34 protein-coding genes and 1 pseudogene are annotated in these 42,848 nt (G+C 40.2%); 25 read left to right on the plus strand and 10 right to left on the minus strand.

Going from position 1 to position 42,848, the window contains the following annotated elements:
• Positions 1 to 32: 32 nt before the first annotated feature.
• Positions 33 to 152 (minus strand): annotated as a pseudogene (locus tag PSF11_RS19740) (transposase); the annotation flags it as partial.
• Positions 153 to 1,079: 927 nt separating this feature from the next.
• Between PSF11_RS19740 and cytR the strand changes: the two are divergent.
• From cytR to rraA, 6 genes are all read left to right on the plus strand, one after another.
• On the plus strand, positions 1,080 to 2,108 hold the full coding sequence (gene cytR, locus PSF11_RS19745) for a DNA-binding transcriptional regulator CytR (protein ID WP_004924634.1): 1,029 nt from the start codon (positions 1,080 to 1,082) through the stop codon (positions 2,106 to 2,108).
• Between the two features lie 151 nt (positions 2,109 to 2,259).
• Complete coding sequence (gene ftsN, locus PSF11_RS19750) at positions 2,260 to 3,075, plus strand: cell division protein FtsN (RefSeq protein ID WP_036942552.1); 816 nt, start codon at positions 2,260 to 2,262, stop codon at positions 3,073 to 3,075.
• A 154-nt stretch (positions 3,076 to 3,229) separates the two neighbouring features.
• Positions 3,230 to 3,760, plus strand: a complete 531-nt coding sequence (hslV, locus tag PSF11_RS19755) for an ATP-dependent protease subunit HslV (RefSeq protein WP_004924640.1) — start codon at positions 3,230 to 3,232, stop codon at positions 3,758 to 3,760.
• Between the two features lie 10 nt (positions 3,761 to 3,770).
• On the plus strand, positions 3,771 to 5,105 hold the full coding sequence (gene hslU / locus PSF11_RS19760) for an HslU--HslV peptidase ATPase subunit (protein ID WP_014657242.1): 1,335 nt from the start codon (positions 3,771 to 3,773) through the stop codon (positions 5,103 to 5,105).
• A 225-nt stretch (positions 5,106 to 5,330) separates the two neighbouring features.
• Positions 5,331 to 6,251, plus strand: a complete 921-nt coding sequence (locus tag PSF11_RS19765) for a 1,4-dihydroxy-2-naphthoate polyprenyltransferase (RefSeq protein WP_004924644.1) — start codon at positions 5,331 to 5,333, stop codon at positions 6,249 to 6,251.
• A gap of 110 nt (positions 6,252 to 6,361) precedes the next feature.
• On the plus strand, positions 6,362 to 6,883 hold the full coding sequence (gene rraA / locus PSF11_RS19770) for a ribonuclease E activity regulator RraA (protein WP_014657241.1): 522 nt from the start codon (positions 6,362 to 6,364) through the stop codon (positions 6,881 to 6,883).
• Positions 6,884 to 7,230: 347 nt separating this feature from the next.
• Here the strand turns inward: rraA and zapB are convergent, their stop codons facing one another.
• Positions 7,231 to 7,470 (minus strand): cell division protein ZapB, encoded by a 240-nt coding sequence (gene zapB, locus PSF11_RS19775; protein ID WP_004924650.1) that lies wholly within the window; start codon positions 7,468 to 7,470, stop codon positions 7,231 to 7,233.
• 303 nt (positions 7,471 to 7,773) lie between these two features.
• On the opposite strand from zapB, the gene PSF11_RS19780 reads away from it, so the two are divergent.
• The 3 genes from PSF11_RS19780 (at position 7,774) to PSF11_RS19790 (ending at position 14,812) form a co-directional block, all read left to right on the plus strand.
• Complete coding sequence (locus PSF11_RS19780) at positions 7,774 to 8,616, plus strand: MIP/aquaporin family protein (RefSeq protein WP_004924651.1); 843 nt, start codon at positions 7,774 to 7,776, stop codon at positions 8,614 to 8,616.
• Positions 8,617 to 8,640: 24 nt separating this feature from the next.
• Positions 8,641 to 10,167: a glycerol kinase GlpK gene (gene glpK / locus PSF11_RS19785; RefSeq protein WP_004924654.1), complete on the plus strand. Its 1,527-nt coding sequence runs from the start codon at positions 8,641 to 8,643 to the stop codon at positions 10,165 to 10,167.
• A 205-nt stretch (positions 10,168 to 10,372) separates the two neighbouring features.
• A complete protein-coding gene (locus PSF11_RS19790) occupies positions 10,373 to 14,812 on the plus strand; it encodes a hypothetical protein (protein WP_072502673.1) in 4,440 nt (1,479 codons plus the stop codon).
• A 38-nt stretch (positions 14,813 to 14,850) separates the two neighbouring features.
• On the opposite strand, the gene emrD is transcribed toward PSF11_RS19790, so the two are convergent.
• Positions 14,851 to 16,035, minus strand: a complete 1,185-nt coding sequence (emrD, locus tag PSF11_RS19795) for a multidrug efflux MFS transporter EmrD (RefSeq protein WP_014657239.1) — start codon at positions 16,033 to 16,035, stop codon at positions 14,851 to 14,853.
• A gap of 402 nt (positions 16,036 to 16,437) precedes the next feature.
• On the opposite strand from emrD, the gene fpr reads away from it, so the two are divergent.
• Positions 16,438 to 17,184 carry a ferredoxin--NADP(+) reductase gene (gene fpr, locus PSF11_RS19800; RefSeq protein WP_072502672.1) on the plus strand — a complete coding sequence of 249 codons (747 nt, stop codon included), beginning with the start codon at positions 16,438 to 16,440 and terminating at the stop codon, positions 17,182 to 17,184.
• A 37-nt stretch (positions 17,185 to 17,221) separates the two neighbouring features.
• Here the strand turns inward: fpr and PSF11_RS19805 are convergent, their stop codons facing one another.
• Positions 17,222 to 17,644 (minus strand): DUF805 domain-containing protein, encoded by a 423-nt coding sequence (locus tag PSF11_RS19805; RefSeq protein ID WP_014657237.1) that lies wholly within the window; start codon positions 17,642 to 17,644, stop codon positions 17,222 to 17,224.
• Positions 17,645 to 17,697: 53 nt separating this feature from the next.
• On the opposite strand from PSF11_RS19805, the gene PSF11_RS19810 reads away from it, so the two are divergent.
• From PSF11_RS19810 to PSF11_RS19830, 5 genes are all read left to right on the plus strand, one after another.
• Positions 17,698 to 18,312 (plus strand): DUF1454 family protein, encoded by a 615-nt coding sequence (locus PSF11_RS19810; protein WP_004924673.1) that lies wholly within the window; start codon positions 17,698 to 17,700, stop codon positions 18,310 to 18,312.
• Between the two features lie 186 nt (positions 18,313 to 18,498).
• Positions 18,499 to 19,269: a triose-phosphate isomerase gene (gene tpiA, locus PSF11_RS19815; RefSeq protein ID WP_040132578.1), complete on the plus strand. Its 771-nt coding sequence runs from the start codon at positions 18,499 to 18,501 to the stop codon at positions 19,267 to 19,269.
• A gap of 475 nt (positions 19,270 to 19,744) precedes the next feature.
• Positions 19,745 to 20,692: an OmpG family monomeric porin gene (locus PSF11_RS19820; RefSeq protein ID WP_036942548.1), complete on the plus strand. Its 948-nt coding sequence runs from the start codon at positions 19,745 to 19,747 to the stop codon at positions 20,690 to 20,692.
• Between the two features lie 423 nt (positions 20,693 to 21,115).
• Positions 21,116 to 22,996, plus strand: a complete 1,881-nt coding sequence (locus PSF11_RS19825) for a glycoside hydrolase family 3 N-terminal domain-containing protein (RefSeq protein WP_036942545.1) — start codon at positions 21,116 to 21,118, stop codon at positions 22,994 to 22,996.
• A gap of 125 nt (positions 22,997 to 23,121) precedes the next feature.
• Positions 23,122 to 24,078 (plus strand): OmpG family monomeric porin, encoded by a 957-nt coding sequence (locus PSF11_RS19830; RefSeq protein ID WP_004924417.1) that lies wholly within the window; start codon positions 23,122 to 23,124, stop codon positions 24,076 to 24,078.
• Between the two features lie 968 nt (positions 24,079 to 25,046).
• On the opposite strand, the gene PSF11_RS19835 is transcribed toward PSF11_RS19830, so the two are convergent.
• The 6 genes from PSF11_RS19835 to PSF11_RS19860 form a co-directional block, all read right to left on the minus strand.
• Positions 25,047 to 26,048, minus strand: a complete 1,002-nt coding sequence (locus PSF11_RS19835) for a sulfate ABC transporter substrate-binding protein (protein WP_042117111.1) — start codon at positions 26,046 to 26,048, stop codon at positions 25,047 to 25,049.
• Between the two features lie 186 nt (positions 26,049 to 26,234).
• A complete protein-coding gene (pfkA, locus tag PSF11_RS19840) occupies positions 26,235 to 27,212 on the minus strand; it encodes a 6-phosphofructokinase (RefSeq protein ID WP_004924408.1) in 978 nt (325 codons plus the stop codon).
• Between the two features lie 538 nt (positions 27,213 to 27,750).
• Complete coding sequence (locus tag PSF11_RS19845; RefSeq protein WP_004924405.1) at positions 27,751 to 28,698, minus strand: phosphatidate cytidylyltransferase; 948 nt, start codon at positions 28,696 to 28,698, stop codon at positions 27,751 to 27,753.
• Positions 28,695 to 29,336 carry a lysophospholipid acyltransferase family protein gene (locus PSF11_RS19850; protein ID WP_004924402.1) on the minus strand — a complete coding sequence of 214 codons (642 nt, stop codon included), beginning with the start codon at positions 29,334 to 29,336 and terminating at the stop codon, positions 28,695 to 28,697. Before PSF11_RS19850 ends, PSF11_RS19845 begins: the two co-directional genes overlap by 4 nt.
• Positions 29,337 to 29,644: 308 nt before the next feature.
• Positions 29,645 to 30,397, minus strand: a complete 753-nt coding sequence (locus PSF11_RS19855) for a M48 family metallopeptidase (protein ID WP_004924398.1) — start codon at positions 30,395 to 30,397, stop codon at positions 29,645 to 29,647.
• Between the two features lie 577 nt (positions 30,398 to 30,974).
• Positions 30,975 to 31,511 (minus strand): Spy/CpxP family protein refolding chaperone, encoded by a 537-nt coding sequence (locus PSF11_RS19860; RefSeq protein WP_014657231.1) that lies wholly within the window; start codon positions 31,509 to 31,511, stop codon positions 30,975 to 30,977.
• Positions 31,512 to 31,664: 153 nt separating this feature from the next.
• Between PSF11_RS19860 and cpxR the strand changes: the two genes are divergently transcribed.
• From cpxR to PSF11_RS19905, 10 genes are all read left to right on the plus strand, one after another.
• On the plus strand, positions 31,665 to 32,363 hold the full coding sequence (gene cpxR / locus PSF11_RS19865; RefSeq protein ID WP_004924392.1) for an envelope stress response regulator transcription factor CpxR: 699 nt from the start codon (positions 31,665 to 31,667) through the stop codon (positions 32,361 to 32,363).
• A complete protein-coding gene (gene cpxA / locus PSF11_RS19870; protein WP_272682878.1) occupies positions 32,360 to 33,730 on the plus strand; it encodes an envelope stress sensor histidine kinase CpxA in 1,371 nt (456 codons plus the stop codon). The genes cpxR and cpxA overlap by 4 nt, the downstream gene beginning before the upstream one ends.
• A 481-nt stretch (positions 33,731 to 34,211) precedes the next feature.
• Positions 34,212 to 35,600: a capsule assembly Wzi family protein gene (locus PSF11_RS19875; RefSeq protein ID WP_404932090.1), complete on the plus strand. Its 1,389-nt coding sequence runs from the start codon at positions 34,212 to 34,214 to the stop codon at positions 35,598 to 35,600.
• 730 nt (positions 35,601 to 36,330) lie between these two features.
• On the plus strand, positions 36,331 to 37,407 hold the full coding sequence (locus tag PSF11_RS19880) for an NAD/NADP octopine/nopaline dehydrogenase family protein (protein ID WP_072502671.1): 1,077 nt from the start codon (positions 36,331 to 36,333) through the stop codon (positions 37,405 to 37,407).
• A gap of 3 nt (positions 37,408 to 37,410) precedes the next feature.
• The gene (locus PSF11_RS19885; protein ID WP_072502670.1) at positions 37,411 to 38,400 is read left to right on the plus strand and encodes an ATP-grasp domain-containing protein; all 990 of its coding nucleotides are present in this window, start codon (positions 37,411 to 37,413) and stop codon (positions 38,398 to 38,400) included.
• A gap of 7 nt (positions 38,401 to 38,407) precedes the next feature.
• Positions 38,408 to 39,622, plus strand: a complete 1,215-nt coding sequence (locus PSF11_RS19890) for an oligosaccharide flippase family protein (protein ID WP_036942530.1) — start codon at positions 38,408 to 38,410, stop codon at positions 39,620 to 39,622.
• A complete protein-coding gene (locus PSF11_RS19895; RefSeq protein WP_036942527.1) occupies positions 39,619 to 40,701 on the plus strand; it encodes a glycosyltransferase in 1,083 nt (360 codons plus the stop codon). The genes PSF11_RS19890 and PSF11_RS19895 overlap by 4 nt, the downstream gene beginning before the upstream one ends.
• Positions 40,701 to 41,540, plus strand: coding sequence for a hypothetical protein (locus PSF11_RS19900; protein WP_036942526.1), 840 nt, complete (start codon positions 40,701 to 40,703; stop codon positions 41,538 to 41,540). The genes PSF11_RS19895 and PSF11_RS19900 overlap by 1 nt, the downstream gene beginning before the upstream one ends.
• An 11-nt stretch (positions 41,541 to 41,551) precedes the next feature.
• Positions 41,552 to 42,613, plus strand: a complete 1,062-nt coding sequence (locus tag PSF11_RS21405) for an EpsG family protein (RefSeq protein ID WP_036942525.1) — start codon at positions 41,552 to 41,554, stop codon at positions 42,611 to 42,613.
• 15 nt (positions 42,614 to 42,628) lie between these two features.
• Positions 42,629 to 42,848, plus strand: a 220-nt coding sequence (locus PSF11_RS19905; protein ID WP_272682879.1) for an SDR family NAD(P)-dependent oxidoreductase, incomplete at its 3' end; no start/stop codon positions are given.

Below are 42,848 nucleotides of genomic sequence, written 5' to 3' on the forward strand. Positions count from 1 at the left end.
CTGGCTTCCATGCCACCATACTTTGATTTCTAATTATAATAAGTAGCATTACTGACCCCATTTTGACGGCAAGTATCGTCCACTTCCATGCCTGAATCAGCGAGTTTTAAAACATTAACGATTTGAGTTTCAGTAAAACGGGCTTTTTTCATCATGACCTCTGCAATTTTTAGGGCAGAAACTCTAATTATAGCTGTCTTATTTTAGGGGGAGTGGACAATAATCAGCTTTAGCTTCTCTGTAAATACCCCATTTTTGATTGACTTTCGACCAATCAAAACTGACCCACTGTATTATTCGTGAAACCGACTTTACCGGAAGAATACTGGTTATTAGCTGAAAATAACGAAATCTCAAAAAGTATGTGGAACTGAAACGGGTGTGCTTACACAAGCGACAGGGATAAGTTACCTCCCGTCTCTGTTGCATTAAATAACGTATTAATTTAATAGTTTTACTTTAACTTCGATAAACAATGCTCTGTTTCATATTCACTTGATCGAGTGCCGTGTGAACCACGGTCAAAGTGACGATCTCTATCTATCGATGGACCTTTCTCATCATATTAAAGATCAAATATCAAACTTGGAAGTTATGCTATCGGATGTAAAGGGTATTCTTGGGAAAGAAAAACTATCTAATAGTTTGGAACCAAATGATTTTTTACCTAAAAACAAAATAAATTTGTCACAAAAGACACTGCTTGCTTGATTACTGTTGAATCAACATAAATATTACACTCGACATCCTCGGCAGCGCCGTTCTCTCTTTTACTATGCAAACAGACATACTCTCTTTTCCTCAATTATCACCAATAAGGCAAAAACATCTCCACTAACAATCATACATAGCAAACTACTCCACTTGATATTGCCCCTATGTTTCATATGGAAACTTTATGGTAACTATTTTCAATATTTGCGAAGTAGCTCTAAAAAATGACGCAAGTCACAGTTTTTATGTAAACTAGGTAACAGATATTATTGTTAAACCATTTAGAATAACTCGTTACTTGATGTGATGACGTCTTTACGCCATTCAAAAAAAGCAATCGATTAACTAAACGTAAGGAAGACGTTGTGGAACAGAAACAACACAGTGGTACTGCAACCATGAAAGATGTTGCTAATGCAGCGGGCGTATCAACGGCAACGGTCTCTAGAACATTAATGACACCTGAAAAAGTCTCTTTACAGACACGTCAGAAAGTAGAGCAAGCTGTGATGGATGTGGGCTACTATCCACATAACTTAGCAAGGAGCTACAAACGTAACGAATCAAAAACGATCTTGGCGATCGTTCCCGATATTAGTGATCCCTTTTTCAGTGATGTGATTTGTGGACTGGAAAAAGTTGCCGCGCAAGAAGGTTATTTTGTCTTGATTGGCGACTGCAAACATCAACAAAAACAAGAAAACGCCTTCATTAATCTGATTATTACGAAACAAATCGACGGGATGGTACTGTTAGGCTCGAATTTACCTTTCGATGTCTCTGCTGAAGAACAAAAAAATCTCCCCCCTATCGTGATGGCTAACGAGTTCTCTCCTGAACTTAAACTACCAACCGTACATATCGATAACCTAACATCTGCGTTTAATGCTACGCACTATTTACAGAAATTAGGTCATAAACGTATCGCTTGTATCGCGGGGCCTGAACATATGCCACACAGCCAGTATCGTTTAGAAGGGTATAAAAAAGCCATGCTGCGTACGGGTGAAAAATTACGCGAGCAATATATCGTTCGTGGTGATTTTACGCATGAAAGCGGTGCTGAGGCTGTCAAAACTTTACTCGCCCTACCTGAACCACCCACAGCGGTTTTTTGTCATAGTGATATCATGGCAATCGGTGCAATGTGGCAAGCAAAAAAATCAGGACTCATCCTTCCCGATGACCTATCTATTGTTGGGTTCGATAATCTAGAGCAGGCTCAGTATACATTGCCAGCCTTAACAACGATAAATCACCCTCGCGATGAAATTGGTCGCCATGCCATGTTATTACTGCTGGAACAACTACAAGGTAATAGTGTCACCCCTGGCTCTCGTCTCCTAGATTCTGATTTAATCATTAGAGAGAGTACAAAAGCGCCTAAAAGCTAGGCAAAGTCGTTCAGGTTAAGTAACATGTACCACCTAAATCATTCAAGCTGCAGTTTGTTGCTAAAACATCACCAACAATACTGCAACTTGAAATACGACGAGTATAAAACTGAATAATCACAGACACTCAATAACCTAGTGAATTAACAGCGTGGCACAAAAAGATTATGTAGCTCGCGGGCGGTCATCTGCCCGCCGTAAAACCAGTAAAGGCAAAGCCAAGAAAGCGCAAGGCCTACCGATGACAACATTAGTTGTTGCTGTCGGAATTGTTGTCTTGTTTGTGGGCGGCCTTTTCTATATCACTCAAAATAAGAAGGAATCCCCCCAAAGTACGGGAAGCCATTCATCATCAGCACCTGTCGATACTTTACCGCCTAAACCTGAAGAACGCTGGCGCTATATTAAAGAGCTAGAGCGTCGGGGTGTTGATACGCCAAACATTGAGCAGACGCAAAAGAGTACGGGTAGCAACATTATGCGCCCATCGGAGCTAACCCCTGAGCAGCGTCAACTACTAGAACAGATTGATTCGGATAGACGTGGCCCTGTGACGAATTTACCGGAAGTGCCTTATAATGGGCAGCCGGTTCCTCGTTCACAAGTGATCATTAAAGAACCAACTCAACCCGTCAATCCGCCAGTACAACGTAAACCTGTCACCTCGACCGAGGCAAAAACAGAAAATCGCCCTGTACAATCAACGCAGCCTGCACCCGTTGAAAGCAAACCCGCGAATAATTTACAAAATATGCTGGTTCAATGTGGTTCTTTCCGTACCGCGGAACAAGCAGAGTCCGTTCGTGCTACACTCGCTTTTGCTGGCATAGAAAGCCGAGTCACTGTTGGTGGCGGCTGGCATCGTATCGTACTTGGCCCTTATTCCAAGTCAACGGCAGAAAAAATGCGCGATCGTGCAAGCGGTGTTGGTGTCTCAGGTTGTATTCTTCGTGCCTCTGGGGGTTGAAAAATACAATCCCCTCCCCCATGTACTGTTTTAACGTACTATCAAGAGCGGCTATTACAGCATTTTGCTTGCTTCAAGTTACCCGTTTAAGAAGGCTGGTAACTTGAAAAATTGATACCCGCATTTTTTTCGTCATAAAACCAGGGGCTAACTCATGACAACAATCGTAAGTGTTCGCCGTAATGGCCAGGTCGTAATTGGTGGAGATGGGCAGGCGACGATGGGTAACACCGTCATGAAAGGCAATGTCCGCAAAGTTCGTCGCTTATATAACGACAAAGTTATTGCCGGATTTGCCGGTGGCACTGCCGACGCATTTACTCTTTTTGAACTGTTTGAGCGCAAGCTTGAACTACACCAAGGCCATTTAACGAAGGCCGCTGTTGAGCTAGCAAAAGATTGGCGTACTGACCGTATGTTACGCAAACTTGAAGCTCTGCTAGCCGTAGCCGACGAACACACCTCTCTTATCATCACAGGTAACGGTGATGTCGTTCAGCCAGAAAATGATTTAATTGCTATAGGTTCAGGTGGCCCATATGCGCAAGCTGCGGCACGCGCACTACTTGAAAACACAGAATTAAGTGCTCGTGAAATCGCTGAAAAAGCACTTTCTATTGCCGGCGATATCTGTATCTATACCAACCACAATGTCAACTTTGAAGAAATTTCTTCAAAATCATAAGGATTACAGTATGTCCGAAATGACTCCACGCGAAATAGTTAGCGAACTCGATAATTATATTATTGGTCAAAACAAAGCTAAACGCTCTGTTGCAATTGCCCTACGTAACCGCTGGCGCCGTATGCAGCTGAATGAAACGTTACGTCACGAAGTCACACCAAAAAATATTTTAATGATTGGTCCAACGGGTGTCGGTAAGACTGAAATTGCTCGCCGCCTTGCAAAACTCGCTAACGCGCCATTCATCAAAGTTGAAGCGACAAAATTTACAGAAGTGGGTTATGTCGGTAAAGAAGTTGACTCTATCATTCGCGACTTAGCTGATTCTGCTGTCAAAATGGTCCGTCAACAATCCATTGAGAAAAACCGTTACCGTGCTGAAGAACTGGCTGAAGAACGTATTCTTGATGTTCTGATCCCACCTGCAAAAAATAATTGGGGTCAATCCGAGCCTGTTGATGAGCAATCACCTGCTCGCCAATCTTTCCGTAAGAAATTACGTGAAGGTCAATTAGACGACAAAGAAATCGAAATTGAAGTCGCTGCGGCACCAATGGGTGTTGAGATCATGGCTCCTCCTGGCATGGAAGAGATGACTAATCAGCTACAATCTATGTTCCAAAATCTTGCGGGTCAAAAACAAAAAGCACGTAAGATGAAGATCAAAGAAGCGTTTAAACTGCTAGTGGAAGAAGAAGCCGCTAAGCTGGTCAACCCTGAAGAGCTGAAAGAGCAAGCTATCGAAGCGGTTGAACAGCACGGTATCGTCTTTATCGACGAATTCGACAAAATTTGTAAGCGCGGTGGTCAAACCTCTGGCCCTGACGTTTCTCGTGAAGGCGTACAGCGTGACCTGCTGCCACTGATCGAAGGTTGTACCGTTTCGACTAAGCATGGCATGGTCAAAACCGACCATATCCTCTTTATCGCATCGGGTGCATTCCAAGTTTCTAGCCCATCAGACTTGATCCCTGAATTACAAGGCCGTTTGCCAATTCGTGTTGAGCTACAAGCGCTAACAACAGAAGACTTTGTGCGTATCCTCACTGAGCCAAGTGCCTCTTTAACTGAGCAGTACAAAGCCTTGATGGCAACAGAAGGTGTGACGATTGAGTTTACTGACGATGGCATTCGCCGTATTGCGGAAGCGGCATGGCAAGTCAATGAATCAACTGAAAACATCGGTGCACGCCGCTTACATACCGTGTTAGAACGCTTGATGGAAGATATTTCCTATGATGCTAGCGAACGTAACGGCCAAACCATTCAAATCGATGCCGAGTATGTCAGACAGCACCTTGATGAACTGGTTGCAGATGAAGATCTAAGCAGATTTATTTTATAAGCTTATTAATTATCAGGTTTTCATGTATCCTTAAGATACGTCTAATAAAGTACAACGGTGACCCATCGTTGTACTTTATAATTTTACGTTAGACGGTAAATATTTAGCCTGTCGCGCAGCCATTACATCGCTTTCCATATGCACGTTTTCATGGACAAGCCGTATACGGTTTTTCACGCGAGGGCTTTTAATGTATTGTACACAACAAACCTGTGAAATTATTGAATGAGCTCATCTACTTCTATTAGCCGTAAGCAGGCTTGGCTAGAAAGTTTACGTCCTAAGACCTTACCATTAGGAGTCATAGCCATTATTACTGGCTCCGCACTGACCTATTTAACGGGTAATTTTAAATGGCCTGTTGCCCTATTAGCCATTATTACCGCAGGCTTACTGCAAATACTCTCTAATCTTGCAAATGACTATGGTGATGCCGTAAAAGGCTCAGATACTGCTGAACGTATTGGCCCTTTGCGTGGTATGCAAAAAGGGGTGATTACCCAAGCAGACATGAAAAAAGCATTAAAAATTAATATTATTGCTGCCTGTATTTCAGGCTTGCTGCTGGTTGTTGTCGCTTGTGAAAAACCTGAAGATGCCATTGGCTTTTTAGTGTTAGGCTTAATCGCGATTGTCGCCGCTATCACCTATACCGTCGGGAAAAAACCTTACGGCTACTTAGGGTTAGGTGATATATCCGTCCTAATTTTCTTTGGCTGGCTGAGTGTGATGGGGACTTATTACCTACAAGCCAATACACTGAACATGATCACCTTTTTACCGGCTACAGCCTGTGGTTTACTCTCCGTTGCCGTACTGAATATTAATAATATGCGCGATATCGAAAATGACGTAAAAGCAGGTAAGAATACCCTTGCTGTGCGTTTAGGCCCATCAGGCGCGCGAATCTATCATGCTATTATTATTATTGTTGCTATACTCTGCTTAGCTTTCTTTAACTTACTTTATCTTCGTGGCTGGACGGGGTGGTTGTTCTTGCTTGCCGTTCCCATGTTAATGAACCATGTGCGTCGCGTACTCAGTGATCCAACCCCTGAAGGGATGCGCCCAATGTTAGAAAACATGGTAAAAGCCGCACTATTCACTAACGTTCTCTTTTCTATCGGTGTAATATTGAGTAAGTAATTGCTTATTTTTTGACTTAGCCCCCTTGTTTTTGGGAGGTGGATTTTGCCAATCACCTCTCAAAAGGGATATACTTTATCTCTCTTGCAGCAAATAAAGACCTATACACTATGAAATATGATACTTCCGAACTCTGTGATATCTACCAAGAAAGCGTCAATGTGGTAGAGCCTCTCTTTTCCAACTTTGGTGGACGTACTTCATTTGGCGGTCAAATCATTACGGTCAAGTGCTTTGAAGACAATGGCCTACTATATGATTTGCTGGAAGAAGACGGTCATGGTCGTATTCTCCTTGTCGATGGTGGCGGCTCTGTACGCAAAGCCCTCATTGATGCGGAACTTGCTCGCTTAGCCGTTGATAACCACTGGGAAGGTATTGTGGTTTATGGCGCTGTACGCCAAGTAGACGCATTGATGGAGTTAGATCTGGGTATTCAAGCAATTGCCGCCATACCGGCAGGCTGCCCAGATGAAGGTATTGGCGAAAGCGATATTCGCGTCAATTTTGGCGGCGTTACCTTCTTCTCGGGTGACTATCTCTATGCAGATAACACAGGCATCATCTTATCAGAAGAACCACTTTCAACTCAGGATGGTAGCGAGTTTGAAGTACTAGACGACGACCTCTAATCATCAATCGCATGATCATACGGTTTCAAAAAAGAAGGGCTGATAATGATATCAGCCCTTCTTTTTATGGTTCTGTGGTACAAAGTACAATTTGGCTATTCCCCTATCACAAGGGATAGCAACGTAAAAATCCTAACGACTCATGCCAAGCTATTTCAACTTTTGATATCAATAGATAACCTACAATCATCAGCAACAGCTATAACTTATTGACCCTATGTACCCCTAGATAATTCGTGTTGCTGCTCGTCAGCGGTCATAGGTTATCGCGATGAGCATACATAAGTATGCCATTCAGGTAACCAAAAGAAGCCAACAACGCTGCTGCGCGAAATATAACCGGTATTTTAGACTTCTTCCATTTTACCCAGCAAACCACGCAGACGCTCTTGCCACGATTGTTGCTCTTGTTTCAGTTGTTCGTTTTCACGTACCAGTGATTCGGTGCCCGATTTCGCATTATCCAGTTCTTGAACAAGCGCACTATTTTTATCTTTTAGCTCATCGATTTCCATTTGTAACAGTGTGATGGTATCAATCGCTTGTTGGACTTTTGCTTCTAGTTTCTCAAATACTTCAAATGACATTCTTCTGACCTCCCATGTAAGCTTTAATATCGATTGTAAGTAGCATGATCCTCTGTGTCTAGTGGCTTGACTCTGATTCCCCAAATCCCTTATTTTAAAACACTGGTCTGATCACATCGTAAAGGTCGATTGCGTCACTATTTTTGGTCGTTTTCTTTCGTTTTGGTGATGTAACACACATATTTCAATTTCGATATTTCTCGTTTGCGCTCATTAACGATAAATTTACACTATAGGTTTTCACTTTGAAGATCTTAACCTGAAAAACATTACAATAATTTTAATTTTCGTAGGATAGAAGATATGAGCCAAACGACCACGACTACACTTACCGGTCAGTGCATCTCAGAATTTTTAGGTACTGCACTCATCGTATTCTTTGGTTTAGGCTGTGTTGCAGCAGTCCGAATCGCCGGAGCACAACTTGGCCTCTGGGAAATCAGTATCATATGGGGCTTTGGTGTTGCACTCGCTGTATACTTAACCGCTGGCATCTCTGGGGCTCACCTTAACCCTGCCGTAACCATTGCACTTTGGTTATTTGCTAGCTTCGAAAGACATAAAGTCGCACCTTACATCGTTGCACAAATGTTAGGAGGTTTCTTCGCTGCCGCCTTAGTTTATGCGATGTACTCACCTGTATTCATTGATTACGACCAAGTTCACCACATTATTCGTGGCACACAAGAAAGCCTCTTTACTGCTGGTGTATTCTCTACTTACCCAGCCCCACAAATTAGCGAAATGCACGCCTTCTTTATTGAGGTGGTTATCGCTGCCATCCTCCTGTGCCTAATTTTGGCTTTAACCGATGATGGTAACGGTATTCCACGTGGGCCTCTAGCACCGCTATTAATTGGTATTCTGATTGCCGTTATTGGTGGTTCATTCGGCCCACTAACAGGATTCGCCTTAAACCCTGCTCGAGATTTCGGACCAAAAGTTGTTGCTTATCTCGCAGGCTGGGGGGATATTGCCCTGACAGGTGGACGTGAAATTCCTTATTTCTTAGTACCATTGATTGCTCCTATCGTTGGCGCACTGATTGGTGCATTCGGTTACCGCATGCTGATCACTCGTCACTTACCAGGTTTCGTGCATACGAAAAAAGACGAGCCATCAAAAACATCTAGTAAAAACGCTTAATCATCACCGGAACAGGTTTAAATTATGACAACAGAAACAAATATCGAGAAAAAATATATTGTCGCTCTTGATCAGGGAACAACCAGTTCGCGGGCCGTTGTACTCGATCACGACGCCAATATCATCAGTATTTCACAGCGTGAGTTCACTCAAATCTATCCTAAGCCAGGCTGGGTAGAACATGACCCAATGGAAATTTGGGCAACACAAAGCTCAACGCTTATCGAAGTATTGGCAAAAGCAGATATTCGTACCGATGAAGTTGCAGGTATCGGGATCACTAACCAACGTGAAACCACCATTGTTTGGGAAAAAGCAACAGGTAAGCCAATTTATAATGCGATTGTTTGGCAGTGCCGTCGTACTGCGGATTTCTGTACTCATCTCAAGCAAAATGATAAAGAGCTAGAAGAGTATATTCGCCAAAATACTGGCCTCGTTGTTGACCCCTATTTCTCTGGTACTAAAGTGAAATGGATTTTAGACCATGTTGAAGGTGCTCGCGAACGCGCTGAAAAAGGGGAATTACTATTCGGTACAGTAGATACATGGCTCGTATGGAAAATGACCCAAGGCCGTGTTCATGTAACCGACTACACGAACGCTTCTCGTACCATGATGTTTAATATCCGCAATCTGGAATGGGATGATAAGATCCTTAAAGCGTTGAATATTCCGCGTGCAATGCTGCCAGAAGTTCGCCCATCGTCTGAAGTTTATGGCCAAACTAACATTGGTGGTAAAGGCGGTACTCGTATTCCTATCTCTGGTATTGCAGGTGACCAACAAGCCGCGCTCTATGGTCAGTTATGTGTGAAAGAAGGCATGGCAAAAAATACCTATGGTACAGGTTGCTTCTTGCTAATGAACACAGGTGAAACAGCGGTTCGTTCAAACCATGGCCTGCTGACAACTATTGCGTGTGGCCCAAGAGGCGAAGTGAACTATGCCCTTGAAGGTGCGGTATTCGTTGGCGGCGCATCTATTCAATGGCTACGTGATGAGCTGAAACTGATTGATGAGTCCACTGACTCTGAATATTTCGCAACAAAAGTGAAAGACAGCAATGGCGTCTATGTGGTGCCAGCCTTCACCGGTTTAGGCGCACCATACTGGGATCCATATGCGCGTGGTGCTATTTTCGGCCTAACACGTGGTGCTAACCGTAACCATATTATCCGTGCAACACTGGAATCTATTGCTTATCAAACTCGCGATGTGCTAGATGCGATGCAAGCCGATGCGGAAACGCGCCTTGCAGCACTCCGTGTAGATGGTGGTGCGGTTGCGAACAACTTCTTAATGCAGTTCCAAGCAGATATTTTAGGAACGTCTGTGGAACGCCCAGAAGTTCGCGAAAGCACGGCTTTAGGTGCAGCTTACCTTGCAGGCCTTGCGGTTGGTTTCTGGAAAAGCCTCGACGAGCTACAAAGCAAAGCAACAATTGAGCGTGTGTTCAAGCCAGGTATTGAAACAACCGAACGTAACTATAAATACGGTGGCTGGAAAAAAGCCGTGGCTCGCGCACAAGAGTGGGAAGACCGCGCGTAATCCCTCTTCACTCCTGATATAGATCCATAAGGCAGCACCTTACCGTGTTGCCTTATTTATTTCATATCATAGCTAATTAATTATTTATTAAATAGTTAGCTCATTAGTGTACAAATAATAAATTAGACATTCTCTATGCCTCATTGAAAAATGCAGAAATCCTAAATGGGATTAATGATATTTTTTAAGATGATGGAGAACGGCGATGGATAGCCAGAACAAATATCTAACGGATCTTAGTGATTTTTTACGCCATGAAATACACCAAGAACATATTAAATTCGGGTATTACCAATCTCGGGGCAGAGTGGCGGTGATCGCCCAAAATACAGCACTACTTAACGCCCTAAAGCAGGATCCAGACCAATCACCCGACAGCCAAACTCTATTTTTAGTGATGAGTTGGTTGATGGGTAAACCACGACAACCCGCCAGCCGCACAACTCACTATCTCTTAAGCAGTATCAGCCCCGATATATTTTCAGGCAGTACCATCCACCCTAACCACAATCTGTTTGTTGATACTTTTGATTCACCTTATCAATGGCAGGAAGGTGAAACGCGGGCCGCTGAGCAACTGGCCGATGCCCTACTCCCAAGCGGGCAATGGCACCGCCACTACGATATCGTTGTACTGTCATCAAAGGCGACAGAGCAGCAAGTGTCTCTGATTCAACATTGGATGTTACTGACAGGGGGGAGCGTGTTAATCTATCAAGAGGAAGAAACTTCCTCCGCAATAAAAAAATTACTTGATACAATCATCCCTCCACATGACCGACATATCCGCCCATCGTCTACACAGATAGCATCAAACCAGCCCACACAAACAGGAATTGCCGTTTATAGCCAAAAGAAAACAGAGCCACAAGCAAATAGGCAGCCCACTCATATAATGACTCTTCCCCATTTGCAAAACTTAACATCGCCTCTTCCCCACCAGCAAATAGATACCGTCTGGATTTATGATGCTAAGATCATTATCCCAAAAGCAGGGAAATACACCTTTGCACTTGATACATCAAGGATAGAGCAGGATATACAGCTAGAAATAGGGACTCAAAAAATAACAGTGACAAAAGGGGAGCAAACCCCAACACTCACTTTCAACCATTTAAAGGAAGGTGAGCGATGCGCTATGCGGATCACCACCACAACCGATGGGCGACCTCCTGAGTTTCGTCTTGGTTGGGCACCACCAAATACCGACACATTAGCGTTGATCCCTCAAGATGCCTTTGTGCATGAGCCTATTTTGCAAAACTCAGCCCCCATAAAAAAAGCACCGCGATACCGTGACGAAATGCCACTTGCAGATGTGATGCGAATGGCACCTTCTATTCATGGCGTCCAGCAGGTTATCTCACTCCCTTCAACAGCAATAAACCAACTGGCTTTAACCGACGAGCGACTGCGTGAAATTGAATATTTTTCTGTCACCTTAAAAAAAGGGAGCCAGCAACAGATCCTAAAATTAGATGATATTGCGCTCGCCTCACATGCATCATGGCAAACACTCGCTAAAGACATTGAACACAAAATTAATCAGCGATTAGCGCCATTAGCGGCTCCTATTACTGTTGATTACCGTGATCACACCTTAACCTTAAAAGGAAACGGGTTAACTTTCACACAATTTCAACTGAAAAAAAGCCAGCAGATCCCTTATGTTGAGATCTTAAAGAACGTCACAACCGTTCAAGCGCCACAATCCGTCACTCACTCTATTCATTTTACGTTAGAGCAGCTCAATAGCCTGACACATATCACCCTATCGTTAACAGGCAAACATGGTCGTCAAATCAACTTGATACGTCGCGCCTTCAAATCTGCTAACGTGCAATTTGCCTCACCAGAAGAATTTGCAGGCTACTTACAGCGTGTCCTTCGCCACTATAGTCAAGATACTTCACTACAGGTTGTTTGGGATGATAAAGATGAGCGCTTAAAGGTGATTGACCACGTTAATCGAGCGCTTAAAGCGCTTAGCTTTGGTTACCAAGAGCAAAAACACCCCTTAATCATTGCTGAAAACACAACTGAGTTACCTAACCACCTCACCGTCGGGGCCATCACAGGAAAGTTGCCTCAACATGCTAATATTAGCCACTATCAACAACTCGAAGGGGCTAAGTCAGGCTCAATCAGGCTAAATAGCCATACTGGGGAATGGTTCTATCTGCCTAATCGCCGTTCGCCTTTTACTGGTCATGACCAATTTGATTTTGTGGCGATATTCAAGGATGGTCGGCGATCGGCTCCTCTATCCATCCAAATACAAACAAAAAAAGCACCTATCCTATCGCGCCCAGGAATAAGGACCTTCAGTGTCCTCGACCCTATTTACAATCCACCAGCCGCACGTAACTACGCTGTACCTGAAGATATGCAAGTGCATGGCATTACCCTCACACAAACCCACCAACAGCATCCAGACTCCCCCTATTTAAGCTTAATCGCTCACCGCTGGGCGCTGGTTAAAGTCGATATTACAAGCCGAACCGCAGCGAATGCCCCCGATATTGTCGCTATTGTTAGCGATCAGCAAGGAAACGAACTAGGAAGGGTAAGATTGATGGGGCCGCGGCAACTTCCACAACAATTAGCCGATATGCCTGTCGCCCCGTCAGTCAGTCACAAAATTGCCGACCAGCTAAGCTACAGTGCCCCCTTAAAAGGAGCATGGATAAAACCCGATATTCGTATTCGTCTAATTGCGGATAATCAACCTATCACACTGCCTTACACCGATAGTGATGGCTACTTTTCCCCTAAGGTCACTGAGGTGCCCCCGCTGACCGCGCGAGTAGCAAGCCATCATCTCTATCAAACAGGAGAAGGGCTTTATGCATACTCTCCACTGAGTTGGGGAAAAGAGGCGGTTGCTAAATTACCGGTCTCACAGCTTACGCTCCATAGTAGCCCGTCACATACGCTTGCTCCTGTACTTTCGGGTTATATTCACCCTAATTTTTATGCCTCTACATTGACCATGCCGCAATACGATAAAAGAAACCCGTTCTTTGATCCTGCTAACTTGCAAATTGCATGGGCCTACCAACAAAGTGATTGGATAAAAAAGGCTAACGGTACGCACCATGAGTTATATTATACGGCGATACAGCCATCGATTTACGGTTCATTGCTGGGAATGGCGTCACCACTTTTTGGTGGCGGGATCGCCCAATCAGATGTGTTATGGCATGAAATATTTGGGCATGGCTTAGGATTATCGCATACGAATCACCCATATTATCCATTTTCCAAACAGAGTAATGGCCCTGAAATTGCTTATGACCAAGCACGTAGCGCCTATATTACCTATCGTTATACTCACCCCGAAAATAGAAGCACTCAAGAGATCCGGCCTGCCATGTACCCAACGGCGGGGGAAAACAATAAGGCACCCTACGATGCATTTATTCCCCATTCATCTCACTACAACCAGAAAATTCAGCGGTTTTTATCACGACCAATACCAACATCGAACAGACAGCAAAACCACCCTGTTTATTGGGTCAGTGGTTCGATAGTTACCTTACCCGATGGTAATAACCATCCTTATAGCCACCTTAATATTCAGCGTACTCTTGGGGATCTCCCTATCGTGGCACAACGAGACAAATTGCGAGATATACCCCATGTGTACTTATTAGTTGCCACTTATGCAACCCAAAATGGACTCATGACGACAGATAGCTGCCCGATTGAAGATATTAAATCCATTAGCTTAAATATGGCTGATCATGGCGAATTAGTGAAAATTCAAATAATGAAAGCCGATAATCAACAGCCGATTTACACCTATGCAAATCCGGACGCTTTAGCCAATCGGCTCTTTCACCAATATCAGGCCAATCAGCCATTACAATATGTCACTCTCGATAATTACTGGTGCGGTAGCCCGCTGTTCTGGTCTGCTACCGATCCCCATTTAATCGACTTTTCAACGGGTCGGGTCAACAATCAAAGGATAACCCCAAATAGCGCTCTGTGTGCTACTTGGATTAGCGATGGACAACGCCACCAACAATATTTCTCTTTGAGTGACCCTTGGGGTAAGAATGGGCAAATCAATACAAAGCAACCTTTTCTCCCCATCAACCACTTAACGTTGCAGGCTGACAGGCGAACAACACCCTTGGCGCATTACAATATCGAAGCGAATGCCCCACTGCTTGCCGATGTTTACATTAATCAAACTGTTGATATCACAACGCTACAACTCCCTAAAGAGCAACAGCATTATTGGGTAACCTTATTGGTCGAAGATCCATCAGGTGATATTCGTGAACAACCCCCTTTAGCGCCGTGGCAGATCACTCGCCAAGGGGATCTATTATCGATTATTGGCACCACCGACAGCACACCAAACCTGAAAATAACGGCAATCCGAATTTATCTCGACAAACACCTGCAAGATGACACGCCCCCAAGTACGGTGACATTGACGCAAAACCACACCGCCACCATCACCGAAAATACACGCTTTTTGGATTATAACCAGCCAGTGATATTCAATCACATAGAGCAGCAACCGGAGCTAATCGCCATGATGGAGAAAACAGCAAATCAAACGATGGCAATAAATGAAGGGAGATTACCGATCACGCCAAGGGTCATTTCAGCGCCCCTTACCGTATAAAACTAAGCAGGCGATGAGTGATCGCCTGCTATCACTGATTAAATCGTATGCTCTGTTCGATTCAAACGATGAGCCAACGGTAGCCAGCACAATAGCACTAACATAGACATCAGCAGCATCAATAAGCCCAAACTAAACTGCCCATTTTGCGGCAACAGTGCGGAAACCCATGTTGCCACCCCTGAACCCACATTCTGCATACCGCCGACTAATGCCCCAGCGGCTCCGGCCAAATAAGGGAAAGGCTCCATTGCCCCTGTTGTTGCTAAAGGGAATAGCATGCCCGCGCCGAAGAAAAACACCGAGGCGGGCACCAATAGCGTCCAGATATTCATCACCCCAAACCAGCCGGGGATCCACATTAGCAGCCCTGCAATCAAGCAGCAGATCACGGACTGCCACATTAAATGGTAAAAACTTTTACCTTCTCGCCCTGCATACCAAGCGCCAAAAAATGCGGCAGGAATAGGAATAATAAATAAGATACTGACAGTAATACTATTCAAACCAAGTACACCGCCCATCAAAACACCGCTACTGGCTTCGAAAACCGCAATACCCGCCAGCGCACCGATCAACATAATTAAATAAGAAACAAAGGAGCCACTCGACAGTAACTGGTGATAAGAACTCAACATTCTGCGTTTTTCTGAAGACTCAGGGCGTGTTTCAGGTAGCCAGCGATACATGCTCACCAGCACAAAAGCGCCAAGAATAAACAAAAAGATATAACAGGCATGCCAACCCCAAAAATGAGCAAGCAATCCACCAAACATAGGCGCGAGCAGTGGGCTAACTAATACGCCCATGTTTAATAAGCTATTTGCATAGCGCAATGAGGTTCCTTTGTAGAGATCACGAGGCATCGTACGCACCATGACCCCAGCCACCCCTGTACCCAGCCCTTGCAAGCCACTGGCGAGCACTAAAATATCCAGCGTTGGGGCAAAAAGTGCCAGCGTTGTCGCGAGTAAAAAGATGCTCATCCCAACTAAAATAACCGGACGGCGGCCAACTTGATCAGATAACGGTCCATATATCAGTTGAGAGAAACCATAAGTAAACAAGTAAGCCGCCATGACTCGCTGCACTGAGCCAGACGGTTCACCAAAGTACACAGCGATGTCTGCAATAACAGGTACATAGACAGTCTGTGTCATTTGCCCTACCGCTGCTAGGGCGATCAGCAAGATCAGTAAATTAAAATGTTCCAGTTTTCTCATTTTCTTCTCAAAACCAATTTATCAACCTGAATGCACAGCCTAGCCATATTATTCAATACAAATAACATGAAGGTTTAATTTCAGAGTGAAACCACAAAGAGTTATTGATTGTTTTCTTTGATAAAACGGTTAATCGGCAGTACATCATGCCCATGTCACCGTTGCGTGACTAAGATAACAAAACTAATTTTTTTTTCGAGGTAGGACAGCATTTTAATTAATGGTGCAATGTCAGCGATATTCGCCGGATATGGCAATAAAACTGTACATTAAATTTGTTTGTGATCTCTTAAAAAGAATAATTCACTAGAACACATTATCGATAAGCGCAAATAGTAAACTGATTTAGTATGAAACTCTGATAAGCAGCAAAGTTAGAAAAAAATCCAGAGGTGAATATTTATGGCTAATTGGGTTACCGGAACCGTTATTGAAGCAAAATTTTGGACAGATTCTTTATTCAGCCTAGTGATCAACGCCCCTATCAAACCTTTTATCGCCGGCCAATTTGCAAAACTTGCTCTCGAAATTGAAGGTGAACGAGTGCAACGTGCTTACTCTTACGTTAACGCCCCGAGTGACGATCGCCTTGAATTCTACTTTGTGGTTGTACCGAATGGTAAACTTAGCCCTAAACTGGCTCAATTACGCCCTGGAGATACCTTACAAGTTACGGATGAAGCGTCAGGCTTCTTTGTATTAGACGAAATTCCCGACTGCCAAAACCTTTGGATGCTATCCACTGGCACCGCGATAGGCCCTTTTCTATCGATATTACAAGAAGGCAAAGACCTTGAACGATTTGAAAAAATCGTACTTTTGCACGCGGTTCGCTACCAAAAAGATCTCAGCTATCTCCCCTTAATGGAGCAATTAGCCAAACGCTACCCAGAAAAGCTGCATTTAGTTACCGTTGTTAGCCGTGAACATTGCGACGATGCGTTATATGGACGTGTGCCAGCATTGATTGAAAACAATGCGCTCGAAGAAGCCACTGGCGTTTCGCTTGATGCCACCAGCAGCCATGTGATGTTATGTGGTAACCCTGAAATGGTCAGAGATACTCGCGAGCTATTGGTAAAAACCCGAGGAATGAGCAAACACCTACGCCGTAAACCGGGTCATATCAGCAGTGAACAATATTGGTAACCATTTTAATCCCCCTCTTTCACCCGTAGAGAGGGGATCAAGACAGGTAATCAACAGATTGTGTTTTTTCACCATACTGATTTTCAGAATCCATCCCTACAAAAACACCACAGTCTAGTAACATAATCATAGCGATTAACAGCGGTAAAAAGCGCCCAATTCCCCACTGCCAAACAGGGGCTAATTGGCTAACATCCATTGAAAATAGGGCGAAAGCGAGGATCACCAGTGCAAACCAGCCACCGGGTTTCCCTCTGTCATGCAAACGCTTAGTAAATATTGCAGCTAGCGGATAAAGCAATAAAACCAGTAATACAATCACAACCGTTTCAGGTAATGCAAATGCATTTTGCAGTAACACAATGATTGTCATTAAAATAAAATACGATGCGATACCTGCCCAAAATGGTCGACGACCAATACGACCTTTGAAGGAGAAAGCCCATTGTTGTAATGTCATTACACCGGATCCTGATACAATATTAAAAACCATAAAATGAGTGGCAAAAACAAATGAAACAACACGCACTCCATTCAATTCACGTCATGATAACCGTTTTTGTACTTGGTTTGCCACAAATGACATTTGCGCAAAAAGTACCCACGCTACCGAATAGTGATTTTGAAGTCGCTTATTTAGCGCCGGATGCGCCTTCGTTTGACCTTACCATCCCACAGTTTCGTAACCAATTTAATCAAACAAACCCCAATTTACCACTACATGAATATAAAGTGATTGCAAGCCAAGACATTTCAGCTCCCTATATACGAGCGGCTTCTCGGATCAATGCCAATATCTATTCATCCGCCGTATTGGAGCGTGGAAGCGAGAAAATTAAAAGCTTACAGATCACGCTACTGCCAACCCGCGATAACAATGAGGCTCAAGCCAATCGACAATTGATGGAACGCTATGCGGTGGCTGTTATTCAACAATTTGATCCAACCGTTGCAATAGATAAAACCCCTGAATTGACAAAAGCACTAAAGGCATTCATCGCGAATAAAGAGCCAACCTATGCAGACGAAGTACGTTTAGGTGCGCTGCGCTACATTTTAGTAAAAAGTGAAAATAATGTGCTTACTTTTGCTGTTGAACCGATTAAGCTAAAGACAGAAGCACCTTAACCGGATAATGATCACAGCAATCGTCATCAGCGTGATAAAAAGCAAAGCTATTGTTATGTATTCTCTTTATACTTAACACCTAAATTTTTAAGGTCCATAACAGAAAAATTTTTCTCGTTGCACCCCGTGTTACACAGCAGCGAGTCACTTATTGATAAATCAAACTCTCTGGTTGGAGGAAACAACATGCGACATCCATTGGTAATGGGTAACTGGAAACTGAACGGCAGCACTCACATGGTTAATGACCTGATTGCTGGCCTACGCAACGAGCTGAGCAGTGTTGATGGCTGTGACGTAGCAATTGCGCCACCGGCTATTTATCTGACTCAAGCAAAACATGCGCTTGCAGGTAGCCGTATCGCCCTAGGTGCACAGAACGTTGACGTCAATCTTTCCGGCGCATTTACTGGTGAAACATCTGCCGAAATGCTCAAAGATATCGGCGCAAAATACATTATTATCGGTCACTCAGAGCGTCGCACCTACCACAAAGAAAGCGATGAGTTTATTGCTAAAAAATTTGCTGTACTGAAAGAGCAAGGCTTGGTTCCTGTTCTTTGTATCGGTGAAAGCGAAGCAGAAAATGAAGCAGGTAAAACAGAAGAAGTGTGCGCTCGCCAAATCGACGCTGTACTCAATACACTAGGCGCCCAAGCATTCCAAGATGCGGTCATCGCTTATGAGCCAATTTGGGCTATCGGTACAGGTAAATCAGCGACGCCAGCTCAGGCTCAAGCTGTCCATAAATTTATCCGTGACCATATTGCGAAAAAAGATGCTGCGGTTGCTGCGCAAGTCATCATCCAATACGGTGGTTCAGTCAATGCAGGCAATGCAGCAGAGCTATTCACTCAACCGGATATCGATGGTGCACTTGTTGGTGGCGCATCACTTAAAGCAGATGCGTTTGCTGTTATCGTTAAAGCAGCTGCTGAAGCTAAAAAAGCCAAATAATTTATATTTCATTGATAATAACCGCCAATATTTATTGGCGGTTTTTTTATTTAATGCCATAATTAAAAACATAATCCCCCTATTAAGGAATAATAAATAATTATATTTGAAACGATTATATTAACTTAATGCGATCACAAAAAAAGAAATTCCTTAATGCAAATTATTCTTTCAATATTTTATTTATTCCCAATAGAAAAAAACTTCAAATCATCAATATAAAAAACCACACATCTCACTAATAAACTTGATTATTCCTGTTATACCTCCGTTTGAGAATACTGGACACCTCTTATCTCCCAACATTATATTGACCTCGTTTGTGATTATTGTTTTATCTATTTATCTTTATGAGAAAGATATTTAAATAAATAGATTAATCATCTCATTAATATCAACAAACAATGGTCGCCACCTATTTAAGAAATATTGTCATCGGCGTTTATAAAATAAAACATTCGCTATAAGGATGATTATGGAATATTTAAAAGGTTTAATTCTAAGCACTGCAATAATACTACCTGCAACTGCGGTATCTCAAACAAATAATGATTATTGGCATGTTGATACTGATGTTTATATGGAACTTGAAGAGTACCGCGGTCAACGGGATAGTTTTGATAACAAAGTTTTCGATAAAACCAGTATGGTCGGTAAACTTAGCCTCACTAACCCATCTTCACTTTGGAGCTTCCATTTAGAACATCGAGAATCCTTACGCAACTATGGGCGTAATTTTTCAACGTCTCGTGATTCCTATATTCGCAATCGAACTCAAATTGGGGCCACACGCCAACTTTATCGTAGTACAGACGCCGTATTGAGCCTAAACGGCACCTACCGTAAAGAGTCCAATGATTCTGCACCCAACACCCTATCACGCTCATCCAACAGCTTATATTGGTTAATGCCAGCAGGTAGCTTTGCTTTTAATAAGAAATGGTCATTCGATTTCTGGGATGCTTTTTACTATTACAGTAACTTTTTAAAGTCAAACAACTATGAATGGGAAGCTGAACATGGTGTCACCTATAAATACTCTGACACGATTACGGCAAAACTGACGTTATACAGTGATAGAGTTTGGGATAAAGATTTCAAGAACATTTTCTCGCAAGATCAAATCAGGGTGTACCTACCCATTAAGCTGAGTGATCAATGGGAAATCTCCCCCTATTTCCGTTACTTCCTGAATGAAAGCAGTTATGATCAGCGCAAACACTTAACTCAGAAAGTAAAAAATGGTTATCGTATTGGTACGCAGGTAGCCTACAAGCTAACGCCAAAACTGACTTTATGGGGGGGTGCTGCTATTGAACCCACACAGTGGAAGTACCCAAAAGATGATGATATGACCTCTGGAACCAATAACAGGCAAACCTTTTATTTAGGACAGATTGGCTTCAAATATAGCTGGCAGTGATAAAACAGCGTACCACCTTCTTATTTTATAACTTTAAAAAAGTCGCCAGAAATTTTCTGCGACTTTTTTATTAAACCCTCTATTTTACGTTAATAAAAACAATAAAATTACACTTAACATATTAATCAGAATAAAATTAGAGCGTAAGATAACCATTTAGATGATTAATTTATTTCGTCGACTTTATCGTCAAGATCACATAAAGAAATAATTCCAAAACGGAATTATTCTACAATTTCGCTGATTATTCCAGATAATTTACCCATTTAAAATCAATAAGATAATCGCAGGCTTCTCAATTATTAAATAATCGACTATTCTTATTTAATAACGGATAAGAATAGTCTTAACTGTGATTAATCTCACTTTACAATTAATTTACGATACTTATTATTCATCGAAAAATAACCAAGGACTGATTCGATGAAAAATCTGACTCTACTTTCTCTGTGCTTACTCAGCGCAATGTCGTTAGCCGACCCCCTTTCGCAAACACAACTCAACGAATTGTGGAAAGATAAACAAAAATCGGCTGATGAAATTGTGAAAAACATGTCTGAAGCTGAAAAAATCGGCCAACTTTTTATGTTGGATTTCCGTTATTGGAATAAAGACAGCAAAGGCGAGCCTGCACCATTTCTAGCGATGAATGACGAAGTCGCTAAGGTCATTAATCAATACCATTTAGGCTCTGTTATTTTATTCCGTGAAAACCTTATTGATACCCCACAAACCGTTGAATTAATTAATCAACTACAAGCCTCACGGAGTAATTTGCCACTCTTTATTGGTACTGACCAAGAAGGCGGCTATGTGACTCGCCTCCGTGTCGGCACCGAAATGCCTGGCAATATGGCATTAGGGGCAACACGTAACCCAGCTCTAGCGGAATTGACGGGTATGATCCATGGCTATGAATTATCTAGCCTTGGCTTTAATATCAATTTTGGCCCCGTTGTTGATGTCAATAACAACCAAAACAACCCTGTCATTGGTGTCCGCTCTTACTCCGACAACAAAGAGCTTGTTGAAGCGCTATCAACCAATTACATCAAAGGGATCCACAAATATAATTTATTGACCTCACTGAAACACTTCCCCGGACACGGTAATGTTTCCTCTGACTCTCATGTCGACTTACCCGTAGTGAATTCCGATGCTAAAGCTTGGCGCTCCACAGAATTACCGCCGTTCCAATATGCGCTGAGTCATGGTGCTGATGCGGTAATGACAGCACACATTATTGTGCCTGCATTAGATAACAACAAAATCAAAACATTATCAGGAAAAGAGGTTGGCACTCCTGCCACGCTTTCCAAGCCGATCCTGCACGGTGTTTTACGTGATGAACTCAAATACAACGGTCTTATCATCACCGATGCTATGGATATGGGGGCAATCGCTGATAACTTTGATATGAACTGGGCTGTGGAAACGTCACTGTTAGCAGGCTCCGATATTATCCTTATGCCAATCAAAATGTGGGATAGCGAAGCGGTAACACGCTTAGACAATATGTATCGCCACCTTGAGAGCGAAGCCAAGAAAAATCCTGAGTTAAGGAAACGGATTGATGAGTCGGCAAAACGTGTCGTGCTGAAAAAGTTACAGCAGGAGATCACCGCACAGCCTGTTGATTTAAACAATGCTCAACTTGTTGTCGCCTCAAAGAGCCATAAAGACTTAGAAAATATGGTTTCCGAGCAAGCTATCACACTGATTAAAAACGATAATATTCTACCTTATGTTCTCAAACCACAAAATCGCATTCTGGTGATTTCTGATGAAAACCCACGTAACACATTAATTCAAAAGCACTTAAATGATATTGCTAATGAAACGGGTGTCGCGATTGAGAGCCAAACTGCAATGATCAAACTGGCTGAAAATACGCTTAGTGCAAAAGAGGTTCAATCGCTCTTAAAAGGCCAAGATCTCGTATTACTGACGACGTATAACCTAAAAGATAACCCTGCTAATGCACAGTTGGTGATTGATGAGGCTAACAAAGCGAATATTCCGGTTGTCGTTATTTCATCACGTAACCCATATGACATCGCTTACCTAAAAGGCGTCAAAGCGAATATCGCTATCTACGGTATTACAGGGTTTGATATCACCAATAACAACCGTAATTCACTGGAAACCAACATTCGTAGTGGATTACGTACGCTATTTGCAAATCCACAGGCACAACCTCTAAATCCACCAAAAGGGCTATTACCCGTTAACATCAAAAATCCACAAGGTAACAAAATTCTGTTCCCTTATGGTCACGGTGAAACCTACAACACGACTCACTAATTTATTTTCTAAACAAGGTTCTTCCCAGCCTTGATATCCAAAGCGATATCAAGGGCTGGTTGCTACACCCTAAATAAACTGACACTGCTATTTCATAAACAATAATTAAAAATTAAAGGATCATCATGAAAACATCTTTGAATGGTTTACTCTTTCTCGCCACCACAACACTAACAACGTCTGCATTAGCTGTTGAGACGGTGAATAATGACTACTGGCGCATTACCTCCAATGTCTATATGGAGCTGGAGAAATTTGAAGGCCACCATAATACCAGCGGCGGTAAGGTCTACGACAAAACCACCATGATCGGCCAACTGTTTCTGTCAAACCCTGAATCTAAATGGAGCTTTTTTCTTGAGCACAAAGAGTCATTAAGAAGCTACAACCACAACTTTTCAACCTCAAAAGACTCATTTATTCGTAACCGTACTCAAATCGGTGCGACACGAAAAATGTATTCTAGCGATGTAGGCCAATTCAACTTAAACGTAACCTACCGTAAAGAGTCTAATGATTCCGCACCAGGTACTATGGCTCGCCCATCGAATACACTCTTTTGGTTAATGCCTAGTGGTACTTATCACTTTAACGACAAATGGGCATTTAATTTCTGGGATGCCTTTTATCATTATGACAACTTCCATGCGCCCAATAGTTATGAATGGGAATCTGAACACGGTATTGTTTATAAGATCAATGATTCCGCCACCGCCAAACTGTACATGTATACCGACTGGACGTGGGATAAAGACTTCAATAAAACATGGGAACAAAATCAGATCCGCGGCTACTTCCCAGTGACCTTGAATCAGGATTGGAGCATCATGCCGTACTTCCGCTATTACCTGAACGAGCACAACTATGATAGTAACCAGCGCACAACCCAGAAAGTGAAAGATGGCTATCGTGTCGGCACCCAAGTTTTCTATAATTTGACCCCAAAACTGACGCTATGGGGCGGATTTGCCGTTGAGCCAAGTACATGGGAAAACCCAAAAGGGGCGGGGATCACCTCTGGCAGCAACAACCGCCAGACATTCTACCTAGGCCAACTGGGTGTCAAATACGTATGGCAATAAGCTAAAAAACGGTGACTGACTTCTCCCTCACAAGTCAGTCACTCTCACTATAAAAAGCTTTTTTGGGTATCCGCGACGAGTATTGCTCAACAGAGATGAGCTTTGCTTAAAATCCTCAATGCTATGAATGCTCGTCAGGATATAGCGCTAAGAGTATGCGATTTTTTTATTTTGAAGAAAACGCCCCATAAATTAGAGCGATTATTTTTCTGAGTATACTCAGCACGCAATCTGTCATGATTGCAGGTACAGTCATGACAATCGACAGGCCTTGTATGTAACAAAAAAATATAATGTGCTCAACGAATGCAAGTGATAACTCTGGGGAGTTATATGATTTAGGCGATAGAGAGTACAAACGAAAATACCAAATAACAGAAGTTATAAAACACGGTAATATAAAATACAGTAACACGCGATAAAAAAAATGAATTCGCGTTTTAAGGTAATAGTAATATACCGGCGCCAGTATAATTACATAGGCGAGCAAGGCAAAATTCACGACTTTAAAAAACGCATATGTGACTTCATAAAAGCCGTTCTGTTCAGTGTATAGCGTCCTAAAAACTTGAAGAATGACTGTCAGATAATAAAAAATCACCCCCACACAAAGAGAGATGTAAGAAATAAGCGCGGAATACTGATTATTTTTCAGAAATAATTGGCGTAGTAATGTCAGCATAGTTTTTCGACATGGGTAATATTTTGCCTAAGTAAGATCGAATATCCGGTTAGATAGACACAAATTCAGCAGTGCGGTCTTTTTGATATTGATTATCTTGTGAATGATAAAATGGACAACAGGCGGAGATCCGCCCTTGTTTATTCCCATTTAGGGAAAGTCGATGATGCCCGCCGTGATGACACGTTCTTGGTTTTCCATTAATTTGCCTTAAGTTAATTAACGCATTTTATTTCACTTAAGGCAATGGATTTATTTACAATAACTCAGCTTAAAACCTAACCAACTAATCGCGACGGCTTATTTCATCAAATACACCGCCATTAGAGAAATGCGTTGTTTGAGCTTTTTCCCAACCGCCAAACAAATCGTCCACTGTAAATAATTTCAACTTCGGAAAGCGCTGCTGATATTTCTGAGCCACTTCCTCATTACGTGGTCGATAGTAATTTTTCGCGGCAATCTCTTGCCCTTTAGGCGAATATAAATATTCTAAATAGGCTTGAGCCACTTCCCTACGCCCGCGCTTATCAACGGTTTTATCAACGACGGCCACTGTTGGCTCTGCTAAAATTGAGATACTTGGCGTCACAATTTCAAATTGGCCATTTTCACCAAGCTCATTAATCGCTAATAACGCTTCATTTTCCCATGCAATCAACACATCCCCAATTCCCCGCTCAACAAAGCTATTTGTCGCCCCGCGAGCACCTGAATCTAGTACCTCAACATTTTGATAAAGCTGTTTAACAAATTGCTTGGCTTTCTCTGGGTCATGATGATTTTTTTCTAATGCATACCCCCAAGCACCGAGGTAATTCCAGCGTGCACCACCTGACGTTTTAGGATTTGGCGTGACAATCGCAACATCTTTACGGATCAAATCATCCCAATCTTGGATATTTTTAGGGTTTCCTTTACGCACAAGAAAAACAATCGTTGAGGTATAAGGTGCGGAATTATCGGGTAAACGAGTGATCCAATTCTTATCAATACGTCCACTCTTCGCTATCGCATCCACATCGTAGGCTAAAGCCAGCGTCACAACATCCGCTTCTAAGCCATTAATAACAGAAGTGGCCTGCTTTCCTGACCCGCCATGAGACTGACGGATAGTTACCGTATCCCCGGTTTTTTCTTTCCAATACTGACTAAAGGCTTGGTTATATTGCTGATAGAATTCTCGAGTGGGATCATAAGAAACGTTTAATAATTGGATGTCTTTTGCCCATGCGCTTGCTGTGAGCGCTAATAATAATGTGGTTGTTACCTGCCATTTACTCGCCATTCTTCCATTCCTCATCAATCAATTGTTAAGGAAGGCTGACAGATCTCATCAATAACATGAAATAATTAAAAATGACAAATTATGCAACAAAAGAATATAAGGCAGAAAGATCAGGCGGAGAGATCAAACCTGCACGGCACTGAAACGGCACCGCACAGGTGAGATTTGCAATCGTAGAGGTAGAGATTAATACAGTTTTTTCGCTGTGTCGTACCACTCTTTCTTAAATACACGCTTCATATTCATTACAGCATCAATGATATCGTGGTGAACCAGTTTTTCATTTTGAATACCGACACAACGACCGCCGTAACCTTCTAATAATAGCTGAATAGAGTAGGCTCCCATGCGCGATGCGAGAATACGGTCATAAGCCACTGGCGAGCCACCACGCTGAATATGCCCCAATACCGTTGCGCGCGTTTCATGATGCGTTTCCGCTTCAATATATTTCGCTAGCTCATCAACATCGCAAACATGCTCAGTGATTGCCACAATGGCATGGCGTTTACCTTTCTCAATGCCTTGTTTTATCTCAGATAACAGCTCTTCGCGGTCAAATGACATTTCATTTTCAGGCAGAACGATAAACTCACAACCACCGGCAATCGCAGCCGAAAGCGTCAGATCGCCACAATAGCGCCCCATAACTTCAACAATCGAAATACGTTTATGAGACGTCGAGGTGTCACGCAGACGGTCAATCGCTTCCACTACCGTTTCAAGTGCGGTGAAATAACCAATGGTATAGTCCGTTCCCGCCACATCATTATCGATGGTTCCCGGCAAACCAATACAGGGGAAACCTGCCTCTGTTAGTGATTTTGCCCCTAGGTAAGAGCCATCACCACCAATCACCACCAGCGCATCAATATGATTTTTTTTCAGATTATCAATGGCAACAGCACGAACTTTTTCATCGCGGAATTGAGGGAAACGAGCCGAGCCAAGGAAGGTGCCACCGCGGTTAATCATGTCAGAAACACTATAGCGATCTAGCTGTTTCATACGGTTTTCATATAAGCCTAGATACCCATCATAAATACCCATGACTTCTAAACCTTCGCTCAATGCAGCACGTACAACACCACGGATTGCAGCGTTCATACCCGGTGCATCACCACCACTTGTTAGTACCCCAATTCTTTTAATCTGTTTGACCATGATGACCTCTGATTAATGAATATAAATTGCAAATCGATGAAAAACACAATGATATCGTACTTTTCTAACGTACATTCTGTTATAAACAACTCATGCTGAATTGATTCACCTAGCGTTATAATAAGACAAAGGAACCTATCTATACCTGCTTTCTATCAAGCTTTGCTTGTTTATTGTGATCCAGCTTACACAATTTTAGTCTATAAAACGGATTGCCGCAGAAGCAGAGGCTCACTATAGCGGGTGTTGTCTTACTTCGAAACAAAAATTAAGTGCATATCATAGCATTTATGTAACATAGAAGCTTAACCTTGCGAGTTAAAAGTAAACAGAGGCGCCTACTACCCACACGATAAAAAATAAATGTTCACTGGCTTTCTCAAAACCAAAGCGAAACTACGCAACTGAGCCGTTTTGGCTCAAGCGTTTATTGATTGAGTGAGTGAGAAACAAAAAAGCCCCGTTAGCGGTTATAATTAACCAACGGGGCTCCATTTTCAAAGGCTAATACTTGGAGTCATCAGGCACAGGCCTAAGATTAAGTATAAAAATAGCGTGTTAGATGGAAGAAGATTGGCGCGGCAAAGCATAAAGAGTCGATACGATCTAGCATCCCGCCGTGCCCTTCGATTATGGCGCCAAAATCTTTGATGCCGCTATCGCGTTTGATAGCAGACATACATAATCCTCCCACAAAGCCCATTAGGGTAATCGCCAGTGACATTAGCCCTGCTGCCCACCAACTAAATGGGGTTACCCAATACAAGCAGATACCAATTAGCACGGAAGATAAAATGCCACCAACAAAGCCTTCAATGGTTTTGTTCGGGCTTAATTTTGGCACAATAGGATGTTTGCCAAACAATTTTCCAAACACATATTGCAGCACATCAGAAAGTTGCGTAACCACAATCAAGAACAGCAGCAGTTTGACGTTTTCCCCCTCATAACCTTGAATATCCAACATCAACAAGGCTGGTACATGGCTTAAACAGAATACCGCGACTAACATCCCCCACTGAATTTTTGAGGTACGCTCGAGGAAATGATACGTATCTCCCGCTAAGGCAATGCGAGTAGGTAAGAAAAGGAACACAAACACCGGCACAAAGACTGAGAACATGCCATACCACTGAATGCCGACTAAAACATATTGCAGAGGGAGGAAAATAAAAAAGCACCAAAATAGGGCTTCATGGTCACTACGCCGAGTCGGTGTTAAGGTAATAAACTCCCGCAATGCAAAAAATGAGATCAGTGCAAATAAAATCACGACACCGATATTGCCAATCACAACGGCAAGTACACAGACAATACACATTAACCACCAAGCTCGGATCCGAGCATTCAAGTTATCAATGGTTGGATTGCTGTTATCCCCTGAATAACGGTAAGCGAGGATCCCGCCAATAATACTAGCGACCACAAGTATGCTAAAGACACCTGATAGCAATAACACGATTTCGCTATCCCAAATACTACTCATGGCATCAACTCCTCTAGTGCGAGTTTCGCACGCTCTAAGAATACGGCTTTTGGTTCATCCTCGCCTAATGGGGCTAATGGCTTGCCCACAACCGCAGAGCAGATCACCGGCACAACCAACTTCGACCCCTTTGGTAGTACGCGATTTAAATTCTCAAGGTACACAGGCACCACTTCAACATGAGGGTGTTTTTTGGCTAAGTGATAGATACCGCTTTTAAAATGACTTAATTCTTCGCCATCCCCGCGCGTACCTTCTGGGAACAAAATCAATGATTCTTGTTTTTCCAATATCGCCTCAAGTGGCTCTAAGACATTCTCTTTCGCCGTTCCATCACCTTTACGGTCGATTAAAACAGCGCGAAAAACGTTATTGACTAGATAGCGTCGAAAGGGCGTTTTATCCCAATAATCTCTTGCGGCGACAGGGTGAACAGCATGGCGCATTAAAGGAGGTAATCCAGCCCAAATAACTAAACCATCAAGATGGCTGGAATGGTTAGCATAATAGATACGTGGTGTCATTGCCGGTTGGCAACCAACCCAACGGGTACGTACGCCCGTTAATAAACGACAAGTAAATGACAGCAACATTCCCATGCCTTTTGCTAGCAAAGAAATCCTCTGAGCTTTTTCCATTTTTATTCCTTGCGAATCGTTATTTTATTTTTGCTACCCAGCCACGACAAAAAATAGGGTAGCTATTTTTAGCGAATACACCCAAAAAGAAATTCAAGCATCAAAATAGGTGGAGTTATTTTAGAGTGCAAGCAGCAAGGTCTGATTTCGTTTTTTTTGAGACAATATTCGCAGATAAACAGCAAAGAATAGATTATTAGCAAAAAGTTAATGGCATGATCACAAGATCAACACAAATGAAGATACAAAAAAAGCAGTAAAGGCGGCACCTCTACTGCTTTTCAATATTATTCTAACTGAATAAATAATTATTTTTTGTCAGCCGCGATACGGTCACGGATATGTTGTGCACGCTCTGCTGACGGTGGGTGAGAATCGAACATGCTGCTTTCTTTGCTACCCATTTGAGCTAATTTCTCAAAACCAGTGACTAAGCCGTCAGTTTTAACACCGCGTTTTTTCAGCAAGTCATAAGAGAAATCATCCGCTTGGCTCTCTTGATGTTGAGAGAACTGAGAGTTAATCAGTTTTTCACCCAGCGCAGCTAATTGTGAAGAGCTGAGTTGCTCAACAACGCCACCCGCTGAAGCTGCTGCGGTACGCGCGGCAACCGCGGCATAAGCAACTTGCATTGCTTTACGTGTATGGCCGAGTGCAACGTGGCCCATTTCATGACCTAATACACCTTCAACTTCGTTATCATTCATGATATCCATCAGGCCGCTATAGACACGAACGCAACCATTCGCCATTGCCCAAGCATTCACATCATCAGTCATATAAACTTTGTAGTTAACTGGTGTGCCATCAATTTCATTGCCTAATGATTTAGCAATTTTATCTAAGCGTTTAGAGTACTTGCTTGAAGCGGGTGCAATTTTATTTTGTGCGTCCATTTCTTTACAAGATTGGTCGCTTAATTGCTTAACGTCACCATCCGTTAAAGTAGCGGCTTGGAATAATTGCATACCAGAGTTAGTTAGCATGCCTTGGTCTAAGTTTTTACATCCCGTCAAAATGACAGCAGAGACAGCGACTGCAACAAGAGCCTTCATTTTCATAATATTATTTTCCTTTGCAATACACACAACAATTTTACGGCATAAAGACTATGAATTTTGAGCAAAATAACAATAGGAATAGAGTGAGATCATCTTCATAAAATGAATTTAACCCGTTTTTTGTCTTAATAGCAAAATCATTGGAATAATAATTCGCTTTATCCAAAATAATTAACTAAATAATCAGTTTCTGTAGAGTCGAGTCTGAACAATTCACCATAAAGAGGTGTTCGACGAAACGCACAACACTAAGATAGGATAAAATTCGCAGGGCTTTGTCTACTTGATGATTAAAAATAGAAGCACCAAAGAGCGCCTTTGCCGTTGTTTCAGAACCTATATTATTTGCTCAGCATGTTTATATTATCGATAAAAACCTTCATCAACGGGGTGATCAAAAGGGAAGCATAGAGAGGGATCCATTTTTTATTTTAAAAGCTAAGCGCAAAAAAAAAAGCCCCTAAAAGGGGCTGTAAAAGACAGGGATGGTGTCTATGGCAAGGAAAAAACTTCACTTATTGCTACTTCACTACTACGATCAAGAGAATTCGGTACCCAATAAATTTCATTCAATGAGTTATTGCAAAGCCTGATATTGAGACATTTTTTGTTGATGGATCTGCTCAAGTTGGGCTTTCTGCTCAGGTGTTAATAACTGATACAATTCATGATGAATTCGCGCCATTTCAACACGCTGAGTTAATTCTTTTTGCAAACTTTTTTCTAATTGGGCACGTACTGCCTGCTCATCAAAGTCGTCTGCGGTAATTAAACTGTGCAATGCTTCACGCTCTTGCACTGAAACTGGGTTATCAAATTGATAACGGCGTTGTGTTGCCATTAAATCACGTAATTGCTGGCGCTGTTTTTCATTTAACGTGATACCATTAAACATAAATGTACTCGTGCGTTCTTCACTACCAAACAGCTCATAATGCTGAAGTTTAGCCAACGCTGATGAGGTAGGCTCATTTTGCATTTGCAACATTAGGGGAGTCGAACCATCACCAGTTTGTGCCACATTTTCTGGTGTATCCCCAAAAGCCGTCACTGAGCCGAAAATGAATGCAGAGGCTAACGTCAACATTACTGTTGTTTGTGCTGTTCTTTGCATTTCTGACTCCTTGTTCTCGGACAGTGCTCGTGATTCAATGTGGACAACTATACGCCGGTGGCTGCAAACTAGCGTCAGAGCATGTAAAAGAACGTAAAGTCATGGAATCATGAAGATTGTTATCGTATTTTGGCAGTTGGAGGACTTAAACACATGCATAAAATCCTATTAGTTGATGACGACCGTGAACTCACGTCGCTCTTAAAAGAACTGCTCGAAATGGAAGGTTTCAACGTTGTCATCGCCTATGATGGTGAACAGGCTTTACAACAACTGGACTCGTCCATTGATCTGTTATTACTTGATGTCATGATGCCAAAGAAAAATGGTATTGAGACATTAAAAGAGTTGCGTCAAATCCACCAAACTCCTGTCATTATGTTAACCGCTCGCGGTAGTGAGCTAGACAAAGTGTTAGGCCTTGAGTTAGGTGCAGATGACTATCTTCCTAAACCTTTCAATGACCGCGAACTCGTTGCCCGTATCCGTGCACTATTGCGCCGTTCTAATTGGAGCGAACAGAATCAGGGCGACAATAGCAATACGCCTGTTCTGCAAGTTGATAAGCTACAATTAAACCCTGGTCGCCAAGAGGCCAGCTTTGATAACGAAATTCTAGACCTAACAGGTACTGAGTTCACGCTACTCTATTTATTAGCTCAGCACCTTGGTCAAGTCGTTTCAAGAGAGCATCTAAGCCAAGAAGTTCTTGGGAAACGCTTAACGCCATTTGACCGTGCTATTGATATGCACATTTCTAACTTACGCCGTAAATTGCCAGAGCGTACAGATGGTCAACCGTGGTTTAAAACTTTACGTGGTCGTGGATACTTGATGGTTTCAGCAACATGATAAATAGCTTAACCGCAAGAATATTTGCAATTTTCTGGTTTACCCTCGCACTAGTGTTAATGCTAGTGCTGATGGTACCCAAGCTAGACTCTCGGCAGCTCACTTCCCTTCTGGAAAGTGAGCAGCGCCAAGGGGAAATGCTTGAACAACACATCGAAGCCGAACTTGCACAGGCGCCGATGAATGACCTTCTTTGGTGGAGGCGGATTTCTAATTCCATCAAAAAATGGGCGCCTCCGGGGCAACGTCTGATCATTGTGACCAGTGAAGGACGTGTTATCGGGGCGATGCCCAGTGAAATGCAAGTGATCCGTAACTTTATCGGGCAATCCGACAATGCCGATCACCCGAAAAAGAAAAAATATGGTCGCGCGGAAATTCTTGGGCCTTTTTCCATTCGCGACGGTGAAGACCATTACCAACTCTATTTAGTTCGCCCAGCCAATAGCCCACAATCAGACTTTATTAACTTATTGTTTGACCGGTCATTCTTGTTATTAATTGCCACTATGCTGATTAGCGCCCCATTATTACTTTGGTTATCATGGAGCTTGGCACGCCCTGCCCGTAAATTAAAAATGGCAGCAGACGATGTCGCAAAAGGCAATTTACGACCACACCCTGAACTTGAATCGGGGCCGCAAGAGTTTCTTTCTGCCGGTAACAGTTTTAACCAGATGATTAGCGCGCTTGATGGCATGGTCACTGCCCAACAACGACTGATTTCTGATATCTCGCACGAACTACGGACGCCACTCACACGCTTACAACTGGCAACGGCACTCTTACGCCGCCGCCATGGTGAAAGTAAAGAGCTAGAACGTATCGAAACCGAAACGCATCGCCTAGATAGTATGATCAATGACTTACTCGTGCTATCACGCAGCCAGCACAAAAATGAGATCTTAAGGGAGAATATTAAAGCCGATGAATTATGGGGCGATATTCTAGAAGATGCTCGCTTTGAAGCAGAGCAGATGAATAAAACGTTAGATGTCACCGCTCCGCCAGGCCCATGGCCGATTTATTGCAATCCATCGGCGATAGGCAGTGCATTTGAAAATATCGTTCGCAATGCCCTTCGCTACTCAAATACCCACATTGCGGTCAATTTTAAAGAGGAAAACAACGGCATCTTAATCACAGTTGATGATGATGGCCCAGGAGTTAGCCCCGCTGATCGCGAACACATTTTCCGCCCTTTCTACCGTACAGATGAAGCACGCGATAGGGAGACTGGCGGAACTGGCCTAGGCCTTGCGATTGTTGAAACCGCAATCTCACAGCATAAAGGCTGGGTAAAAGCAGACGATAGCCCACTTGGTGGCCTCCGTTTGCAAATTTGGTTACCCGAGCATGGTCGGTGATCCCAATTAACTCTCGGCGCCTTAATATTCATTTAATTAAGGCGCCAATTTTATTCCCACGCCAATATAAGTAATTTCACCTAATTAAAATCCGTTTAATCAATTTGCTATTCAATCATTTTAAGACAGTCAGTATCACCAAATAAGACAAATAGTTCCTCTAGCCTACTGTTTTAATTATGTTGTGATATATCATCATAAAAAGGCAATTTACCGCATGCGCCTATAATCTGCTTTTTATTTATTCAGAGTTTGCCTATTATATAAAAAAAACACCGCACACATGCCTAACTAATACGTCAAATAGAACAGTAAGATAATTGTGGGCGATATCGTACTTTACTCGTGTTCGGAATTTACTTATTACTTTTGCGCCTATTTTCGCGCTAAAACACAAAAAATTAGACGACTCAACTCAACGGATTCATCAATGAAAAAAATCAAGCTTACCAAGTTGGCCATTTTAACGGTATTGGGCGTAATGAGTGGCAATACTCTTGCTGGGGGTCTCGTTCTACCGGATAATAACTTACGAAACGACCTTGCATGGTTATCAGAACGTAATGTTATTCAAATCAGCCTTTCTACATGGCCCCTATCTTCAGAAGAAATTACCCGCTCACTTAATAATGCAAATATCACCAATAGTGAACAAGAAGCGATTGTGCAGCGTATTAAGCAACAACTCAGTCGCACTAAAAATAACCTCCAATTACAAACCTACCTGTCAACGAGTAAGCCATCCATGCCACAGGGGTTCGCGCAAAGCGAATACAGTGATTTCCGTTATACCGTTGAAGGTAATTACAGCACCGATGATGTCGATTTAAATTTAAAAGCGAATGCTGAACGAGCGTTACGTGTTGAAAATGGCTCTGACTATAACCTTAATGGTTCTTACGGCGGCGTGAAAATTTGGAACCAATGGGTTAGCTTTGGTGAGATCCCTCAATGGTGGGGGCCAGGCCATGATGGTAGCTTGATCCGTACTGATGCAGCACGTCCTGTCACAGGTTTCCTGATACAGCGTGCAGACCAAAGTCCTTTTGAAACCCCTTGGTTATCATGGATTGGCTCATGGCAATATCAGCTTACAGCAGGCCAAATTAAGCAGTACTCCTCACAACCCCATACCAAGCTCATTGGTTTACGTATGACCATGAACCCAACGGATTTCTTTGAGTTAGGGGGTTCACGCGTAGTCATGTGGGGAGGTGAAGGTCGCCCTAACAACTGGAATTCTTTCTGGAATGCGATGGCCGGTAAAGATAATACGGGTGATCAAAATGATGACCCCGGTAACCAGCTTGCAGGGCTTGACGCTAAAATCAAACTCTACCCGCTGATTGGTTTACCTGTCAGTGTTTACGGCCAAATGATCGGTGAAGATGAAGCCGGTATGTTCCCATCGAAAAATGCTTTTATGGGGGGTATCGAAGGCTACCATACTGCATGGGGTCAGCCTTTAAGCTGGTATATTGAAGGTTCTAATACCCATACCGAATGGAACAAAAACGGCGTGATGTATACTCACTTTATCTACCAAAATGGATACTACCAACAAGGTGCACCTTTGGGTCATGCCATGGGTGGTGATGGGCGTATGTTATCAGCCAAAGTGGAATATACCCTTGACGATGATAACCGTGTTAGTACACGTTTAGTCTATGCCAAGGTCAATAAAGAAAGTTATCCACAAAACAAAATCTACCCTAAATCAGAAACAATCAAGGGTGTCGATTTAGGTTGGTGGCATAACTTTGATAACATGGTCAGCACCGATGCAAAAGTCTGGGTATCGAAAACAGATTACGACACCAGTGATGATATTGGTGCTTCCGTCATGGTAACCGTACCGTTCGAATGGTAATCAATCGCCATTAATAAAAGTGTTATATCCATGATAAAACTAGCCGCTGAATTATTCGCGGCTAGTTTTTTATTTCTAGTCGAAATTCGACTTATTTAGAAATCACACTATAATTATCAGCAAGGTTTATTTCTGATGCTTTTTTATTCATTTAATAAAATAATAAAATTAATTATTGCTCTTTATTAATTTAACGTCACTAAGGCGTATTAGCATAACCAAAAAATAAAAATGATATATTTCTAAATTATTTCACTTATCTTAACTCGATATTCGGGTATAGAAATATATCTCAATCGAATGAATAAAATACATCCATAAAAAATAAGGTTATTTCCTAAGATAGCAGATAAAATATTGCCTACGGTCAGCAAAGGAATCCCAAAGAATATAAATCTATTCTTTACAATAGGTTAGAGAGTTAGCAAAATAATAAGACTATTCTCTAAGACAATCACACCGATAGTCAGCAACTATATTTAGTGATATTATTAGGCGCTTTCGCTTGACCGAGTCAGCGAAAATGCATGCCCTTTTGAGGGCAATGAATGATAAGACGTGCTTATCAATTGAGCGACTACGTAAAAACGTAATGTTTTCAATTAATAAGCACGAATGTAGAATTCGATGGTGCTCTGGGACCCGACAACCCAGTGCGGTAGCTATGTCAAAGACTTTTCAATCGAACTAAATTCACACTAATTAAAATACAGGTTATATAGGGTAATAGATGAATATTAGCATTCTCGGAGCTGGAAATGCAGGTTGCGCACACGCTGCAATGTTTACCTTGCGTGGTCACGATGTAACACTAATAAAAACCTCAAACTCTTTACATGATGAAAATTATAATGTAATAAAAAAAAATAATGGAATTTTTCTTTCTCATAAAAACATAACTAATCAGTTTATTCCATTAAAAAGTATTACTAGAAATATAAAAAATGGTATACAAGATGCCGATTTAATAATAATTATGACTCAAACATTGTATCACCATGAAATATCTAAAAAAATAAAAGAGCATATTACAGATAGAACCAAATATATAATGTCTATACCTGGATATTTAGGTAGTTTACATTACATAGATTTAGAAAATGTAATATTAATAGAGGGTGAGTCAACTCCATATGACGCAAGAATCACATCTCCTGGTCATATTCAAATATTATTTGAAAATATACGAAATGCTATTGGAGTATATCCAGAAAAATATAAAGAAGACGCGCTAAAACTATGTAAAGAGCTAACACCGGCATATCATAAAACAAGAAGTAATATTATTGAATCTGCACTCCATAACCCTAACCTTGTTGTACATACAATCGGAGCAATTATGTCTGCTTCTAGAATTGAATACAGTAAGGGAGAATTTTGGATGTATAAGGAGGCCTTTACTCCAGCAATTTGGAATCTAATTGAGGAACTGGATAACGAAAAAAATAAAGTCATCTCACATTACCACGGTATACCATCACCATATGTAGAAGAATGTAAATATAGAAATGAAGTTGATCTAACTCAAGATGCAAAACAAGTTTTTGAAATGTATGCAGCAACCGGGGGCCCTAAGGGCCCAGAGGATGTAAACTCAAGATATATCTATGAAGATGTTCCCAAAGGTTTAGTTTTATTAGAAACTTTAGCTAAAATTGCTAATATACCTACTCCTCTAGCGACATCATTAATTGAAATTTCATCCTTTTTATTATCTAGAAACTTTAGAAAAGATAATCAAGAAGAACTTAGTAGTTTTATCAATAGTATTTCTAATAAGAATATTTTTAATAAATTAGTTGGATAAATAATGAAACTTGGCATACTTGATGGATTTAACAAAGACTGCACAAATAATTATATTAACGCTTGCACTGAACTTAATATAGATTTTGTGTTAATCGACTTATATGCAAATGACTGGCTACAGAAAATACAAAATAGTGATGCAGATGGTTTTCTCTGTAGGCCACCTTGTTCTATCCAAGAGAGAAAAACGATATATGATGAAAGGCTTTATTTTATTTCTCATTTTTTAAATAAAAAAATATATCCATCATATGATGAAAATTTTATATATGAAAACAAACGCAATATGTATTCCTGGTTATCTTTATATAATTTTCCTCATGTAAAAACAAATATTTTTGTAAGAAAAAATGATGCATTAAAATTCATTGAACAAAGTAGATTTCCTTTAATAATTAAATCAAACATTGGAGCTAGTGGTTCTGGAGTTTTTAAGCTTAAGAATAAAAGTCAGGCAAATAAATTTATTAGAAAATCTTTTGGATATTTTAACGGTGCTTTCGCTTTAGGGATTTTACCGAAGAAAAAAAAGTTTGCTATGAATATTCCTCTTTTAGGCCATGCCCAAAAACATTTTTTAATATTTCAAGACTGGATTGAATGCAAATGGGAATGGAGAATAATAAAAATAGGTAATTCTTATTTTGGATATAAGAAATTAATAGGAAAGACTGGTTTTGCAAGTGGTAGCCTTTTAGACGGTTGGGGAGAACCACCTTTAGAGCTATTAAAACTAGCAACTAAAGTATGTGAAACTGGAAACTTCAATTCAATGGCCATTGATATTCTTGAATCATTAGATGGTAAATTTTATATTAATGAACTACAATGTATCTTTGGTGCATATAATCCATCACAAATGTATATTGATGAAAAGCCATGCCGCTATATATATGATGGTAAAGATTATAAATTAGAGTTCGGATATTTTTGCCAAAATGGCTGTGCAAATCTACGTGTAGAACATTTTCTTGATTTACTATCTAAGTAAAATAAACATGAGCAGCAAAAAAATAATAATAAATAATATTTTCAGTCTTGGTTCTATAGAGATAATAGGCTTATTGATACCCATAATCTCTATGCCATTGCTAACTAGTGCTTTAGGGGCTGATATGTATGGTCAATATTTATTAATAATGACCATATTAACCTTCGGAAATACCATTGTGGATTATGGAGTTCAATATTCAGGAGTTAGAGATGTATCTAAAAATATAAACAATAAGAAAGCTAGAGATTTTTTATTCTCAAATTATCAGGCAATCAGACTTTTTCTTTCTTTTATATATATCATTATAATATCCTTTTATTTTATTTTATTTAAAAGTGAATTCATGATGTATATATGGTCATCCTTAATTCCATATATTTTTGGCTATTTTTTATCTAGCCCGTGGTTTTTTTTATCAATAAATAAAACAAAGATTCTTTTAATAAGTGCTCTTGCCACAAAAATAACCACTCTTCTTTTTATAATTTTCTTTTTAAAAGAACCTGGTGATTTTCTTTTTCTATTATATTTTACCAGTTACCCTAGTTTAATATCAGGTATAATACTAAGCTTTTACTTGATTAAGATTTATAAAGTAAAAGTAATAAAGCCTAAATATTTTAACAGCTATATAAAAAGAGGTTGGAATATCTTTATTGGTATACTAGCTCCTAATTTCTATAATTCAATTCCAGTTATTATTTTAGGAAGCTACGCAAGTACATTGCAGTTTGCTAAATTTGCAATTGCATCAAGAATATGTAGTATAATAATGACTTTTCAAGATGTATTTGCAAAAGCAATATATCCAGTAATAATTCAAAATTCTGGAAGTCAATTGAAAAATATATTATTTATTAATATTATATTTAGCACTTTATCAATGACATTCATTTTTACATTAGGCGAGTTTTTTTTAAAGTATTTAATTGGTGATGAACTTGCAATTAATAATTTATATCTTTATATCATTTCTTTTGGGATTTTTTTCAATGGTGTAACTAATGCTCTAAGTAAAGGGTATTTTTTACCTAATTCGCATGATTTAATTTATAAAAAAATCTCTATGCGAGTTTCTATATTATCAGCTATACTCTCATACCTGCTAATATATAAATTTGGTGTCTTAGGTGGTGCCATAGCAATTACTATTGCTAGGTTTCTCTTTTCTCTAGACTATTCTATCACATATATAAAAATGAAAAAAAACATTATATGAATATGAAAAAGGTATTTATAATATTACCGTCTTTAGGAGGCGGTGGTGCTGAAAAAAACATCATTGCGTTAGCAAATTTTTTATCAAGAATATACTCTGTACATATAATATGTTGCTACTCTAAAGATGAAAATAAAAACATAAGTAATTTAAATGATAATATACAATTAAGCTTTTTAGAGAAGAAAAAAGTCATTCATTCCTTACCTAGATTAATAAATATTATTAGGACTGAGAAGCCAGAAAATATTATAACTACTGTTGCTTATTTTTCACTATTATTTAGTTTGTTAATCCCTTTTCTCCCCAAAAAAATAAATATAATTTGTAGAGAAACAAATATTCCTGAAATATATGGTAAAGGTAAAGGTAAAATTTATTTTATACTCTCATCTTTAATATATAGATTTTTCTATAAAAAATATGACTATATTGTTTGTCAATCTAATGATATGTTAAAATCCATACAAAACGTAACAAGAATGACAAAAAAAAATCAAATAGTAAAAATTAATAATCCGGCTATTCCATCCACTGAACTAAAGGAGATAAGATATGAGGACTCATTACCATTTAAAAAATATATCCTATCTGCTGGAAGATTAACATATCAAAAAGGGTTCGATTTATTAATAACCGAATACAAAAGTTCAATATTTTTTCAGAAAAATATTCCTCTTTTAATTGCTGGCACAGGACCAATGGAGAGTGACTTAGCTAGAATAATTAAAGATAACAATCTAGGCAATCATATTTTTTTAATTGGTTTTAGAAATGATATTAATTTTTTGTTAAAAAATGCTCTTTGTTTTATTCTATCTTCTAGATATGAGGGTTTCCCTAATATTGTATTAGAATCTTTATACTTGGGCTGCCCAGTTATTTCTAGAAATATTTCGGGAGGAATAAACGAAATTATAAAATCTGGTTTTAATGGTTTTATCTATGAAAATGATTTAGAAAAGCCGTCAAATTTGTTTTTTAAAACTTCTTTTAATAAAAAAGAGATTTCTTATGATATAATGAGTAGATTTAGTCCAGAAAATACTCTTTCTAAATATTTGGAGATCCTAAAATAATGATAGCAATATTGATCTCAACGACCTATAAGAGACTATCTAATATTCAATCCCATCAGTTTCCTGTTAGTGATAAACTTAATTACATAATATCATGCCAAGGTGAAAAAGAACATAATGATGATTTCTATATATCACATTTAGATAAAGTCTTCAGTAGCAATTCATACGTTTTATTACATTTGAAAAAAAGTGGATTATCAAATAATAGAAATAATTGCCTAAGCTATTTTATTAAAAATGATACTAATTCTACGCATTGCTACATAGCTGATGATGATATTTCAATTATTAAGGAAAATTTATTTACTCTTAAAGATATTGCAAGTAAAAATAATATAGACCTTGCAATTGGGAAAGTAATCACTGATAATGAAAGTAAAATAGAATACAAAAATTATCCTGATAAACAATTCTTTTTTTCTTTAATTTCCGCTTCAAAAATTAGTAGTGTTGAGATGCTAATATCAAAATCAATTTTACTGAAAACTAAAGTTGAATTTGATAAAAATTTCGGCTTGGGAACGACATTCCCATCAGGTGAAGAATATATTTTTTCTACCGATATTATAAAGAAAAAAGGTAAAGTATGTTTCTTTCCTATAAATATTTGTATTCACCCAATGGAAAGTTCTGGAAAAGATTTTTTTTCATCACGAGATAAAATTCAAGCTAAAGGTGCTATGCTATGTCGTATTTTTGGTTCGAAAAAAGCTAAACTTTTGGCTTTAATTTGGGCTATAAAAAAGCACACAGTATATAAAAAATATATTAGCTTCTTCTCTTTTAAAAAAACATTATTTTCTGGAATAGAAAATTTCTCCTCACTTAATAAGTAAATAAAATAGACATGACCTTTCTATTTCTACTTCTTTTCTGTACTTTTTATTTCTATATAATAAAAAATTACACTCCTAGCTTTATATTATACCTTCCTGCTTTTATTGTTTATTTCTTGATTGCTGGGTTGCAATATAATGTTGGTTCTGATTACCCATCATATATATACATATATGAAAACCCTTGGGTTTTGGAGAGATATTTTAACTCAGGAGAGTTTTTCTTTTATTATTCAAATATTATTTTGAATAACTTGGAATTACCATCTCAGTTTATATTCATACTATTTTCCTTTGTTCAATCCCTTTTTATATTCCTTTACCTAAAAAAACTTAAGCATTATCATATTACACTTTGGATTTTTTTTGCTCTATTTATTACTGTAACAAACATATATAACAATCAATTAAATGGAATACGTCAATATGCAGCTTTAACTCTATTGCCATTGTTAACTATAACTCTTTATGAAAAAAAATATAAAACTTATATTATTGGCTGCTTGTTTTCAATGACTTTCCATTTCACAGCTATTATTTTTATAGCTTTGTTATTTGTTAGGCCTTTATTAAAATTTGTATTACGCTATCCTTTTTTGTTATTTTCATTAAGCTTACCATTCTATATATTTCTATCCCAATCTGTACCATTTATTCTTGAACTAACAAATATGAAATATAGTTCGTATATGGAAAGTAAGTACTTTCAACCTAGAGATATATCAGTTATAATAACAAAATTATATTATCTTCCTTTGATTTTATATTTCTTTTTTATATTCAATAATAAAAAAGAAACTCACTTTAACTATATGAATTTTTGTCTCGCTATATTTGTAATAACTTTCTGGTCATTTATTATGGGGCTAGACATTGGGCTACTTTCAAGATTGGCAAACTATTTTTGGTTTTTCGTCATCTTTCCTTTGCTATATTTATTAAATAATGCATTGCAACGAAAAAAAACTTTCGAGTTTTTATTTATTTTTGTTTATTGCATTTTACCGTATTTAGCCAAAGTCACTTTTTTAGCCAAAGGTGAGTTTTTATATCAAAGTTATATATTCAATTAACTTTATGGAATTAATATGAAATATTTAGTTACTGGTAGTGCAGGTTTTATCGGTTTTAGACTATGTCAGCGTTTATTAGATAGTGGTCATGAGGTTGTTGGGATCGACAACATGAATGCTTATTACGATCAGGGTCTGAAACAGTCTCGTCTACATATTCTTGAGCAATACTCTCATTTTCGTTTTATCCCACTTGATATTACTGACCGTGAAAAAGTTGTGGCGCTGTGTATCC

It is taken from the genome of Providencia sp. PROV119 (assembly GCF_028482435.1).
Taxonomy (GTDB): Bacteria; Pseudomonadota; Gammaproteobacteria; order Enterobacterales; family Enterobacteriaceae; genus Providencia; species Providencia stuartii.

Coding starts and splice junctions, on each gene's coding strand:
- hslV (WP_004924640.1), top strand. CDS start 3,230: ATGACAACAATCGTAAGTGTTCGCCGTAATGGCCAGGTCGTAATTGGT.
- hslU (WP_014657242.1), top strand. CDS start 3,771: ATGTCCGAAATGACTCCACGCGAAATAGTTAGCGAACTCGATAATTAT.
- PSF11_RS19765 (WP_004924644.1), top strand. CDS start 5,331: ATGAGCTCATCTACTTCTATTAGCCGTAAGCAGGCTTGGCTAGAAAGT.
- rraA (WP_014657241.1), top strand. CDS start 6,362: ATGAAATATGATACTTCCGAACTCTGTGATATCTACCAAGAAAGCGTC.
- zapB (WP_004924650.1), bottom strand. CDS start 7,470: ATGTCATTTGAAGTATTTGAGAAACTAGAAGCAAAAGTCCAACAAGCG.
- PSF11_RS19780 (WP_004924651.1), top strand. CDS start 7,774: ATGAGCCAAACGACCACGACTACACTTACCGGTCAGTGCATCTCAGAA.
- glpK (WP_004924654.1), top strand. CDS start 8,641: ATGACAACAGAAACAAATATCGAGAAAAAATATATTGTCGCTCTTGAT.
- PSF11_RS19790 (WP_072502673.1), top strand. CDS start 10,373: ATGGATAGCCAGAACAAATATCTAACGGATCTTAGTGATTTTTTACGC.
- emrD (WP_014657239.1), bottom strand. CDS start 16,035: ATGAGAAAACTGGAACATTTTAATTTACTGATCTTGCTGATCGCCCTA.
- fpr (WP_072502672.1), top strand. CDS start 16,438: ATGGCTAATTGGGTTACCGGAACCGTTATTGAAGCAAAATTTTGGACA.
- PSF11_RS19805 (WP_014657237.1), bottom strand. CDS start 17,644: ATGACATTACAACAATGGGCTTTCTCCTTCAAAGGTCGTATTGGTCGT.
- PSF11_RS19810 (WP_004924673.1), top strand. CDS start 17,698: ATGAAACAACACGCACTCCATTCAATTCACGTCATGATAACCGTTTTT.
- tpiA (WP_040132578.1), top strand. CDS start 18,499: ATGCGACATCCATTGGTAATGGGTAACTGGAAACTGAACGGCAGCACT.
- PSF11_RS19820 (WP_036942548.1), top strand. CDS start 19,745: ATGGAATATTTAAAAGGTTTAATTCTAAGCACTGCAATAATACTACCT.
- PSF11_RS19825 (WP_036942545.1), top strand. CDS start 21,116: ATGAAAAATCTGACTCTACTTTCTCTGTGCTTACTCAGCGCAATGTCG.
- PSF11_RS19830 (WP_004924417.1), top strand. CDS start 23,122: ATGAAAACATCTTTGAATGGTTTACTCTTTCTCGCCACCACAACACTA.
- PSF11_RS19835 (WP_042117111.1), bottom strand. CDS start 26,048: ATGGCGAGTAAATGGCAGGTAACAACCACATTATTATTAGCGCTCACA.
- pfkA (WP_004924408.1), bottom strand. CDS start 27,212: ATGGTCAAACAGATTAAAAGAATTGGGGTACTAACAAGTGGTGGTGAT.
- PSF11_RS19845 (WP_004924405.1), bottom strand. CDS start 28,698: ATGAGTAGTATTTGGGATAGCGAAATCGTGTTATTGCTATCAGGTGTC.
- PSF11_RS19850 (WP_004924402.1), bottom strand. CDS start 29,336: ATGGAAAAAGCTCAGAGGATTTCTTTGCTAGCAAAAGGCATGGGAATG.
- PSF11_RS19855 (WP_004924398.1), bottom strand. CDS start 30,397: ATGAAAATGAAGGCTCTTGTTGCAGTCGCTGTCTCTGCTGTCATTTTG.
- PSF11_RS19860 (WP_014657231.1), bottom strand. CDS start 31,511: ATGCAAAGAACAGCACAAACAACAGTAATGTTGACGTTAGCCTCTGCA.
- cpxR (WP_004924392.1), top strand. CDS start 31,665: ATGCATAAAATCCTATTAGTTGATGACGACCGTGAACTCACGTCGCTC.
- cpxA (WP_272682878.1), top strand. CDS start 32,360: ATGATAAATAGCTTAACCGCAAGAATATTTGCAATTTTCTGGTTTACC.
- PSF11_RS19875 (WP_404932090.1), top strand. CDS start 34,212: ATGAGTGGCAATACTCTTGCTGGGGGTCTCGTTCTACCGGATAATAAC.
- PSF11_RS19880 (WP_072502671.1), top strand. CDS start 36,331: ATGAATATTAGCATTCTCGGAGCTGGAAATGCAGGTTGCGCACACGCT.
- PSF11_RS19885 (WP_072502670.1), top strand. CDS start 37,411: ATGAAACTTGGCATACTTGATGGATTTAACAAAGACTGCACAAATAAT.
- PSF11_RS19890 (WP_036942530.1), top strand. CDS start 38,408: ATGAGCAGCAAAAAAATAATAATAAATAATATTTTCAGTCTTGGTTCT.
- PSF11_RS19895 (WP_036942527.1), top strand. CDS start 39,619: ATGAATATGAAAAAGGTATTTATAATATTACCGTCTTTAGGAGGCGGT.
- PSF11_RS19900 (WP_036942526.1), top strand. CDS start 40,701: ATGATAGCAATATTGATCTCAACGACCTATAAGAGACTATCTAATATT.
- PSF11_RS21405 (WP_036942525.1), top strand. CDS start 41,552: ATGACCTTTCTATTTCTACTTCTTTTCTGTACTTTTTATTTCTATATA.